Source organism: Pseudoduganella sp. UC29_71 (genome assembly GCF_042693265.1).
Classification (GTDB): Bacteria; Pseudomonadota; Gammaproteobacteria; order Burkholderiales; family Burkholderiaceae_D; genus Rugamonas.
In genome coordinates this window covers 3525523-3583193 of the sequence record NZ_CP170549.1, presented here as the reverse complement: position 1 = coordinate 3583193, position 57671 = coordinate 3525523, and the positions used below count along the sequence as shown (strand labels likewise).

At 65.1% G+C, this 57671-nt stretch carries 47 protein-coding genes, 2 tRNA genes and 2 pseudogenes (2 of these 51 only partly in view); 30 read left to right on the top strand and 21 right to left on the bottom strand.

Translation table 11 applies throughout. The features are described 5' to 3' along the window. Positions 1-448 carry the 3' portion of an aspartate kinase gene (locus ACFJI2_RS15675; RefSeq protein ID WP_107870271.1) on the top strand. 800 nt of this gene lie to the left of the window's left edge, so only the last 448 of its 1248 coding nucleotides appear in the window; the start codon falls outside the window, past its left edge; the stop codon is at positions 446-448. 109 nt (positions 449-557) lie between these two features. After that, positions 558-650: transfer RNA gene (locus tag ACFJI2_RS15670), tRNA-Ser, on the top strand. A gap of 172 nt (positions 651-822) precedes the next feature. Here ACFJI2_RS15670 and ACFJI2_RS15665 read toward each other — a convergent pair. Then, a complete protein-coding gene (locus ACFJI2_RS15665; RefSeq protein WP_377700872.1) occupies positions 823-1737 on the bottom strand; it encodes a LysR family transcriptional regulator in 915 nt (304 codons plus the stop codon). 177 nt (positions 1738-1914) lie between these two features. Here ACFJI2_RS15665 and ACFJI2_RS15660 point away from each other — a divergent pair, with 177 nt between their 5' ends. The 4 genes from ACFJI2_RS15660 (at position 1915) to ACFJI2_RS15645 (ending at position 9351) form a co-directional block, all read left to right on the top strand. Next, positions 1915-2988: an adenosine deaminase gene (locus ACFJI2_RS15660; protein WP_377700871.1), complete on the top strand. Its 1074-nt coding sequence runs from the start codon at positions 1915-1917 to the stop codon at positions 2986-2988. A 35-nt stretch (positions 2989-3023) separates the two neighbouring features. Beyond that, positions 3024-6935: a beta-galactosidase gene (locus ACFJI2_RS15655; protein WP_377700870.1), complete on the top strand. Its 3912-nt coding sequence runs from the start codon at positions 3024-3026 to the stop codon at positions 6933-6935. 137 nt (positions 6936-7072) lie between these two features. Beyond that, complete coding sequence (gene hppD, locus ACFJI2_RS15650) at positions 7073-8146, top strand: 4-hydroxyphenylpyruvate dioxygenase (RefSeq protein WP_107870263.1); 1074 nt, start codon at positions 7073-7075, stop codon at positions 8144-8146. Between the two features lie 11 nt (positions 8147-8157). Beyond that, positions 8158-9351, top strand: a complete 1194-nt coding sequence (locus ACFJI2_RS15645; protein ID WP_377700869.1) for an aromatic amino acid transaminase — start codon at positions 8158-8160, stop codon at positions 9349-9351. A 27-nt stretch (positions 9352-9378) separates the two neighbouring features. Here the strand turns inward: ACFJI2_RS15645 and ACFJI2_RS15640 are convergent, their stop codons facing one another. Then, positions 9379-10683 (bottom strand): NRAMP family divalent metal transporter, encoded by a 1305-nt coding sequence (locus ACFJI2_RS15640; protein WP_377700868.1) that lies wholly within the window; start codon positions 10681-10683, stop codon positions 9379-9381. Between the two features lie 164 nt (positions 10684-10847). Between ACFJI2_RS15640 and ACFJI2_RS15635 the strand changes: the two genes are divergently transcribed. Then, positions 10848-10940: transfer RNA gene (locus ACFJI2_RS15635), tRNA-Ser, on the top strand. Positions 10941-11132: 192 nt separating this feature from the next. On the opposite strand, the gene pcaF is transcribed toward ACFJI2_RS15635, so the two are convergent. The 3 genes from pcaF to ACFJI2_RS15620 are packed head-to-tail and all read right to left on the bottom strand — an operon-like array spanning position 11133 to position 13653. Continuing rightward, the gene (gene pcaF, locus ACFJI2_RS15630) at positions 11133-12335 is read right to left on the bottom strand and encodes a 3-oxoadipyl-CoA thiolase (RefSeq protein ID WP_377700867.1); all 1203 of its coding nucleotides are present in this window, start codon (positions 12333-12335) and stop codon (positions 11133-11135) included. An 11-nt stretch (positions 12336-12346) separates the two neighbouring features. Then, a complete protein-coding gene (locus tag ACFJI2_RS15625) occupies positions 12347-12988 on the bottom strand; it encodes a CoA transferase subunit B (protein WP_377705846.1) in 642 nt (213 codons plus the stop codon). Beyond that, complete coding sequence (locus tag ACFJI2_RS15620; RefSeq protein WP_132137528.1) at positions 12988-13653, bottom strand: 3-oxoacid CoA-transferase subunit A; 666 nt, start codon at positions 13651-13653, stop codon at positions 12988-12990. The genes ACFJI2_RS15625 and ACFJI2_RS15620 overlap by 1 nt, the downstream gene beginning before the upstream one ends. Before the next feature lie 172 nt (positions 13654-13825). On the opposite strand from ACFJI2_RS15620, the gene ACFJI2_RS15615 reads away from it, so the two are divergent. From ACFJI2_RS15615 to ACFJI2_RS15600, 4 genes are all read left to right on the top strand, one after another. Next, on the top strand, positions 13826-14647 hold the full coding sequence (locus ACFJI2_RS15615) for an IclR family transcriptional regulator C-terminal domain-containing protein (protein WP_377700866.1): 822 nt from the start codon (positions 13826-13828) through the stop codon (positions 14645-14647). Between the two features lie 141 nt (positions 14648-14788). Continuing rightward, entirely contained in the window at positions 14789-15889 is a 1101-nt protein-coding gene (locus ACFJI2_RS15610) for an acyltransferase family protein (protein ID WP_377700865.1), read from the top strand. Between the two features lie 18 nt (positions 15890-15907). Further along, positions 15908-16354, top strand: a complete 447-nt coding sequence (locus ACFJI2_RS15605) for a thioesterase family protein (RefSeq protein ID WP_107870249.1) — start codon at positions 15908-15910, stop codon at positions 16352-16354. A gap of 24 nt (positions 16355-16378) precedes the next feature. Next, a complete protein-coding gene (locus ACFJI2_RS15600) occupies positions 16379-17116 on the top strand; it encodes a formylglycine-generating enzyme family protein (protein ID WP_377700864.1) in 738 nt (245 codons plus the stop codon). A gap of 777 nt (positions 17117-17893) precedes the next feature. On the opposite strand, the gene ACFJI2_RS15595 is transcribed toward ACFJI2_RS15600, so the two are convergent. Next, positions 17894-18361 carry an Lrp/AsnC family transcriptional regulator gene (locus ACFJI2_RS15595; protein WP_377700863.1) on the bottom strand — a complete coding sequence of 156 codons (468 nt, stop codon included), beginning with the start codon at positions 18359-18361 and terminating at the stop codon, positions 17894-17896. A gap of 126 nt (positions 18362-18487) precedes the next feature. On the opposite strand from ACFJI2_RS15595, the gene ACFJI2_RS15590 reads away from it, so the two are divergent. After that, positions 18488-22027, top strand: coding sequence for an indolepyruvate ferredoxin oxidoreductase family protein (locus ACFJI2_RS15590; protein WP_377700862.1), 3540 nt, complete (start codon positions 18488-18490; stop codon positions 22025-22027). A gap of 267 nt (positions 22028-22294) precedes the next feature. Here the strand turns inward: ACFJI2_RS15590 and denD are convergent, their stop codons facing one another. Genes denD through ACFJI2_RS15560 form a run of 6 tightly spaced genes read right to left on the bottom strand, consistent with a single transcriptional unit; the run spans position 22295 to position 28283 of the window. Continuing rightward, positions 22295-23266, bottom strand: a complete 972-nt coding sequence (gene denD, locus ACFJI2_RS15585) for a D-erythronate dehydrogenase (RefSeq protein ID WP_377700861.1) — start codon at positions 23264-23266, stop codon at positions 22295-22297. Positions 23267-23283: 17 nt separating this feature from the next. After that, positions 23284-24057 carry a 2-oxo-tetronate isomerase gene (gene otnI / locus ACFJI2_RS15580; RefSeq protein WP_377700860.1) on the bottom strand — a complete coding sequence of 258 codons (774 nt, stop codon included), beginning with the start codon at positions 24055-24057 and terminating at the stop codon, positions 23284-23286. A gap of 25 nt (positions 24058-24082) precedes the next feature. Continuing rightward, positions 24083-24721, bottom strand: a complete 639-nt coding sequence (otnC, locus tag ACFJI2_RS15575) for a 3-oxo-tetronate 4-phosphate decarboxylase (RefSeq protein WP_377700859.1) — start codon at positions 24719-24721, stop codon at positions 24083-24085. Continuing rightward, positions 24718-25992, bottom strand: a complete 1275-nt coding sequence (otnK, locus tag ACFJI2_RS15570) for a 3-oxo-tetronate kinase (RefSeq protein ID WP_377700858.1) — start codon at positions 25990-25992, stop codon at positions 24718-24720. The genes otnC and otnK overlap by 4 nt, the downstream gene beginning before the upstream one ends. 12 nt (positions 25993-26004) lie before the next feature. Continuing rightward, positions 26005-26928: an L-threonate dehydrogenase gene (gene ltnD, locus ACFJI2_RS15565; RefSeq protein WP_377700857.1), complete on the bottom strand. Its 924-nt coding sequence runs from the start codon at positions 26926-26928 to the stop codon at positions 26005-26007. 23 nt (positions 26929-26951) lie between these two features. Beyond that, entirely contained in the window at positions 26952-28283 is a 1332-nt protein-coding gene (locus ACFJI2_RS15560) for an MFS transporter (RefSeq protein ID WP_377700856.1), read from the bottom strand. Positions 28284-28422: 139 nt separating this feature from the next. On the opposite strand from ACFJI2_RS15560, the gene ACFJI2_RS15555 reads away from it, so the two are divergent. Beyond that, the gene (locus ACFJI2_RS15555) at positions 28423-29208 is read left to right on the top strand and encodes a FadR/GntR family transcriptional regulator (protein ID WP_107870232.1); all 786 of its coding nucleotides are present in this window, start codon (positions 28423-28425) and stop codon (positions 29206-29208) included. A 289-nt stretch (positions 29209-29497) separates the two neighbouring features. Here the strand turns inward: ACFJI2_RS15555 and ACFJI2_RS15550 are convergent, their stop codons facing one another. Next, entirely contained in the window at positions 29498-30562 is a 1065-nt protein-coding gene (locus tag ACFJI2_RS15550; protein WP_377700855.1) for a substrate-binding domain-containing protein, read from the bottom strand. A gap of 145 nt (positions 30563-30707) precedes the next feature. Here ACFJI2_RS15550 and ACFJI2_RS15545 point away from each other — a divergent pair, with 145 nt between their 5' ends. The 4 genes and pseudogenes from ACFJI2_RS15545 (at position 30708) to ACFJI2_RS15530 (ending at position 35871) form a co-directional block, all read left to right on the top strand. Next, a complete protein-coding gene (locus ACFJI2_RS15545) occupies positions 30708-31175 on the top strand; it encodes a formate dehydrogenase subunit gamma (RefSeq protein ID WP_377700854.1) in 468 nt (155 codons plus the stop codon). Next, a complete protein-coding gene (locus ACFJI2_RS15540; protein WP_377700853.1) occupies positions 31172-32731 on the top strand; it encodes a formate dehydrogenase beta subunit in 1560 nt (519 codons plus the stop codon). Before ACFJI2_RS15545 ends, ACFJI2_RS15540 begins: the two co-directional genes overlap by 4 nt. A gap of 9 nt (positions 32732-32740) precedes the next feature. Continuing rightward, positions 32741-35591, top strand: a pseudogene (fdhF, locus tag ACFJI2_RS15535) (formate dehydrogenase subunit alpha). 16 nt (positions 35592-35607) lie between these two features. Next, positions 35608-35871 (top strand): formate dehydrogenase subunit delta, encoded by a 264-nt coding sequence (locus tag ACFJI2_RS15530; RefSeq protein ID WP_377700852.1) that lies wholly within the window; start codon positions 35608-35610, stop codon positions 35869-35871. Positions 35872-35964: 93 nt separating this feature from the next. On the opposite strand, the gene ACFJI2_RS15525 is transcribed toward ACFJI2_RS15530, so the two are convergent. After that, positions 35965-36945, bottom strand: coding sequence for an NAD(P)H-quinone oxidoreductase (locus tag ACFJI2_RS15525; protein ID WP_377700851.1), 981 nt, complete (start codon positions 36943-36945; stop codon positions 35965-35967). A gap of 215 nt (positions 36946-37160) precedes the next feature. Here ACFJI2_RS15525 and frc (ACFJI2_RS15520) point away from each other — a divergent pair, with 215 nt between their 5' ends. Genes frc (ACFJI2_RS15520) through ACFJI2_RS15510 form a run of 3 tightly spaced genes read left to right on the top strand, consistent with a single transcriptional unit; the run spans position 37161 to position 40099 of the window. After that, positions 37161-38408 carry a formyl-CoA transferase gene (gene frc, locus ACFJI2_RS15520; RefSeq protein WP_377700850.1) on the top strand — a complete coding sequence of 416 codons (1248 nt, stop codon included), beginning with the start codon at positions 37161-37163 and terminating at the stop codon, positions 38406-38408. Between the two features lie 24 nt (positions 38409-38432). Further along, positions 38433-39167 carry a TIM barrel protein gene (locus ACFJI2_RS15515; RefSeq protein WP_377700849.1) on the top strand — a complete coding sequence of 245 codons (735 nt, stop codon included), beginning with the start codon at positions 38433-38435 and terminating at the stop codon, positions 39165-39167. Further along, entirely contained in the window at positions 39164-40099 is a 936-nt protein-coding gene (locus ACFJI2_RS15510; RefSeq protein ID WP_377700848.1) for a histone deacetylase family protein, read from the top strand. Before ACFJI2_RS15515 ends, ACFJI2_RS15510 begins: the two co-directional genes overlap by 4 nt. Positions 40100-40185: 86 nt before the next feature. Here the strand turns inward: ACFJI2_RS15510 and ACFJI2_RS15505 are convergent. Next, positions 40186-41107 (bottom strand): annotated as a pseudogene (locus ACFJI2_RS15505) (LysR family transcriptional regulator). Between the two features lie 122 nt (positions 41108-41229). Between ACFJI2_RS15505 and ACFJI2_RS15500 the strand changes: the two are divergent. The 4 genes from ACFJI2_RS15500 (at position 41230) to ACFJI2_RS15485 (ending at position 44924) form a co-directional block, all read left to right on the top strand. Beyond that, positions 41230-41583, top strand: a complete 354-nt coding sequence (locus ACFJI2_RS15500; protein WP_377700847.1) for a hypothetical protein — start codon at positions 41230-41232, stop codon at positions 41581-41583. Positions 41584-41741: 158 nt separating this feature from the next. Then, positions 41742-43073, top strand: a complete 1332-nt coding sequence (gene oxlT, locus ACFJI2_RS15495; RefSeq protein ID WP_377700846.1) for an oxalate/formate MFS antiporter — start codon at positions 41742-41744, stop codon at positions 43071-43073. A 52-nt stretch (positions 43074-43125) separates the two neighbouring features. Next, entirely contained in the window at positions 43126-43893 is a 768-nt protein-coding gene (locus ACFJI2_RS15490; protein WP_377700845.1) for a fumarylacetoacetate hydrolase family protein, read from the top strand. A gap of 17 nt (positions 43894-43910) precedes the next feature. After that, positions 43911-44924 (top strand): 2-dehydropantoate 2-reductase, encoded by a 1014-nt coding sequence (locus tag ACFJI2_RS15485; protein WP_377700844.1) that lies wholly within the window; start codon positions 43911-43913, stop codon positions 44922-44924. Positions 44925-44977: 53 nt separating this feature from the next. Here ACFJI2_RS15485 and ACFJI2_RS15480 read toward each other — a convergent pair whose 3' ends face one another. Further along, positions 44978-45142, bottom strand: coding sequence for a hypothetical protein (locus ACFJI2_RS15480; RefSeq protein ID WP_157201633.1), 165 nt, complete (start codon positions 45140-45142; stop codon positions 44978-44980). 210 nt (positions 45143-45352) lie between these two features. Beyond that, positions 45353-45961 carry a Crp/Fnr family transcriptional regulator gene (locus tag ACFJI2_RS15475; RefSeq protein WP_057155445.1) on the bottom strand — a complete coding sequence of 203 codons (609 nt, stop codon included), beginning with the start codon at positions 45959-45961 and terminating at the stop codon, positions 45353-45355. A 134-nt stretch (positions 45962-46095) separates the two neighbouring features. Between ACFJI2_RS15475 and oxc the strand changes: the two genes are divergently transcribed. The 4 genes from oxc to ACFJI2_RS15455 all read left to right on the top strand — a co-directional run bounded on the left by oxc (position 46096) and on the right by ACFJI2_RS15455 (position 51212). Beyond that, on the top strand, positions 46096-47808 hold the full coding sequence (gene oxc / locus ACFJI2_RS15470; protein ID WP_107870203.1) for an oxalyl-CoA decarboxylase: 1713 nt from the start codon (positions 46096-46098) through the stop codon (positions 47806-47808). A 38-nt stretch (positions 47809-47846) separates the two neighbouring features. Further along, positions 47847-49100: a formyl-CoA transferase gene (gene frc, locus ACFJI2_RS15465; protein WP_107870201.1), complete on the top strand. Its 1254-nt coding sequence runs from the start codon at positions 47847-47849 to the stop codon at positions 49098-49100. A 61-nt stretch (positions 49101-49161) separates the two neighbouring features. Next, positions 49162-49611 carry a PAS domain S-box protein gene (locus ACFJI2_RS15460; protein WP_377700843.1) on the top strand — a complete coding sequence of 150 codons (450 nt, stop codon included), beginning with the start codon at positions 49162-49164 and terminating at the stop codon, positions 49609-49611. A 92-nt stretch (positions 49612-49703) separates the two neighbouring features. Next, complete coding sequence (locus ACFJI2_RS15455) at positions 49704-51212, top strand: fibronectin type III domain-containing protein (protein ID WP_377700842.1); 1509 nt, start codon at positions 49704-49706, stop codon at positions 51210-51212. A gap of 22 nt (positions 51213-51234) precedes the next feature. On the opposite strand, the gene ACFJI2_RS15450 is transcribed toward ACFJI2_RS15455, so the two are convergent. Next, positions 51235-51801, bottom strand: a complete 567-nt coding sequence (locus ACFJI2_RS15450) for an SRPBCC family protein (protein ID WP_377700841.1) — start codon at positions 51799-51801, stop codon at positions 51235-51237. A 172-nt stretch (positions 51802-51973) separates the two neighbouring features. Between ACFJI2_RS15450 and ACFJI2_RS15445 the strand changes: the two genes are divergently transcribed. Further along, complete coding sequence (locus ACFJI2_RS15445; RefSeq protein ID WP_107870194.1) at positions 51974-52189, top strand: hypothetical protein; 216 nt, start codon at positions 51974-51976, stop codon at positions 52187-52189. Positions 52190-52214: 25 nt separating this feature from the next. Here ACFJI2_RS15445 and msrA read toward each other — a convergent pair whose 3' ends face one another. The 3 genes from msrA to ACFJI2_RS15430 form a co-directional block, all read right to left on the bottom strand. Then, complete coding sequence (gene msrA, locus ACFJI2_RS15440; protein WP_377700840.1) at positions 52215-52733, bottom strand: peptide-methionine (S)-S-oxide reductase MsrA; 519 nt, start codon at positions 52731-52733, stop codon at positions 52215-52217. Between the two features lie 99 nt (positions 52734-52832). Then, positions 52833-56483, bottom strand: coding sequence for a TonB-dependent receptor (locus tag ACFJI2_RS15435; RefSeq protein WP_377700839.1), 3651 nt, complete (start codon positions 56481-56483; stop codon positions 52833-52835). Positions 56484-56723: 240 nt separating this feature from the next. Next, complete coding sequence (locus tag ACFJI2_RS15430; RefSeq protein WP_377700838.1) at positions 56724-57524, bottom strand: CAP domain-containing protein; 801 nt, start codon at positions 57522-57524, stop codon at positions 56724-56726. 136 nt (positions 57525-57660) lie between these two features. Between ACFJI2_RS15430 and ACFJI2_RS15425 the strand changes: the two genes are divergently transcribed. Further along, positions 57661-57671: the start of a DUF3297 family protein gene (locus ACFJI2_RS15425; RefSeq protein ID WP_028833860.1), read on the top strand. It continues 238 nt past the right edge of the window; 11 of the gene's 249 nt are visible here — the first part of the coding sequence; it begins with the start codon at positions 57661-57663; its stop codon lies beyond the right edge, outside the window.

Below are 57671 nucleotides of genomic sequence, written 5' to 3'. Positions count from 1 at the left end.
CAACCGCGACGAAGCCAAAATCACCGTGCTGGGCGTGCCGGACCGTCCGGGCGTGGCCTACCACATCCTCGGCCCGGTGGCCGACGCCAATATCGAAGTGGACATGATCATACAGAATCAGTCCGTGGACGGTAAAACCGACTTCACCTTCACCGTGTCGCGCAACGACTACCAGAAGGCGATCGACGTGCTGGAAGGCCAGAAAGCCGAAATCGGCTACAGCACCCTGGTGGGCGACGCCAAGGTATCGAAGATCTCTGTGGTCGGCGTGGGCATGCGCTCGCACGTCGGCGTGGCCTCGCAGATGTTCCGCACCCTGTCCGAAGAGAACATCAACATCATGATGATCTCCACCTCCGAGATCAAGATTTCGGTCCTGATTGACGAAAAGTACATGGAACTGGCCGTACGTGCGCTGCACAAAGCGTTCGAGCTGGAAAAAGAGTAAAAAAGATGGCGCGTTTCCTTGACCAAAAGGGGAGCGGGCCATTAATATAGCGCTCGTCTGATCCGAAGCGGCAACGTGGAAGAGAAGCAAATAGTTGAGTAATCAGCTAGGAGACGTGGCCGAGTGGCCGAAGGCACATCCCTGCTAAGGATGCATACGGCTTATACCTGTATCGTGGGTTCGAATCCCACCGTCTCCGCCAGAACAACGAAAAAGGCCTCCCCTGCGGGAGGCTTTTTTCGTTATTCGGACGGAACGGTGGGATTCGAAGGGCTGGGCCTACCGGCCCAGCCCTCTCCGAATCGCCCATCTGCTGGCCCTGCGCGGCCAGCTCCGCGCGCCGCGGGCGCGCGCCGCACGCTGCCGAAGTCCCCCTACAAAGTCGTACTCTGCCCATTGCGATCCAGCTCAAACACCTTATGGCTGGCGAAGCACTCCTTCAGCCACTCAGCCGCCTTGCCCAGCGGCTGGCGCTTGGACCAGATCAGATCGACACCCACCAGCCAGTCCGTATGCGGATACGCCTGCGGACTGAGCTCCACCAATTCCCCCCGTTCGAGCTCCCCCAGGATCAGCTGGCGCGGCATGGAAGTCCAGCCCAGTCCGGCGCGCGTCATCTCCAGCAGGGCCAGGTAATTATCCACCTGCCAGTTGCTCGTCGCACTGAAGTACTCGCTGCTCGGCAGCGTGGTGCTGTGCGCACTGAAAACCAGATGGCGAAACGTGTGCAAGGTCTCAAAACTGACGCTGCGCTGGCGCGCCAATGGATGATCCCTGTGCACCACATGGGACAGGATCAACTTACCCATCTGCATGAAACCCAGTTCATGCCAGGTGTCGGGCTTGGCGAAGGCGATGCCGAGCTGCGCCTCGCCGCTCAGCACCATCTCGTGCACATCGCCATGCACCGGATTGCGGATGTCGAGGTCGACAAAAAGGAACTGCCCGGCAAACGCCCTGAGCGGTTCGATTAGCTTGCGGTAGGGAATCTCGATCGCCAGCGTAATGCGCGGCTCCAGCACATTGCTCAGGCTATTTGCATGGGCTCCCAGCTCGCGGCAGCGCTCCAGTATGGTCTCGGCCTCGGCCAGCAGCTTGACGCCGGCTGCCGTCAGCGTCGGAATCTTGCTGCTGCGATCAAACAGCTCCACCCGCAGATCCACTTCCAGGTTGGCGATGGCCACGCTGACGGTGGACTGGGTCTTGCCCAGCTTGCGGCCGGCGGCGGAAAACGATCCGGCCTGCGCGACGACGGCGAACGTTTCCAGCTGTTCCAGGGTGTAGCGCATCACGTTCTCCACATCTCTCGGGCGGCAGGTGTTCCTTGCCGGCGATGATTGTAAGACAGCTGCACGCCCGCCGGGCGATTTATCCGATCCATTGAGAAAAGCGATGGTTCCTCATTTCAGGCCGCTTGCCGGCATGCGCCATGATAGCCACACCAATCAACTCAAGAGGATTTATAGATGAATCAAGCGACATTGCGCGACCAGGCGCAAGCCATGCGGACCTTGCCCAAGGCGGAGGTCCATGTGCATCTGGAAGGCTGTTTTGAAGCGGACACATTGGCCGCCTGGGCCAGGCAGTCCGGCACGCCCTTGCCGCGGCCGCCTGAGCGGCTGTTCCAGTTCGACGGCCTGGCCGATTTTCTGCAGTTTCTGGACTGGGCTTGCGGCCTGGCGGCGACGCCCGACCGGCTCGCCGAGCTGAGCTATCAATATTGCGGGCGCTTGGCGGCCAACGGCGGCGGCTATGCGGACATGATCGTCAACCCCACCCACTGGCATGCATGGCACGGACGGCTGGGCGCCATGCTCGACGCCATCGATGCCGGCTTCACGGCGGCCGAACAGGATGGCCTGCCGCCCGTGGGCCTGTGTATCAGCCTGCTGCGCACGCAGACGGCGCAGCAGGCCGCCGAGCTGGTGGACGCCTTGATCGATCTGCGCCATCCCCGGGTCGTCGCCTTGTCCATCGACGGCAACGAAGCGGCGGCGGGCCGCACCGGACCACGCTTTGCCGAGGCCTTCCGCCGCGCCGGCGCGGCGGGGCTGCGCCGCACTGTCCACGCCGGCGAGTCCAGCGGGCCAGACGGCGTGCGCGACGCCATCACCTTGCTGGGGGCGGACCGCATCGACCACGGCGTGCGCGCGATTGACGACCCGTCCCTTGTCGCCTTGCTTGCCGAGCGCCAGATCGCGCTGGGCGTGTGCCCGACCTCCAACCTGGTACTGGGCGTCTATCCCTCCATCGAGGCGCACCCGGTGGAACTGCTGCGGCAAGTGGTGTTGCGCCAGCCGGTCGAGCAGGCCGGCGTTGCGGCCACAGCAGCCAGCGCATACACGCGCTTGTTGTCCTTGCCCGCCTTCGAAACAGTAGCCATATCGATTCCTCCCTATTTGCGATGGCCCATGATGCGCTATCCTCGCCTGGGCCGGCGCAGGAATGCCGCATTGCAGCAAAAGCGCCTGGTGCAGCCCGCGATTTTGCAAACAATCACCTTTTTGACGAATGCAGCGCGGCGGCGCGCATTAGGATGACGGGCGAACGTTCCGATAACATGCAGGAGTACATCTTGGCCCAGACGAAACATGCCCGCCGCCGTGCAGCCCAGCCGCGCGCCCTCTACCTCGGCAAGCTGGCCGCCGCAGTCGCTGTCGCCTGCGGCGCGCTGGCCGGCGCCGCGCTGGCGCAGGAGCTGGGCATCCCGCAAGCATCCGACAGCGCGCGGCAGGCAGCCAAGGGCAAGCCGGGCGCGGCGCAGAACCAGGCGGTGTACCTGATGTCCAGCTTCACGGCCAGCGCGCCCAACGCGCTCAGCGTGTTCTCGTCCGCCGACGGTGCGACCTTCGCCACGCTCGCCTCGGAAACCTATATCGCGGACCAGCGCCTGCTGCGCGACCCGTCCATCATCCGCCACACGGACGGCTACTACTATGTGGTCCACACCAGCGGCGAGCATGGCGCCAGCTTCGGCGTCGCGCGCTCGAAGGACCTGAAAACCTGGCAGCCCGTGCGCGAGGCGGAAGTCAGGCTGCCCGGCGTGGCCAGCACCCGCGCGCCTGAATGGTTGCGCGACAAGGACGGCAGCCTGAAAGTGGTGGTCTCGCTGTCGCTGGGCGGCGCCGGCTTCGCCCCCTACGTCCTGGACCCGGACGCCGGCTTCAGCCAGTGGTCCGCACCCAAGCCGCTGGCGGGCCTGCAAGGCTACCTCGACACCTTCGTCGTCGCGGCGGACAAGGGTTACGCCGCCTTCATCCGCAACCAGCAGAGCGGCTACATTGAAGTGGCCACCGCCGCGTCGCTGGCCGGCCCCTGGACGGTGGAGAAAAAGGGCGACTGGGCCGGCTGGGGCGCGGGCCGCGAAGGCCAGGCGCTGGTCAGGCTGCCGGACGGCGGCTGGCGCATCTACTTCGGCGACCAGCAAGGCAAGCACGCCTGGTACTCGGACGGCGACAGCAATCTCGCCAACTGGACGCCGAAACAGGAAGTGGGCGGCGTCTCGGGCGTGGCGCGCCACTTCACCGTGCTGGCCGAAGATCCGAAAATCTACGCCGAAGCCACCAAACCCAAAGGCCAGCCGAAGAAGATTGCCTGGGACGAGCACTCGCTGACGGTGGACGGCAAGCGCGTCGTGGTCTGGTCCGGCGAAGTGCATCCCTTCCGCCTGCCCAACCCCTCGCTGTGGCGCGACGTGATCCAGAAGATGAAGGCATCCGGCTTCAACGGCGTGGCCTTCTACTTCGACTGGGGCTATCACTCGTCCGCCCCCGGCGCCTACGACTTCTCCGGCGTGCGCAACGTGGAGCGCGCGCTGCAGATCGCCGAGGAGGAGGGCATGTACATCATCGCCCGCACCGGTCCCTACGTGAACGCCGAGCTGACCGGCGGCGGCTACCCCGGCTGGATGTTCCGCAACCGCGCCGAAGCGCGCACCGACGACCCGGTCTACACCGCCGCCACCGACGAGTGGATGACGCAGATTAACGCCATCATCGCGCGCCACCAGGCCACCACCGGCGGCGGCAACGTCATCGCCTACCAGCTGGAAAACGAGCTGGGCAAGGTCGAGCCCAAGCATGTGCGCCACATGGAGCACCTGGCGCAGAAAGCGCGCGCCGACGGCATCACCGTGCCGTTCTTCCACAACGCCGCCGGCCGCTTGCCCGACTGGGCGCCGAAAGGCTCGGCCGCGCCATGGGCCAACCTGGGGCCGACCGATTTGTACGCCTTCGACGGCTACCCCGGCGGCACCTGCAACGTGTTCGCCGATCCGTCCGGCCCCAACAAGGCGCCCGACTGGGGCATGTACGGCAAGCCCGGCCTTAAAGCCGGCGCGCTGACTTCGCCGAAAACGCCGGGCTTCGCCGCCGAACTGGGCGGCGGCTGGTTCGATTACTGGGGCTCGAACGGCACCTACAACTGCACCGCGCAGCGCCAGGGCAAGGGCTACCAGCGCGTGTTCTACGGCACCAACCTGATCAACCGTATCACCATCCACAACATCTACATGACCTTCGGCGGAACCTCGTGGGGCTGGCTCGCCGGGCCTGTGGTGTACACGTCCTATGACTACGGCGCGGCCATCTCGGAGGATCGCGGCCTGCGCGAGAAAGCCTACGCGCTCAAGCAGCAGGGCATGTTCGTGCAGGCGGCCGAGCAGGCGCTGGCCGAAATGGACAAGGGGCCGGAACTGGCAACCAGCAACGCCAGGCTCAAGGTCTACCACAACGTCAACCCGAAACTGGGCACGCATATCCTGTTCGCCGTGCACAACCCGTCCGACGCGCTGACCGACGACCACACCACCTTCGCGCTGGCCACCAGGGACGGCACCTACCAGGTCCCGGTGCGCATCAACGGCCAGGACGGCAAGCTGCTGCTGGCTTCCTACGCCATGGAACGGCAGCACCTGGTGTACTCCAGCTCCGAACTCCAGACCCACTTCCAGGACGGCCAGCGCGACATCGTGCTGCTGCACGGCCGCGACAAGGAAGAGGGCGAGACCGTGCTGCGCTACGCATCGGCGCCCAAGGTGGAAGTCCTGTCCGGCACTGTCGCGTCCGCATTCGACGCCGCCAAGGGCGACCTCAAGCTGAACTACACGCACGACGGCCTGGCGCGCGTACGCATCAGCGGCGGCGGCCGCGCGCCCATGCTGCTGTTGCTGGCGGACGAGAAAACCAGCTTCCATATGTGGCGCCGGGAAACTCGACATGGCGTGATGCCGGACCTGACCCCGGGGGAGGGGGCGGTGCTGGTGTGGACGCCGGCGCTGGTGCGCTCGGCGAAAATGGACAACGGCAAGCTGGCGCTGACCGGCGATACCAGCGAGGATTCGGCGCTGGAGATATGGGGCGCGTCCGCAGCGGCCGTCACCTTCAACGGCGAGGCGCTGAGCGTGGCGCCGCAGCCGGACGGCAGCGTCAGGACCGGCATCGTCAAGGGACCGGACAAGATCGTGTTGCCGGACCTGGCCGCGCAGAAGTGGACGCGCCGCATGGACAGCCCGGAAGCGCAGCCGGGCTTCGATGACAGCCAGTGGGCCAGGGCCGACCACCGCGCTTCCGCTGCGCAGACGTGGACCACGCCTGAGCGCGGCCAGCCCACGTTGAGCATGAGCGACTACGGCTTCCACCACGGCGACGTGTGGTATCGCGGCCGCGCCAAAGTGGGCAGCCAGAAGGCCAACCAGCTGGAGCTGTTCTACGGCGCCGGCGGGGCGGGCATGATACAGGTCTGGGTGGACGGCAAGTTCGTCGGGCAGGATGAGATGGATACCGGCCGCCAGTTCCCGGAAACCACCGACAGCGTGAAGTTCAAGCTGGCGGACCTGAAGCCGGGCGAGCACACCATCTCGGTCATGGTGCGCAATAACTCGCACAACTGGAACCTGATGGCGGATGACTACCACCGCGAAGCGCGCGGCCTGATCTCGGCTTCGCTCACCTCGCGCGGCGGTAACCGCTTCGCCGTGCCGATCGAATGGCGCATCCAGGGCAACCAGGGCGGGGAGGCGATTGCCGACGTGGTGCGCGGGCCGATGAACAACGGCGGCCTGTATGGCGAGCGCCAGGGCTGGCACCTGCCGGGCCAGCAGGCCGGATGGCAAGCCGCCAGGGCCACCGACGCGCCGCCGGCGCCCGGCACCTACTGGCTGCGCACCAGCTTCGACCTGAAGCTGCCCAAGGACCACGACGTGCAGCTCGGCCTGGCCTTCGGCGACACGGGCAAGCCGCGCTCGGAGCGCAGCAACCGTGCGCTGATCTTCGTGAACGGCTGGAACATGGGCCAGTTCGCCGCCAATATCGGCCCGCAGCGCACCTTCGTCATCCCGCCCGGTATCCTGAACCCGAACGGCAACAACACCATCGCGCTGGCGGTGACCACGGACGGCAAGGCGGAAAACGCGCTGGAGCCGGTCAAGCTGGTGAATCTGCGCACTGCGCGCGGCGGCGTGCCGCTGGAGATCATGCCGATGAAGTAAGCGCAAAATGTGCGCGAAATGCGTCTGGAGTGAATAGGTTGTGCGCAGACAACCTGTTTTCATATGCATTTCGCGCAGATAGTGCGCAGTCCGGCCAATATAATTTCATGCATATCGCCACACTTCTGGAGCATGAAATGTCTGATCTGTTTGAAAACCCGATGGGCCTGGATGGTTTCGAATTCGTCGAATTCGCGTCGCCTACGCCGAACCAGCTGGAACCCGTGTTCGAGATGCTGGGTTTTACCCGCGTGGCCGAGCACCGCTCCAAGAAGGTGACCCTGTACCGCCAGGGCGATATCAACTTCATCATCAACAATGAACCCAACAGCGCGGCGGCGTACTTCGCCGCCGAGCACGGCCCGTCGGCCTGCGGCATGGCCTTCCGCGTCAAGGACGCGCAGGCCGCCTACGCGCGCGTGCTGGCGCTGGGCGCGCAGCCGATGGACATCCCCACCGGCCCGATGGAACTGCGCCTGCCCGCGATCAAGGGCATCGGCGGCGCGCCGCTGTACCTGATCGACCGCTACGACGACGGCCTGTCCATCTACGATATCGATTTCAAATTCATCGACGGCGTGGACCGCCACCCGGTCGGCCACGGCCTGAAGCTGATCGACCACCTGACCCACAACGTGTATCGCGGCCGCATGAGCTACTGGGCCGGCTTCTACGAGAAGCTGTTCAACTTCCGCGAAATCCGCTATTTCGACATCAAGGGCGAATACACCGGCCTGACCTCGCGCGCGATGACTGCGCCGGACGGCAAGATCCGCATTCCGCTGAACGAAGAAGCGTCCGGCGGCGGCGGCCAGATCGAGGAATTCCTGATGCAGTTCAACGGCGAGGGCATCCAGCACATCGCGCTGCTGAGCGACGACGTGGTGGCCAGCGTGGACAAGCTGCGCGAAGCCGGCGTGCCGCTGATGACCGCGCCGCCTGCGACTTACTATGACATGCTGTCCGAGCGCCTGCCTAACCACGGCGAAGACGCGGCGCAGCTGCAGATGCGCGGCATCCTGATGGACGGCACCACCGGCGAAGGCGGCCGCCGCCTGCTGCTGCAGATTTTCTCGCAAACCCTGCTCGGTCCTGTATTCTTTGAGTTCATCCAGCGCAAGGGCGACGATGGCTTCGGCGAAGGCAACTTCAAGGCGCTGTTCGAGTCCATCGAGCGCGACCAGCTGCAGCGCGGCGTTATCAAGGCCTGAAGAGAAAAATCATGTTCAAGCACGTTGAGCCCTATCCGGGCGACCCTATCCTGACGCTGAACGAGCAGTTCGGCGCCGACACCCGTCCCGGCAAAGTCAACCTGAGCATCGGTGTGTACCTGACCGAGGCGGGCAAGCTGCCCGCCATGCGCTCGGTACTGGCCGCCGAGGCGGCATTGGCGCAAGTGGCCGGTGCGCGTCCGTACCTGCCGATGGAAGGCAGCGCGGTGTACCGCCACGCGGTGCGCGAGCTCACCTTCGGCAAGGACTTCGCCGGCATCGACCGCATCGCCACCGCGCAAACGCTGGGCGGCTCCGGCGCGCTGAAAGTGGGCGCGGACTTCATCGCCCGCTATTTCCCGCAGGCGCGCGTTTGGGCCAGCGATCCCACCTGGGACAACCACCACAGCATCTTCGCCGGCGCCGGCCTCACGGTGGAAAAGTATCCCTACTACGACGCGGCCACCAGCCAGGTCAACTTTCCGGCCATGCTGGCCGCGCTGGAAGCGCTGCCGGCCGGCGACGTGGTGCTGCTGCACGCCTGCTGCCACAACCCCACCGGCGCCGACCTGGACGACGCGCAGTGGCGCGAGCTGGCGCAGCTGGTCAAGCGGCGCGGCCTGCTGCCGTTCTTCGACATGGCCTACCAGGGCTTCGGCCGCGGCGTGGAAGAAGATGCGTACGCCATCCGCCACTTCGCCGAGCAGGGCATCGCGCTGTTCGCCGCCACCTCGTTCTCCAAGAACTTCTCGCTGTACGGAGAGCGCTGCGGCTCGCTGAGCATCGTGTGCGGCGACGCGCAGCAGGCCGGCAACGTGCTGGGGCAGCTGAAAGCCACCATCCGGCGCAACTACTCCAGCCCGCCCACCCACGGCGCGCGCATCATCGAGCGCATCCTGACGGACGCCGACCTGCGCGCCGGCTGGCAGCAGGAACTTGACGGCATGCGCGTGCGCGTGGCCGCCATGCGCGCCGGCTTGCACGCCGCGCTGCGCGCATGCATGCCGGATGGCGACTTCAGCTACCTGAGCAAGCAAACCGGCATGTTCAGCTACACCGGCCTGTCGCCGCAGCAGGTGGCGGCGATGCGTGAAGAGTCGGCCGTGTACCTGGTCGGCACCGGCCGCCTGTGCCTGGCCGCGCTGACCACCGATACCGTGCCGGTGGTGGCGCAAGCCATGTCGAAAGTACTGCACGCGCGCTAAGCGCCGATGCGCGCGGGGCGCCGCAGCTTACAGCGCGGACGTCCCCAGCATGGCCAGCACCGCCGCAGCCATCACGGTGGTGCAGGTCCATCCCAGCCAGCGCAGGGGACGCGAGATCACCAGCCCGCCCATGACGGAGGTGCGCGACGCCAGCAGCATCAGCACCGCCATTACCGGCACCGCGATCACCCCATTGATCACGGCGCTCCAGTACAGCGCCTGTATCGGGTCGATCTTCGTGAAGCACAGCGCCGTGCCGCCCACGGTGGCGGCGATGATGATCGCGTAAAACTTCTTCGCGTCCGGGTAGGGCAGCTCCAGGCTGTTCTTCCAGTGCATGGTGCCCGCGATGGCATAGGCGGCGGACCCCGCCAGCACCGGCACGGCCAGCAGGCCGGTGCCGATAATCCCGACCGCAAACAGCGTGAACGCGAAATTCCCCGCGATAGGCCGTAGCGCCGATGCCGCCTGAGCAGACGACTCGATATGCGTAATGCCGTGCGCCCCCAGCGTGGCGGCAGTGGTCAGCATGATGAACAGCGCCACCAGGTTGGAAAAGCCCATGCCCACTACCGTATCGATCTTGATGCGCCGCAGTTGCTCCGGCGCCTGCGAGCGCGCGTGCTTGAGCGCCTGCGCATGCGGATCGGCGCGCAAATCCTCCACCTCCTGCGAAGCCTGCCAGAAGAACAGATAGGGGCTGATGGTGGTGCCGAAGATGGCCACCATGGTCGTGATGTAGGCCTTGTCCCAGCTCAGCTGCGGCCACGCCATCGACTTGGCCACCTGCAGCCAGGGCAGCTTGAGCATGAGCGCCGTCGCCACGTAGGCCAGCAAGGCCAGCGTCAGCCACTTCAGTACTTTCACATAGCGCTGATAAGGCAGCGTCACCTGCAGCACCACCGACAGCAGGCCGGCGCCTGCCGCATACCAGTGCGCGCGGCCGCCCGCGATCAGGCGCACCGCATCGCCCATGGCCGCGATATCGGCGGCGATATTGATCACATTCGCCACCAGCAGCAGCGAGACGATGGAGTACAGCAGCCAGGGCGGAAAATGGCGGCGGATATTCGTCGCCAGGCCATGCCCGCTGACGCGGCCGATCTGCGCGCTGATCAGCTGTATGCCCACCATCAGCGGGAACGTCAGCACCATGGTCCAGGTCATGCCATAGCCGAACTGCGCGCCGGCCTGCGAATAGGTCGCGATCCCGCTCGGATCGTCATCCGCCGCGCCGGTCACCAGGCCCGGCCCCAGCTTGGCGAGCCAGCTGCCCGAGTCGGACGGGGCAGGGCTGTGTTCGGTCGTTGCTGCTTGATCGCTGGCGGACATAAGAGGCTCCTTAGTTCACAGCAGCTTACGCCGGGCTCGGGCGGAGAACAGTTATATTCCCCACATAAAGGACCCTTGACCAAACAGAAACGTGCCATTACTATAGCGCTCGTCCGAACCGGAGCGGCGACGCAAAGGAGAGGCAAAAGTTGAGTGATCAGCTAGGAGACGTGGCCGAGTGGCCGAAGGCACTTCCCTGCTAAGGAAGCATACGGGCAAAACCTGTATCGTGGGTTCGAATCCCACCGTCTCCGCCAGAACAAAGAAAAACGGGCTCCCCTGCGGGAGCCCGTTTTTCTTTGTTCGGACGGAAGACGGTGGGATTCGAAGGGCTGGGCCTACCGGCCCAGCCCTCTCCGAATCGCCCAACTGCTGGCCGCTGCGCGGCCAGCCCCGCGCGCCGAGGGCGCGCGCTGCGGCTCCGATCGAAGCCGATAGAAAGAGCCGCGTTACACGCGCTCAATCAAAATCGCCACCCCCTGCCCAACCCCAATACACATCGTACACAACGCATACCGCCCGCCGCTGCGCTGCAACTGATAAGTCGCCGTGGTCACCAACCGCGCCCCGCTCATCCCCAGCGGATGCCCCAGCGCGATCGCCCCTCCATACGGATTCACGCGCGTATCATCATCCCGCAGCCCCAGCTCCCGCAGCACCGCCAGCCCCTGCGCCGCAAACGCCTCATTCAGCTCAATCAAATCCATCTGCTCCAAGGTCAGCCCGGTCTGCCGCAACAGCTTGCGCACCGCCGGCACCGGCCCTATCCCCATCACGCGCGGCGCCACGCCGGCGGTCGCCATGCCCACCACCCGCGCCAGCGGCGTCAGCCCGTGCTGCCGCGCCGCCTCCGCGCTCGCCAGCAGCAGCGCGCAGGCGCCATCATTGATGCCCGACGCATTCCCCGCCGTCACGCTCCCATCCGCCCTGACCACGCCCTTCAGCTTGGCCAGCGCCTCCAGCGTGGTCGCGCGCGGATGCTCATCCCGGCTGAATACGACGGGATCGCCTTTCTTGACAGGCAGCGTCACCGGCACAATCTCCCGCTCAAAAATGCCCTCGGCGATGGCCGCTGCCGCCTTGTTCTGGCTCGCCAGCGCAAACGCATCCTGGTCCGCGCGGCTGATGCCATAGTCCTGCGCCACGTTCTCCGCCGTCTCCGGCATGGTCTCCACGCCGTAGGCTTCCTTGAGCGCCTTGTTAATAAAGCGCCAGCCCATGGTCGTATCCTGCAGCGACGCACTGCGGCTGAACGCCGAATCGGCCTTGCCCATGACGAAAGGCGCGCGCGTCATCGACTCCACGCCGCCGGCAATCATCAGGCTGGCCGCGCCGGCCTGGATCGCGCGCGCCGCCGTGCCCACTGCATCCATGCCCGAGCCGCACAGCCGGTTGACGGTGGTCCCCGGCACTGCGGCAGGCAGTCCCGCCAACAGCGACGACATGCGCGCCACATTGCGGTTATCTTCGCCAGCCTGGTTGGCGCAGCCATAGATCACGTCGTCCACCTCATCCCACGGCAGGTCCGGATGGCGGCGCATCAGTTCACGCAGCGGGATCGCGCCCAGATCGTCGGCGCGCACGTCCTTCAGCGCGCCGCCGTAGCGGCCGATCGGGGTGCGCACCGCGTCGCAGATGTATGCATCGATCATGCTGGTCTCCTTTATTCGCCTTGCAGCAGCGGCGCGGCCGTTGCTGCCTGCAGTTCATCAAAGCTCAGGCCCGGCGCCATCTCCAGCACGCGCAAGCCCTGCGGGGTCACGTCCAGCAAAGCCAGGTCGGTATAGATGCGGTTCACGCAACCCACGCCCGTCAGCGGATAGCTGCACTGGGCCACGATCTTGCTCTCGCCAGTCTTGGTCTGGTGGTCCATCATCACGAACACCTGCTTGGCGCCGATCGCCAGGTCCATGGCGCCGCCGACGGCCGGAATCGCGTCCGGCGCGCCGGTGTGCCAGTTGGCCAGGTCGCCATTGGCCGCCACCTGGAACGCGCCCAGCACGCAGATGTCGAGGTGGCCGCCGCGCATCGTCGCGAACGAGTCTCCGTGGTGGAAGTAGGCGCCGCCGGTCAGCAAGGTGACCGGCTGCTTGCCGGCGTTGATCAGGTCCTCGTCTTCCTCGCCGGCGGCGGGCGCCGGCCCCATGCCCAGCAGGCCGTTCTCGCTGTGCAGGAACACCTCGCGCTCGGCGGGCAGGTAGTTGGCCACCTTGGTCGGCAGGCCGATGCCCAGGTTCACGTAGGCGCCTTCGGGAATGTCCTGCGCCACGCGGGCGGCGATCTGGTCGCGGCTGTAACGGTTCATCATGCGGCCTCCTTCACCACGCGCTGGACGAAAATGCCGGGCGTGATAATCACTTCGGGATCGAGTTCACCCAGCGCCACCACGTCGCGCACCTGGGCGATGGTGGTCTTGGCGGCCATCGCCATGATGGGGCCGAAATTGCGGGCGGCCTTGCGGTACACCAGGTTGCCCCAGCGGTCGCCGCGCAGCGCCTTGATCAGCGCGAAGTCCGCGTGGATGGGCGACTCCAGCACATACATACGGCCATTGATTTCGCGGGTCTCCTTGCCGTCTGCCAGCAGGGTGCCGTAGCCGGTGGGCGAGAAGAAGCCGCCGATGCCGGCGCCTGCGGCGCGGATGCGCTCGGCCAGGTTGCCTTGCGGGGTCAGTTCCAGTTCCACCTTGCCGGCGCGGTACAGGGCGTCGAAATGGTGCGAGTCGGCCTGGCGCGGGAAGGAGCAGATGATCTTGCGCACGCGGCCTGCAGCCAGCAGCGCGGCCAGGCCGGTGTCGCCGTTGCCGGCGTTGTTGTTGACGATGGTGAGTTCGCGCGCGCCTTGTTCGATCAGTGCGTCGATCAGCGCCGAGGGCATGCCGGCGTTGCCGAAGCCGCCTATCATCACCGTTGCGCCGTCGCCGATGTCGGCCACCGCGGCCTGCAGCGAGGGGGAGATTTTGTTAATCACGATATGCTTTCCAGCGGCCGGGCGCCGCGCTTGTGAGTCCATGCTGGTGTGCGATAATCGAACAGCCAGCCGAATTTGCTACCAGTTCAGTGTATCCAGCCCCCATTTGCGGGGCAACCGGCTGGGAACGAAGCTGTGCGGTAATCGAACGACTTTTCAAGGAGCGTGCTGCATGCCGAAAACCCCCGCCAGCCTGGAAGCGCCCGAGCGCGTCAGCGAGTCCGAGGAAATCGATGCGCTGACCAGTCCCGATTTCATGACATCGCTGGCGCGCGGCCTGGCCGTGCTGCGCGCCTTCAGCGACCAGCGCCGCAGCCTGACCATTGCCCAGATCAGCCACCGCACCGGCATCTCGCGCGCGGCCGTGCGGCGCTGCCTGCATACGCTGTGCGCGCTGGGCTACGCGGAGGCGGACGGCAACCAGTTCACGCTGCAGTCCAAGGTGCTGACGCTGGGTTACTCCTATCTGTCGTCCACGCCGCTGACGGTATCGACCGCGCCCTATCTGAACCGCATCAGCCGCACGCTGAACGAGTCATGCTCGCTGGCGGTGCTGCAGGAAGACGAGATCCTGTACGTGGCCCGTTCGGCCACCTCGCGCATCATGTCGGTGTCGCTCAACACAGGCAGCCGGCTGCCGGCCTATTGCACTTCGCTGGGCAGGGTGATGCTGGCGCAGCTGGCGCCGGAGGAGTTGGACGCCTACCTGGCGCGCGTGAAGCTGAAGGCCTACACGGACAAGACGGTGGTGTCGGCCGCGCGGCTGCGCACCATCCTCGACGAAGTGCGCGGCGCGGGCTACGCATTGAACGACCAGGAACTGGAAGAGGGCCTGCGCTCGCTGGCGGTGCCGGTGCGCGGCGCGTCCGGCAATGTGCTGGCGGCGCTGAACGTGGGCGTGCAGGCCAGCCGCGTGAGCGCGGCCAGGATGATAAAAGACTTCCTGCCGGTGCTGCAGGAAGGCGCGCGCGAACTGTCGGTACTGCTGCCGTAGTGCCGCCTTGGCGGCCCGCAGCGCAATCAGACGACCTCATCCATCAAGTTCGGCTATCATACCGCCCGGTCCGCAATATCACCGCAGCTTGTCTTGCGTGTAGAAGCATTGTAGGAAAATAAACGCAAGCAAGGGATGGGAATGAACGGAGCAGCACCTGCACAATTTGGCCTGATCAACCTATTGAAGGCATGCGCTGCGCAATTGATTGTGCTGCACCACCTGGCCTTCTACGGCCCCATGTCCGACCACGTGCGCGCGCTGGCGCCCGAACTGATGGCCTGGCTCACCGACCATGCGCGCATCGCCGTGCAGGTGTTCCTGGTCGCCGGCGGCTTCCTGGCCGCCAAATCGCTGTCGCCCGCCGGCCGTCCCGGCCTGGCTGCGCCGCTGCATACCATCTGGCGCCGCTACGCCAAGCTGGCCCCGCCGTTCCTGGCCGCCACGCTGCTGGCCGCCGGCGCCAACGCGCTGGCCGGCGCCTGGATGACGCACGACTCCATCTCCGCCGCACCCACCTTCGGCCAACTGAGCGCACACGCGCTGCTGCTGCACGGCGTGCTGGGTTACGAATCCCTGTCGGCAGGCGCATGGTACGTGGCCATCGACTTCCAGCTCTACGCCGGCATGGTGCTGCTGCTGTGGCTCTCCGGCCGCCTGGCAATCGACGGCCTGCGTACCTGGCTGATGCCCGCCGTGATGCTGGCCACCGTCAGCAGCTCCCTGTTCTACTTCAACCTCGACAGCGATTGGGACAACTGGGCGCCATACTTCTTCGGCAGCTACGGCCTCGGCGTGCTGGCCTGGTGGGCCAGCGACGCCAAGCGCAAGCCGGGGGCGGTGGCCCTGCTGCTGGCGATACTGGTGCTGCCCACCTTGGCCGCGCTGGTGCTGGACTTCCGTATCCGCATCGCCGTCGCGCTGGCTGTGGCCTGCGTGCTGTTCGCCTTCGGCCGCGCCAGGCTGTCCGCCGACGCGGGGCGCGCCTGGCAGGCTGTGAACGCGCTGGCGCGGACCTCGTACTCGGTGTTCCTGATACACTTCCCGGTCTGCCTGATCGTGAACGCGGCCTTCACCCGCTACGCGCCGGCTGAACCGTACTGGCAGGCGGCGGGCATGGCCATCGCATGGAGCGCCAGCCTTGCGGCGGGCGCCTTGTTCCACCGCTGGGTGGAAGTGCCGCTGTCCGGCTTCGTTACGCGTATTGCGCAGCACGTCGGCGCGCGTCCCGTGGCGGCCTAAAGACAAAGGAAAACATCCGTGCCCTGGGACTACCCGCAAGCCTACACCTTACCGCTGCAGCCGCAAGAGCAGGACATCGACGGCCTGCAGCACACCAACAACGCCGTCTACGTGCGCTGGTGCGAGGCGATAGGCTGGTCCCACTCCGAAGCCCTGGGGCTGGCGCTGGCAGACTACCACCGTCTCGACCGCGCCATGGCCATCCGCAGCGCCTCCTACGACTACCTGCAAGCCACGCGCCTCGGCGAGCCGCTCACGCTGGCCACCTGGCTGACTGCCAGCGACGGCAAGATGACCATGGAGCGCCGCTTCCAGCTGATCCGCAACAGCGACCAGGCCACCGTGCTGCGCGGCCGCTGGGAGCTGATCTGCGTAGACATCAGCACCGGCCGCGCGCGCCGCTTCCCGCCCGAATTCAGCGCCATCTACCTGCCGGCCATGGTGGTCGCCGGCGCCGCGCAGTAAATGCCGGCCGAGACAGGCACCGCCATGCCCCTCGAAATGGTCGCCATCCCTTCCGGCACCATCGCCATGAAGGACGACAGGACCGGCCGCCACTGGGTGACAGCCATTGAGCCGTTCACCCTCGCACGCCACCCCGTCACGCAGGAACAATATGCCGCCGTCGTTGGCGCTTGGCCGTCCCCGGCCCACGCACCGCAGCATCCGGTGGTGAGCGTCTCCTGGCTGGATGCGGTGCGCTTCTGCAATGCGCTCTCGCTGGCCGAGGGCTTGCGCGCCTGCTACACGCTGCAACCCGGCGACACCGGCGCCGACCTGATTGCCGGCGCCGACGGCTACCGCCTGCCCACCGAAGCGGAATGGGAATACGCCTGCCGCGCCGGCAGCAGCGCCGCACGCTACGGCGAGCTTGACGCCATCGCCTGGTACGCCGCCAATTCCGGCGGTGGCACGCACGCCGTCGGCGCCAAGTTGCCCAACGCCTGGGGCTTGCACGACATGCTGGGCAACGTCTGGGAGTGGTGCACGGACCTGTACGATCCCCAAGTCTACGGCGACTACCGCGTGTTTCGCGGCGGCGGCTGGGCGGACCACGAGCGCGGCTGCCTGGCCGCCAACCGGCGCCGCAGCCATCCCACCTTTGCCATCGACGACCTAGGTTTCCGCATCGCCCGGAGCGCCGCACCTTCCTTAACTGCCCTGACAAAACATATCATTGTCTCGAAAGAAACAATCTCGGACACTGAGCTATCCGCGTATTCGTGAAGGAGTAGTGGACAGTTTTCGGCCACTCCACCAAATTAAGAAATCTGACCTTGCATGCAATGAAGATACCCCAGGCAGCGATAGTAGGTGCGTGCAGTGCCGTGGCAAATCCGCTGGCAGCCTTTGCAGTGCTTGTGTCGTTCGGTGCGGAGCTTGTCGAGGGGCGACCTTCTACGGATGCGAACTCGCCGAGGGCGGCGAACTTCCGTCGTGGAAATGGTAGGTTGGCGGTTGCTGTCTACCCAAGAACTTTGAAATTTGAAGCGGTGGAAAATGATGAGAGTCGTTGATCACGAACCACAATGGTGGTTTTTGCTGGAAGAGGAGGGATCGCTTTTCTTGGACGCAAATTGCAATCACAGCTCTGTGGGCTACGACTTTCTGCTTAAGCTGAACTCCGAGGAGCTCAGAGCGTACGAATACGAAGGGCGAAGATTTATCAGTCGCTTAGCAACCGAGATCCAGGATAGTGCGCCAATCGTCAAAGGCAGCACTTCCCGGTTCACCGGGCGGGACTTGTCGCGCACTTACTCGGACATGATCACGAAAGCAGTCGAAAACTGGCGAACGAACACCTAGCAGGTCGAGGCAGACGGAGCGCGCGAGGACTGTTTTACGATGATCGCTTTGTGGCGGGAGCGGAAGTCGCGGCGCGTATTCCATGGCAGGGGCGAAAGCATGGAAAGCGAACGGACATGCTCCAACCCTTCGTTCGCTCGTTGTCCGCGCACCGGTAGGCGCCATGTCGCAGATCCTGTCAGGCGCTCCAAGCGTCGCTTACAGTGGCAGGGCGGTCTCGTACTTCACTTCACGCAGCGCCACGCTGGTGTTCACCTGGGACACGCCGTTCAGCTTCACCAGCACGTTGTGCAGGAAGTCGTGGTAGCCGTCCATGTCCGCCACCACGATTTTCACCAGATAGTCCGCGTTGCCGGTGGTTTCGTAGCATTCCACCACTTCCGGCCGCAAACGCATCGCTTCCTCGAAGTTCTTCACCGCGCCTTCCTCGTGCCGCGCCAGCGTGATGTTGGCCATGCAGACCACCGACAGCCCCAGCTTGCGCCGGTCCACCAGCGCCGTGTAGCGGAGGATGTAGCCGTTGTCTTCCAGCTCCTTCTGGCGCCGCCAGCACGGACTGGCGGACATGCCGATCTTTTCGGCCAGTTCATTGGACGAGATCCGTGCGTTCTTTTGCAATTCGGACAAGATTTTGAGCGAGGCCGGGTCTAAGGAATCATTTTTCATTTTTCAGCGGTTTTTGGGAAAAACAAACCCATTTTAATGCTTCCGGCCGTAAGAATAGGAGTAATATTTCGGTCGGTGCGCCATATCATTTCTCGCACTATAAGTTCCTAATGCGAGACAACAACAATGAATTCCATGACCCTGCCGGCCTCCATCCAGCCCGCACTGACCGATCCCGACTACGCGCTGTCCGACAATCTCACCCGCACCCATGGCCGCGTCTTCCTGACCGGTACCCAGGCGCTGGTGCGCCTGCTGTGCATGCAGAAGATCTGCGACGATGCGCAAGGCCTGAACACGGGCGGCTTCGTTAGCGGCTACCGCGGCTCGCCGCTGGGCGCGGTGGACCAGGAGTTGTGGCGTGCGTCCAAGCTGCTGGAAAAGCACAACGTGGAATTCCTGCCCGCGATTAACGAGGAACTGGGCGCGACCGCCGTATTGGGCTCGCAGCAAGTGGAAGCCGATCCGACGCGCAAGGTCGATGGCGTGTTCGCCATGTGGTACGGCAAAGGCCCGGGCGTGGACCGCGCGGGCGACGCGCTCAAACATGGCCACGTGTACGGCTCGTCGCCGCGCGGCGGCGTGCTGGTGATCCTCGGCGACGACCATGGCTGCGTGTCTTCGTCCATGCCGCACCAGAGCGAGCAGGCGCTGATCGCGTGGGGCATGCCGGTGATTAACCCGGCCAATATCCAGGAGTACCTGGAGTTCGGCCTGTACGGCTGGGCGCTGTCGCGCTACTCGGGCGCGTGGAGCGGCTTCAAGGCCATCTCCGAAACCGTGGAAGGCGGAGCCGTGGTGGAACTGCCGCCGCTGCCGCAGTACGTGACGCCCACCGACTACACCGCGCCGCCGGACGGCCTGCACAACCGCTGGCCTGACTTGCCCGGCCTGGCGCTGGAAGTGCGCGTGGCGGAAAAGCTGGAAGCCGTGCAGGCCTTCGCCCGCGCCAATTCCATCGACCGCCTGGTGGTGCCCGCGCCGCGCGCGACGATCGGCATCATCAGCGCCGGCAAGGCTTATCTCGATCTGCTGGAAGCGCTGGAGCGCCTTGGCCTGCCGCTGATCCGCCTGGAAGAACTGGGCGTGCGCCTGTACAAGCCGGGCCTGACCTATCCGCTGGAGCGTACCCGCCTGGCTGCCTTCGCGGATGGGCTGCAGGAGATCCTGGTGGTGGAAGAGAAGGGCGCCGTGATCGAGCAGCAGGTGAAGAATCTGTTCTACAACCTGCCGCAATCCGAACGGCCCGCCGTGATCGGCAAGACAGACCAGCATGGCCACGCGCTGTTGTCCGCGCTGGGCGAGCTGCGTCCGTCGCGCATCGCTCCTGCGCTGGTGCAGTGGCTGGCGCCGCGCTATCCGGCACTGGACCTGCAGCGCATGCTGCCGGACTTCTGCGCCGCCGAGCTGCTGTCCAACGGCGCGGACGGCATCAAGCGCACGCCATACTTCTGCTCCGGCTGCCCGCACAACACGTCCACCCGCGTGCCGGAAGGCAGCCGCGCCATGGCCGGCATCGGCTGCCACTTCATGGCCACTTGGATGAAGCGCGACACCAACTACCTGGCGCAGATGGGCGGTGAAGGCATCAGCTGGGTGGGCTCCTCGCGCTTCGTGGGCGAGAAGCACGTATTCCAGAATCTGGGCGACGGCACCTACTACCATTCCGGCTCGCTGGCCATACGCCAGGCGATTGCGGCGCGCACCAACATCACCTACAAAATCCTGTACAACGACGCGGTGGCCATGACCGGCGGCCAGCCGGTGGACGGCGCGCTGTCCGTGCCGCAGATCGTGCAGCAGGTGGTGAGTGAGGGCGCAAAGAAGGTGGTCGTGGTCACCGACCAACCCGAGAACTACAGCGGCGTGGTGCTGCCAGCCGGCGTGACCGTGCATCATCGCAGCGAGCTGGATGCCATGCAGCGCATGCTGCGCGAGATCGCCGGCGTGACGGTGCTGGTGTACGACCAGACTTGCGCGGCCGAGAAGCGCCGCCGCCGCAAGAAAAACAAGCCTGAGAAGATGGTCTTCCCCGATCCGGCGCGCCGCATGGTGATCAACCCGGCCGTGTGCGAAGGCTGCGGCGACTGCGGCGTGCAATCAAACTGCCTGTCCATCCTGCCGTTGGAGACGGAATTGGGCCGCAAGCGCCAGATCGAACAGTCGTCCTGCAACAAGGATTACTCCTGCGTGGAAGGCTTCTGCCCGAGCTTCGTATCGGTACTGGGCGGCACGCTGCGCAAGCCTGCCAGCGTGGCATTGACGCTGGCGGACCTGGAGCAGGCGCTAGGCCGCTACCCAGCGCCGGCGCCGCATGCGCTGGACAAGCCGTTTGAAATCCTGGTGGCCGGCGTCGGCGGCACCGGCATCGTCACCGTGGGCGCGCTGATCACCATGGCGGCGCACCTGGAAGAAAAGGGCGCATCCACGCTGGACTTCATGGGCTTCGCGCAGAAGGGCGGCGCGGTGTTGTCGCATGTGCGCGTGGCGGCGTCGCCATCGGCGCTGAACCAGGTGCGCATCGACCTGCAGCAGGCGGACGCGGTATTCGCCTGCGACCTGGTGGTGGCAGCCATGCCGGACAGCCTGTCGGTAATGAAGCGCGGCCGCACGCAAGTGGTGGCGAATGAACGCGAAATCCCGACGGCCGAATTTACGCGTGACCGCGACGCTTCCATCAACAAGGAAGGCTTGCTGGAGAAGCTGGCGTCGGCTGCTGGCAGTGCCAACGTGGCGCAGCTGGACGCGCAGGAAATCGCCGCGCGCTTCCTCGGCGACCCGATCGGCGGCAACATCCTGCTGATGGGCTATGCCTGGCAAAAAGGCCTGGTGCCGGCCGGGCTGGAAGCGCTGATGCGCGCCATCGAACTGAATGGCGTCGCCATCGATATGAACAAGCGCGCCTTTATGCTGGGCCGTCTGGCCGCAGCCGACAAGGACGCGCTGTCCCGCCTGGCGCGGCCGCAGCAGCAAGTAATCCAGTTCGCCGCGCCGAAATCGTTGCCGGAGCTGGTGGCCTTCCGTGTCGAATGGCTGACCAAGTACCAGAACGCCGCCTATGCGCGCGTGTACGCCGACGCCGTGGCGTCAGTCGAACAGCGCGAAGTCGCTCTTGAGGGCGAAGGCTCGAAGCGGGCGCTGAGCAAAGCCGTGGCGCGCAACCTGTTCAAACTGATGGCCTACAAGGATGAATACGAAGTGGCGCGCCTGCACGCAGATCCCGCCTTCCGCGAGCAGATCGCCGCGCAGTTCGAAGGCGACTACAAGCTGGACTTCCACCTGGCCCCGCCGCTGCTGGCGCGCAAAAAGCCCGGTTCGTACGTGCCGGCCAAGATAGCCTTTGGCGGCTGGATGCTGAAGGGCTTCAGCGGCCTCGCGCGCCTCAAGGGCCTGCGCGGCACGCCGCTCGACATCTTCGGCTACACGGAAGAGCGCCGCCGCGAGCGCGCCCTGCGCGACCGTTACCTCGCCTTCACGGGCGAAGTGTCGGTCGGCCTTACTCCGAACAACAAGGCCACTGCCCTCAAGCTCGCCCAGCTCCCCGAGCAAGTCCGCGGCTACGGCCACGTCAAGCTCGCCGCCATGACCCAAGCCGACGCCGCCTGGCAACACCTCCACGCAGCCTTTCTCGCCCCGCAGACCGTGGAGTTGAAGCGGCAGGCCTGATTCGCAGGTGATGGCGGGTTACGGTGGCTTGCGCCACCTAACCCGCCCTACGGGTGCAAAACGCAGCGCCCCAGCGCCGGGGTCAGATCCGGCATTACGCCATTTTACGTTTGAGGTGCAGCGCCGGGGTCAGATCCGGCATTACGCCATTTCACATTTGCAACGTTGGGGTCAGATCCGGCATTACGCCATTTTACGTTTGAGATGGGTGTCGTGGCGTGTTGCCGGACCTGACCCCGGTATTGGGAATGTAGAGCTCGTCGCAGTCTACTTTGGAGCCGGAATGGGTGCCTCTAGGTCGTCTTCCATGTAGGCGCGGATGATGGCGTCGATGCTGCTGTCGGCTTCCAGGCCGAGTGCGCGGGCGCGCGTGGTGTCCCAGGCGGCGGGCCAGCCGCCGACGATGCGCTCGACGATGGGATCGGGTTCCCAGCGGATGCGGGCGGTGGCGTCTTCGCCGCCGGCGCGGTGCAAGGCGCTAACCATCTCGGCAACGCTGACGGAGACGCCAGGCAGGTTGATGGTGCGGCTGCTTGCCAGCGCGGCCGCCGGCAGGTCGTGCCCCTGTACCAGGCATTCGATGGCTTTGCGCGGCGAGAGCAGCCACAGGCGCGTGGCCGCCGGTACGGGGCAGATGGCCGGTTCGCCGTTCAGCGGTTCGCGGATGATGCCGCTGGCGAAGGAGGACGCGGCCTTGTTCGGCTTGCCCGGACGGACGCTGATGGTTGGCAGGCGCAGTACGCGGCCGTCGATGTAGCCGCGCCGGCTGTAGTCGTTTACCAGCAGCTCGCCGATGGCTTTTTGCATGCCGTAGGATGAGCGCGGGCTGAGCGCCGTGTCGTCCTGCACCACGTCGGGCAGCTGGCCTCCGTACACGGCCACGGAGCTCGTGAACACCAGCTTGGGCCGGTTGCCGTTGGCGCGGCAGATGTCGAGCAGGGCGCGCGTGGTGTCCAGGTTCACCCGCATGCCAAGGTCGAAGTCCGCTTCGGCCTGGCCGCTGACGACGGCGGCGAGATGAAAAATTGAAGTGACGTCGGCGCTGACCGCTTCGCGCATCATGCCGCTGTCCGAGATGTCGCCGACGATGCTGTGCACCCGCGCATCGCCAAAGCCGTTGGCGGGAACCATGTCCACCAGCGTCAGCTTGGTGACTGCGCCATCGCCGGTCCTTTGCAGGAGTTTGTGCGCCAGGCGCTGGCCGAGGAAGCCTGCGCCTCCGGTAATCAATACGTGCATATTCACTCCTTCTTGATTTACAAGGACTTCATCCAACCGAGGCCGTCTTCGGTGCGGCCGCGCGGGCGGTATTCGCAGCCCACCCAGCCGTCGTATCCCAGCTCGTCGAGCATGCGGAACAGGTAGGGGTAATTCACTTCGCCGTCATCCGGTTCGTTGCGCGTGGGGACACTGGCGATCTGCACGTGGCCGATGCCGTCCGCATGCTTGCGGAAGGTCGCGGCCAGGTCGCCTTCGACGATCTGCGCATGGTAGAAGTCCATCTGCACCTTCAGGTTGGCGGCTCCCACTTCGGCGCGGATGGCGTGCGCGTCGGCCTGCGAGTTGAGGAAATAGCCCGGCATGTCGCGCGGGTTGATCGGCTCGATCAGCAGCGTGATGTCGTGTGCGGCCAGTTCCCTGGCGGCGTAGCGCAGGTTGGCGATATACGTTGCGCGGTGCAGTCCACGGTCCGCTTTGGCCGGCAGCAGGCCCGCCATGGCGTGCAGGCGCTTGGTGCCCATGGCTTGCGCGTAGTCGAGCGCGCGGGCCACGCCGGCGCGGAATTCCTCCTCGCGGCCGGGCAGGGAGGCGATGCCGCGCTCGCCGGCGGCCCAGTCGCCCGGCGGCATGTTGAACAGCGCGTTGACCAGGCGGTTCTTGTCCAGCCACTGCGCGATATCCTGCGGCGCGTGCTCGTAGGGGAACAGAAATTCGACTGCTTCGAATCCGGCGTTCGCCGCCGCGTCGAAGCGCTGCGGGAAGGGGACTTCGTTGAACATCATGGTGAGGTTGGCGGCAAATCTTGGCATGGCGTGCTTTCGTTTCAGGATGGCGTCAGAGGACGAGATTGAAGGTGGTCTTCAGCTCGGCGATCTGCGCGGTGTTGAGCGGGCTGACCGGGCTGCCGCGCAGCAGCAGGAACAGCTTGGCGGTTTCTTCCAGTTCTTCGGTGGCGTACAGCGCGGTTTCCAGGTCCTTGCCGGACACCACGGGGCCGTGATTGGCCAGCAGCACCGCGTGGTGCTTGCCGGCGATGGCGCGGATTGCCTCGGCCAGCCCGGGATCGCCGGGACGGTGGTAAGGCACGAGCGGCAGGCGGCCTATCTTCATCACGAAGTAGGCCGTCAGCGCCGGGATGCAGTCGCAAGCATCCAGGCCCGCCATGCACGATACCGCCGCCGAATGCGTCGAATGCAGGTGCACGATGGCGCCCGCGCCGGCGCGCTCTTCGTACATGGCACGGTGCAGGAAGGCTTCCTTCGATGGCGCGGCGCCGGACACCAGCCGGCCCTCCCAGTCCAGCTTGGACAGCTGCGCCGGGTCCAGCTTGCCGAGGCAGGCGTTGGTGGGCGTCAGCAGCCAGCCGTCGTCCAGGCGCACGCTGATGTTGCCGCTACTGCCGGTGGCCAGGCCGCGCGCGTACAGCGATTGGCCGCATTCGCAGATGTGTTCGCGCAGTGCGGATTCGTTCATGGCAGCGCGCTCCAGGCCTTGGTGAAGAAGTCTTCGGTGCCGAAGTTGCCCGACTTGAGGGCGAGCGCCAACGGCGCCGTTCCTGCGTCGCTGAGCGTGGCGGTCCAAGGCACGCCGGGATCGATCTCCGGCCCGATGCGCAGGCCCTGCACGCCGAGCGCCTTGACCACGGCGCCGGAGGTCTCGCCGCCGGCCACGATCATTTGCCCCACGCCCAGTTCCACCAGGCCGCGCGCGATGCTTGCCAGCGCTTCTTCCACCATGCTACCGGCCTGTTCGACGCCCAGTTCCGCCTGCACCTGCCGCACCGTTTCCGGCGCGGCCGTGGCGTAGACCAGCACGGGGTGCTTGTGCAGATGCGATCCGGCCCAGTCCAGCACGGCCGGCACTACATCCTCGCCGCGCGCCAGGCGCAGCGGATCGATATGGAAGGAGGGATGGGACTTGCGCATCCACGCCACCTGCTTTTGCGTCGCCACCGAACAGCTGCCGGAGATGACGGCGCGCAGGCCGCCCGTCGCGGGCAGGGCGCTGGCTGCCGCACCGCCGGCCAGCAATCCCTGGCGGCGAAAGTTCTGCGGCAAGCCTAGCGCGATGCCCGAGCCGCCGGTCACCAGCGGCATGCCTGCGCAGGCCTCGCCGATGGCTTCGAGGTCGGCATTGGTCAGGGCGTCGACGATGGCCATGCCGCAGCCCTGCTCGCGCAGCACGGCGAAGCGCGCGGCGATGGCCGTAGCACCCTGGCCCACATGCGCGTAATCCACCAGGCCCACCTGCTGGGTGGTTTGCTGCTGCAGCACGCGCACCAGGTTGGAATCGGTCATCGGCGTCAGCGGATGGTTGCGCATGCCGGACTCGCTCAGCAGCGTGTCGCCCACAAACAGGTTGCCCTTGTAAATGGTGCGGCCGTTGGCCGGGAACGCCGGGCAGGCGATGGTAAAGCTGGTATCCAGCGCCGCCATCAGCGCTTGCGCCACCGGGCCGATATTGCCGCGCGGGGTGGAGTCGAAGGTGGAACAGTATTTGAAGTAGAACTGGCGGCAGCCCGCCTGCTGCAGCCAGCGCAGCGCGGCCAGCGACTCCGCCACCGCTTCCTCGGCCGGGTTGGTGCGCGATTTGAGCGCAATCACCACCGCGTCCACGTCTTCTGGCACCGGTCCGTCCGGCACGCCGATCAGCTGGACGGTGCGCATGCCAGCCTTCACCAGCATGCCCGCCAGGTCGGTGCCGCCGGTGAAGTCGTCGGCGATGCATCCTAATAAAACAGCCATGGTGCGCTCCTGTCAGGCTGCCTGGCGCGCCGGCTTGGGCACGGGCAGTTCAATGCCGGGGAAGATCTTGACCACGGCCGAATCGTCCTCGCCGCCGTGGCCGGCAGCGGAAGCCTGCATGAACATCTGGTGCGCGGCGGCGGACAGCGGCAGCGGGAAAATGCTCTTCTTCGCGTAGTCGAGCACAATGCCGAGGTCCTTGACGAAGATGTTCACCGCCGACAGCGGCGTGTAGTCGCCGGCCAGGATGTGCGGCACGCGGTTCTGGAACATCCAGGAACTGCCGGCGCTGTTGCTGATCACTTCATACAGCGCGTCGGCGTCGCAACCGGCGCGCAAGCCCAGCGCCATCGCCTCGGCGGCGGCGGCGATATGCACGCCGGCCAGCAGCTGGTTGATCATCTTGACCTTGGAGCCCTGGCCGGCCTTGTCGCCCAGCCGATACAGCTTGCTGCAAATGGCTTCAAACAGCGCGCCGCAGCGGGCGAAGGTCTCGGGTGCGCCGGAGGCCATCACCGACATTTCGCCGCTGGCCGCCTTGGCCGCGCCGCCGGATACGGGGGCGTCGATGTACTGCAGGCCCATGCCGTTCAGCCGCGCGCCGAGCGCCTCGGCGTACTCCGGCGACACCGTGGCGCAGCCGATCACGATGGCGCCGGGCGCCAACCTGGCGGCTGCGCCGGCTGCGCCGAACAGCACCTCTTCGGTCTGCTGCGCGTTGACGACGTAGATCAGCAGGGCCTCCGCCATCCCCAACTCCGCAGGCGAAGCTGCCGCCTGGGCGCCGGCGTCCACCGCCTTGCGTACCGCTTCCGGCCGCACGTCGCATACCTGCACCTCGAAGCCGGCGCGCAGCAGTGACTGGGCGACGCCCATGCCCATGGCGCCCAGGCCGATCACGCCAACGCGGCGCACTTGTTTTTCCTGATGGTTCATTTCGATTGCTCCTAGAAGATTCATTAACGGTTGACCAGGCGCGCCGGCACGTTGAGCACGGCGAAGCAGCCTGCAACCAGCACCGCCGCCAGCACATACATGGCGCTGTTGGTGCTTTGGGTCAGATCCTTGAGCCAGCCGATCAGGTAGGGACTGGCGAAACCGGCCAGGTTGCCCACCGAGTTGATGGCGGCGATACCGGCAGCGGCAGCCGTGCCGCCGAGGAACGCGGTCGGCAGGCTCCAGAACAGCGGGGCAGAGGTGAGTACGCCGGCGGCGGCCAGGGTCAGGAAAGCGACCGCCATGCCGGTATTCGAGCCGGCTTGCGCACTGCCTATCAGGCCGATGGCGCCCAGCAGCATGGGCACGACCAGGTGCCAGCGGCGTTCGCGCTGCTTGTCCGCGCTGCGGCCGAACAGCAGCATGGCCACCACGGCAGCGCCGTAAGGGATGGCGGTGAACATGCCGATATTGAACACGCCCTTCACGCCGGCCGCCTTGATCAGGGTGGGCATCCAGAAGGTCAGGCCGTACTGGCCCATCACGCAGCAGAAGTAGATCAGGGCCATATGCCACACGCGGCGGTCGGCGAACATGGCGCGCAGCGAAGGGTGCTCGGTCTTGCCCTTGGCGTCATGGGCGATGCGCGCTTCCAGCAATTGCTTCTCGCCCTCGCTGAGCCACTTCGCCGAGCGGATGCCGTTGTCCAGGTAAAGCAGCACGGCGATGCCCATCACGATGGCGGGGACGGCCTCGATCACGAACATCCACTGCCAGCCCGTCAGGCCCTGCACGCCGGCGAAGGACTCCATGATCCATCCGGACAGCGGCCCGCCGAACACACCGGACAGCGGAATGGCGGTCATGAAGGTGGCCACGATGCGGGCGCGGCGTTCGGCCGGATACCAGTAGGTGAGGTAGAGGATGATGCCCGGAAAGAAACCCGCCTCGGCGATGCCGAGCAGGAAGCGCATCACGTAAAACATGGTAGGCGTGTTGACGAACATGAAGGCGCCGGAGATGACGGCCCAGGTGATCATGATGCGGGCGATCCAGATGCGCGCGCCGACGCGGTGCAGCATGACGTTGCTGGGCACCTCAAACAGGAAGTAGCCGATGAAGAACACGCCCGCGCCCAGGCCGAACACGGTTTCGCTGAACTTCAGGTCATTCAGCATTTGCAGCTTGGCGAAGCCGACGTTGACGCGGTCGAGATACGCCACGACGTAGCACAGCATCAGGAAGGGTACCAGGCGCCAGGTTACTTTGCGGTAGGTGGCGGCTTCGTTGGTGCCGCTGAGATGGGGAAGGGTGAAATCGGCCGATCCGGCAGCCGGCGTGAACGGGGTGGTCATACGAGTCTCCTGTCTTTAAGTCTCTCAGAGTTGTCTGAAAGCTGTATGTTTGTAGGATATTCGTATGAAATTTGTATGTCAATCTATTCCTTTGAACTTTTTTCTGCAACGGTTAGCGCTGGATAGGTAAAATGTTCCTATGGATACAGTGAACATTCCAAACAGCTTTCAGACAGGAACCCTGGGCGCCCGGGTGGCCGAGCAATTGCTGAACAAGATCCGCCAGGACGGCCTGGCGCCGGGCACGCGCTTGCCGTCCGAGCAGGCCATGGCGCAGCATTTCGGCGTGAGCCGCACCGTGGTGCGGGACGCGATTGGCCTGCTGAAAGCGGACGGGCTGCTCGAGACGCGCAAGGGCAGCGGCGCCTTTGTGTGCCAGAACGACGCGGCGCCGGCCTTCCGTGCGGACAGCATGAGGGCGCAGTCGATCCAGTCGCTGCTCAACATCATCGAAGTGCGCGAGGGGATGGAAGCGGAAATCGCGGCGCTGGCCGCCGTGCGCCGCACGCCCGGCCAGCTGGCCGACATCGAGCACGCGCTGCGCAAGCTGGAAGAAGCGGTGGCGGCCGGGTCGGACGGCGTAGAGGAAGACGCGAGCTTCCATCAATGCATCGCCATGGCGACCGGGAATCCGGCCTGGGTGCGGCTGGTGGACATGTTCGCCGAACCGATACGGTCGGCCGTCAAGGTAACGCGCGCCAACGAAGCGCGGCGCGAAGACTTCACGCGCCAGGTGCAGGACGAGCACGAGCAACTGGTGCTCGCCATCGCCGCGCGCGACCCCGAACAGGCCCGCGCAGCGGCCAAGACCCACATGCAGCACGCCGCCAAGCGCGTGCGCGAAGCCGACCGCGAGTTCTGGCGCGGCAAAGGCGGCGAACTGGCACAGCGCCTGTCCGAAGACGCCGCCAGCTGGACCGGCTGACCCTACCGCCGGCCCGACCCGCACCTCCCCACTGCAGGCTCAGTCGCCCCCTCCGGGGTCAGGTCCGGCATTCAGACACGGGCTCAAGCGCACCGGGGGCGCACTGCGGGGTCAGGTCCGGCATTCGGACACAGGCTCAAGTGGAGTAAGGTCCAGTTCGTGTCGCGATGCCGGAACTGACCCCGAGGCGGAACTGACCCCGAGGCCAAGTGGCGTAAGGTCCAGTTCGTGTCGCGATGCCGGAACTGACCCCGGGGGATTGACCCCGGGGGATTAGACCTCGAGGTGATTAGAACAGCGACTGCAGCGGCAGGCGCTGGCCGCTTTGGGCGCCGTCGTAGCCGGGGAGGGCGGCGAGGGTGGCTTTGAAGTCGTCGCTTTCCATTACCGCCAGGGCGGCGGCGACCAGCGGGGCGTTCGGGGCTTCGCGGGAGCAGGCGAAGAAGTAGCGTTCGCGGATCACGGGCACGAAGTCGAGGTCGAAGCGGCGCGCGGCGGTTTCGACGCCGAAGCTGGCGTCGGCCATGTTGCTGGCGACGTAGGCGGCCACCGCCGCGTGCGTGAATTCGGCGCTTTCGAAGCCGTTGATGCGGTCCGGCGCGATGCCGTGCCCGTCCAGCAGCAGTTCAAGCAGCAGCCGCGTGCCCGAGCCGCGCTGGCGGTTCACGAAGCGCACGTCCGGGCGCGCGAGGTCGTCCAGCGTGCGGATGTCTTTCGGATTTCCTTTTGCGGTGAAAATGCCTTGCATGCGGTAGGCGAGGTGGATCAGCATCTGCCTGCCCGGATCGAGCAGCGGACGGTACTTGGCCGCCGCCGCGCCTTCGAATTCGCCCATCGGTAGATGGAAGCCTGCCAGGTCACACTCGCCGCGCGCGAGGGCGGCCACCGCTTCGGTGCTGCTGCGGTATTGCAGGTCCACCAGCACGCCTTGTTGCTCCAATCGGCTTACCAGCGCGGCCACGGCAAAGCCGTGCGATGCGGTCAGGCGCAGGGCCGGCGGGCGTTCGTCCAGCAGGCTCGCCAGCTCTTGCTGCAGTTCCGATGCCAGGCTGTCCAGCATGGGGCTCAGGCGGGCGGCGATGCGCTTGTCGGCCCAGATCAATTTGTCCGCCAGCGGCGACAGTACCGTGCCCGATCCGCGCGACTTGTGCACCAGCTCCGCGCCGAACTGTTCGTTGAAGGAATTCAGCAGTCCCCACGCATGGCGGTAGGAGATGCCGCTGTCCTTGGCGGCCTGGCTGATGCTGCCAGAGCTGCGTACGGCGGCCAGCAGGTCCAGCAGCACCGGCAGCGGCACTGCCTGCCCGTTAGGGTGGCGCAGTACCCAGTCGGGGCGGATCTCAACTTTGAACATATGCAAAATCCTTCATATTGCGTTGGTGTTTTTACAGTGCTAGCCTAGGCTCATGCATGAATATTAACCGGAATATATGTTTTGCAGAACATAACTTGAGACAGTAATCCGGCTCACGGCACACAATAAAAACGACGGAGGCATTATGCAGCAGCGTATTCCCCAGGCAAGCGCCATCCTTGCCGCCAGCAGCGGTGCGCAGGACCAGCTACTTCCGGTCCTGCACGCGATCCAGGATGCTATCGGCTATATCCCGCCGGAGCAGGTTGAGGAGATCGCCTCCACCTTCAACCTGTCGCGCGCGGAGGTGCATGGCGTGATCACGTTCTACCACTACTTCCGCACCGAAGCGCCTGCACGCAAGGTAGTGCAAATCTGCCGCGCCGAAGCCTGCCAGAGCATGGGCGGCGACGCACTGCTGGCGCATGCCGAGCACACGCTGGGCTGCAAGCTGCACGCTCACAGCACGGATGGCGAATTCGCGCTGGAGCCGGTGTACTGCCTGGGGCAATGCGCCACGGCGCCGTCGATGATGATCAACGAGGCGCTGTATGCGCGCGTTACCCCGGCGCGCTTCGACGCGCTGCTGGCCAAGGCCAAGGAGGCAGCATGAGCATCCGCATCTACATTCCCGGCGATTCGACCGCGCTGGCGCTGGGCGCCGACGACGTGGCGGTAGCCATCACCGCCGAAGCTGCACGGCGCGGCGTTGAAATCGACGTCGTGCGCAACGGCACGCGCGGCCTGCTGTGGCTTGAGCCGCTGGTGGAAGTGGCCACGGCCGAAGGGCGCATCGGCTTCGGTCCGGTGGACGCGTCCGACGTGGCTGCGTTGTTCGACGCGGGCTTCCACCTGGGCGAAAGCAAGCACGCGCTGGCACTGGGCCTGGTGGAGCAGATTCCTTACCTGGCCAGGCAAAGCCGCCTGACTTTCGCCCGCGCCGGCATCACCGACCCGCTGTCGCTGGCCGACTACGAGGCGCACGAAGGCTACAAGGGCCTGCGCAACGCGCTGGCGATGGAGCCCGCCGCCATCGTCGCCGCCGTGACGGCCTCCGGACTGCGCGGCCGGGGCGGCGCCGCTTTCCCCACCGGGATCAAGTGGAACACCGTGCTGAAAGCCGCCGGCGCGCAGAAGTACATAGTTTGCAACGCCGACGAGGGTGACTCTGGCACCTTCGCCGACCGCATCGTGATGGAGGGCGACCCCTTCATGCTCATCGAAGGCATGACCATCGCCGGCCTGGCCGTGGGCGCCAACAAGGGCTACATCTACGTGCGCAGCGAATACCCGCACGCCATCGCCAACCTGAACCACGCCATCAACAGCGCGCTGCAGGCGGGCTACCTCGGTTCCAACATCCTGGGCTCGGGCCGCGCGTTCGAGCTGGAAGTGCGCAAGGGCGCGGGCGCTTATATCTGCGGCGAAGAGACCGCGCTGCTGGAAAGTATCGAGGGCAAGCGCGGCGTGGTGCGCGCCAAGCCGCCGCTGCCTGCGCTGTCCGGGCTGTTCGGCCAACCCACCGTCATCAACAACGTGCTGTCGCTGGCGGCCGTGCCGCTCATCCTCGACAAGGGCGCGGCCTATTACCAGGACTACGGCATGGGCCGTTCGCGCGGCACGCTGCCGGTGCAGCTGGCCGGGAACATCAAGCACGGCGGCCTGATCGAGCTGGCCTTCGGCGTAACGCTGCGCGACATCCTGTTCGAATACGGCGGCGGCAGCGCCTCCGGCCGTCCCATCAAGGCAGTGCAGGTGGGCGGGCCGCTGGGCGCCTATCTGCCCGAATCGCAATGGGACACGCCGCTGGACTACGAAGCCTTCGCCTCGCTCTGGGCGGTGCTGGGCCACGGCGGCATCGTGGTGCACGACGACAGCGCCGACATGGCCAGGCTGGCCCGCTATGCGATGGAATTCTGCGCGGTGGAATCGTGCGGCAAGTGCACGCCGTGCCGCATCGGCTCCACGCGCGGCGTGGAAGTCATCGACAAGATCCGTGAAGGCAGCGAGCGTCCGAAGCAGGTGATCCTGCTGCGCGAGCTGTGCGACACCATGCTGCATGGCTCGCTGTGCGCGATGGGCGGCATGACGCCGTACCCCGTGCTGTCGGCCCTGAACCACTTCCCGCAAGATTTCGGCCAGGTCTCCGAAGACCAGCGCGCCGCCTAGGAGACACAGATGATCGAAACCATAATCACCCGCGACTTCGGCACCCCGCCCAGCGTGGCCACCGACTTCGTCACGCTCACCATCGACGGCCAGCGCGTGACGGTAGCCGCCGGCACGTCCGTGATGCGCGCCGCCGCCGAAAGCGGCACCATGATCCCCAAGCTGTGCGCCACCGACAGCCTGGAGCCGTTCGGCTCCTGCCGCCTGTGCCTGGTGGAGATCGAGGGCCGGCGCGGCTATCCCGCTTCCTGCACCACGCCGGTGGAGGAGGGCATGGTGGTGCGCACGCAGACGTCCAAGCTGCAGGAACTGCGCAAGGGCGTGATGGAGCTGTACATTTCCGACCACCCGCTGGACTGCCTGACCTGCCCGGCCAACGGCAACTGCGAATTGCAGGACATGGCCGGCGTCACCGGTCTGCGCGAAGTGCGCTACGGCTATGAAGGCGCCAATCACCTGAAACTGAAGAAGGACGAATCGAATCCCTACTTCACTTTCGACTCGTCCAAGTGCATCGTCTGCAACCGCTGCGTGCGCGCTTGCGAGGAAACGCAGGGCACTTTTGCGCTCACCATTTCCGGTCGCGGCTTCGAGTCGCGCGTGTCGGCCGGGCAGGGCGAGTCGTTCATGGAATCCGAGTGCGTGTCTTGTGGCGCCTGCGTGGAAGCCTGTCCGACCGCCACGCTGCAAGAGAAAACCGTGATCTGGATGGGCCAGGCCGAGCACAAGGTGACCACCACTTGCGCCTATTGCGGCGTGGGCTGCTCGCTGGACGCGGAAATGAAGGGCAGCGAAGTGGTGCGCATGGTGCCGAGCAAGGACGGCAAGGCCAACGAGGGCCACGCTTGCGTGAAGGGCCGCTTCGCTTGGGGCTACGCCACCCACAAGGACCGCATCCTGAAGCCGATGATCCGGTCCAAGATCACCGACCCGTGGAAGGAAGTGTCGTGGGACGAGGCGCTGGACTACGCCGCTTCCGAATTCAAGCGCATCCAGGCCAGGCACGGCAAGGATTCCATCGGCGGCATCGTGTCCTCCCGTTGCACCAATGAAGAAGGCTACCTGGTGCAGAAGCTGGTGCGCGCCGCGTTCGGCAACAACAACGTGGACACCTGCGCCCGCGTTTGCCACTCGCCCACCGGCTATGGCCTGAAGCAGACGCTGGGCGAATCGGCCGGCACGCAGACTTTCGCCTCGGTGGCCAAGTCCGACGTCATCATGGTCATCGGCGCCAACCCGACCGACGGCCACCCGGTGTTCGCCTCGCGCATGAAGCGCCGCCTGCGCCAGGGCGCCAAGCTGATCGTCATCGACCCGCGCCGCATCGACCTGGTGAAGTCGCCGCACATCCGCTCCCAATACCATTTGCAGCTGCGGCCCGGCACCAACGTCGCCATGGTCAGCTCGCTGGCCCACGTGATCGTGACCGAAGGCCTGCTGGCTGAAGACTTCATCGCCGAGCGCTGCGAGGAGCGCGCCTTCACGCAGTGGCGCGACTTCGTGGCGCAGGAATCGAACTCGCCGGAAGCCATGGAAGCCGTGACCGGCGTGCCGGCCGACCAGGTGCGCGCCGCGGCCCGCCTGTTCGCCACCGGCGGCAACGGCGCCATCTTCTACGGCCTGGGCGTGACCGAGCATGCGCAAGGCTCCACCACCGTGATGGGCATCGCCAACCTGGCCATGGCCACCGGTAACGTCGGCCGCGAAGGCGTGGGCGTGAACCCGCTGCGCGGCCAGAATAACGTGCAGGGTTCGTGCGACATTGGCTCCTTCCCGCACGAGCTGCCGGGCTACCGCCACGTGTCCGACACCACCGTGCGCATGCAGTTCGAGTCCGCGTGGGGCGTGGAACTGCAGGCCGAACCCGGCCTGCGCATCCCCAATATGTTCGAAGCGGCGCTGGACGGCAGCTTCAAGGGCCTGTATTGCCAGGGCGAGGACATCGTGCAGTCCGACCCGAACACGCAGCACGTGATCGCCGCCATGGAGGCCATGGAGTGCATCGTGGTGCAGGACATCTTCCTGAACGAAACCGCCAAGTACGCCCACGTGCTGCTGCCCGGTTCTTCCTTCCTGGAGAAGGACGGCACCTTCACCAACGCCGAGCGCCGCATCTCGCGCGTGCGCAAGGTGATGGCGCCGAAGGCAGGCTACGCGGACTGGGAAGTGACGGTGCAGCTGTCGAACCGCCTGGGCTACCCGATGAACTACGCACCCGTCGCAGATCATGGACGAAATCGCGCGCCTGACGCCCACCTTCAGCGGCGTGAGCTACGCCAAGCTGGACAAGCTGGGCAGCATTCAGTGGCCGTGCAACGACGCGGCGCCGGAAGGCACGCCGACCATGCACATCGACCGCTTCGTGCGCGGGCAGGGCCGCTTCATCATCACGCAATACGTGCCGACGGATGAGAAGGTGACGCGCATGTATCCGCTGATCCTGACCACCGGCCGCATCCTGTCGCAATACAACGTGGGGGCGCAGACGCGGCGCACGGAGAACGTGCGCTGGCACGCCGAGGACAGGCTGGAGATCCACCCGCACGATGCGCAGGAGCGTGGCATCAAGGACGATCAGTGGGTGGGCATCCAGAGCCGGGCAGGGGAGACTGTGCTGCGGGCGCTGGTGACGGAGCGCATGCAGCCGGGCGTGGTGTATACCACCTTCCACTTCCCCGAGTCGGGCGCGAACGTCATCACGACCGAGAACTCGGACTGGGCCACCAACTGCCCGGAGTACAAGGTGACGGCGGTGCAGGTGATGCCGGTGCAGCAGCAGTCCGACTGGCAGCTCGAGTTCGCGCGCTTCCACGAGGAGCAGATGGCGCACAAGGATGCCGCAGCGGCGCAGCCGGCTTAACGATAAGGAGAAGCTGATGAATATTCACCACCTGGTCACCATGGCCAACCAGATCGGCTCCTTCTTCGCGTCCTACCCGGACCAGGAGGAGGCCAGCAGCGAGATCGCCAGCCATCTGCAGCGCTTCTGGGCGCCACAGATGCGGCGCCAGCTGCTGGCGCATGTGGCGGAGCATGGCGGGGAGGGGCTGCAGCCGGCGGTGCTGGCTGCCATCCAGGCCAACCTCGTGCGCCTGACGCCCGCGCCCGCGCGCGGCACCGCTACCACCGTCGGCTTGTAACCCGTCGATGCGCCGTCGGCGGCTCGACGGCGGGTTACGCCGGCTTGCGCCGCCTAACCCGCCCTACGGGCCACGGACTCATGGAGGCGGCAATCACCCTACCTCGAGCATCACCTTTCCGATATGCGCACTGGTTTCCATGAGCGCATGGGCCTCGGCCGCCTGCTCCAGGGGATAACTCTTGTAAATCACCGGCTTGATCAAGCCATCCTCAATCAAGGGCCACACCTTCTCCCGCAACTGCCGGGCAATCGCGGCCTTGAACGCCACCGGACGCGGACGCAGGGTGGAGCCGGTTACGCTCAGGCGCCGCAGCAAAATCTGCCCCAGCGGCACCTCCGCCCTGGCCCCGCCCAGCAGGGCTATAAACACCAGCCTCCCATCATCGGCCAGGCAGCTCAGCTCACGCGGCACATAATCTCCGCCCACCATGTCCAGGATCACATCCACTCCCTTGCCGCGTGTCGCGTCCTTCACCGCCGCCGCAAAATCCCCCGTGCGGTAATTGACGGCCAGATCCGCCCCCAGTTCTTCGCAAGCCCGGCACTTTTCATCCGACCCCGCCGTGGCGAACACCCGATGCCCAAACGCCTTCGCCAGCTGGATCGCCGTCACGCCTATCCCCGACGTCCCGCCCTGCACCAGCAGCGTCTCCGTGGGCGCCAGCGCCGCCCGGTCGAACACATTGCTCCACACCGTAAAGAACGTCTCCGGCAGCGACGCCGCCTCCAGCATCGACCACCCCTCCGGTATCGGCAGGCACAGCTCAACCTGCGCCGGGCAATACTGCGCATACCCGCCGCCCTGCACCAGCGCGCACACCTTGTCCCCGATATGCCAGCCGCTGTCGCCCACATGCCCCGCCACGATCTCGCCGGCCACCTCCAGCCCCGGCAAATCCGACGCCCCCTCCGGCACCGGATACTTTCCGATGCGCTGCAACAAATCCGGCCGGTTAATCCCCGCCGCATGGACCTTGATCAACACCTGTCCCGGCAACAGCGACGGACGCGGACGCTCGCACAACTGCAGCACCTCCGGCCCGCCCGGCTGGGTAATTTCTATCGCGCGCATGGTTCCTCCTTCTGGAAATAGAGGAAACCAATGCTAGGCGCACGCCCCGAAAATCCCCATGACCGCAGTCAATTTTCCAGAATATGGCCATCCTGCGAATCTTGACCCCGGTCAATGCACGTTGTCCGAGCCACTGCCTATGATGCAACTATCTCGCGGTGCAAGCCGCATGCCATACTAGCTATCAAAAAATACCATCTACCTGGAGACAGTCCATGAGCAAAGCATTAGACGGGGTGCGCGTCCTCGATTTCACCCACGTGCAATCGGGGCCGACCTGCACCCAACTGCTGGCCTGGTTCGGCGCCGACGTCATCAAAGTGGAGCGCGCCGGGGAGGGCGACGCCACCCGGGGCCAGCTGCGCGACATACCCGGCGTGGACAGCCTGTACTTCACCATGCTGAACCACAACAAGCGTTCCATCACGCTGGACACCAAGAAAACCATGGGCAAGCAAGTGCTGGAAACCCTGATCCGCGACTGCGACGTGCTGGTGGAAAACTTCGCCCCCGGCGCGCTGGACCGCATGGGCTTCAGCTGGGAACGCATCCAGGAACTCAACCCGCGCATGATCGTCGCGTCCGTAAAAGGCTTCGGCCCCGGACCATATCAACATTGCAAGGTGTACGAAAACGTGGCCCAGTGCGCCGGCGGCTCGGCCGCCACCACCGGCTTCGATGATGGCCCGCCCGTCGTCACCGGCGCCCAGATCGGCGACAGCGGCAGCGGCCTGCACCTGGCGCTCGGCATCGTCACCGCCCTGTACCAGCGCAACGCCACCGGCCGCGGCCAGAAGGTGGACACCGCCATGCAGGACGCCGTGCTGAACCTGTGCCGCGTCAAACTGCGCGACCAGCAGCGCCTGGAACGCACCGGCACCATGGAAGAATATCCGCAGTACGCCGAAGGCACTTTCGGCGACTCCGTGCCACGCGCCGGCAATGCATCCGGCGGCGGCCAGCCCGGCTGGATCTTGAAATGCAAAGGCTGGGAGACCGACCCCAACGCCTACATCTACTTCATCGCCCAGGCGCCGGTATGGCCCGCCATCTGCCGTGTGATCGGCCGCGAAGGCTGGATCACGGACCCCGACTACGCCACCCCGCGCGCGCGCCTGCCGCGCCTCATGTCCATCTTCGCCACGGTGGAAGAGTGGACCCGCGAGCACACCAAGTTCGAGGCCATGGATATCCTTAACAAGTACGACATCCCTTGCGGCCCCATCCTGTCGATGAAGGAGATCGCCGAGGAACCGTCGCTGCGCGCCAGCGGCACCATCGTGGAAGTGGACCATCCCGAGCGCGGCAAGTACCTCACGGTGGGCAACCCGATCAAGCTCTCCGACAGCCCCACCGACATCACCCGCTCGCCGCTGCTGGGCGAGCACACCGACGAAGTGCTGCGCGAGCTCGGTTACAACGACCTGCAGATCGCCGCGCTGCGCGACGAGCGCGTGATCTGAGCCGGCAGCAGCGGCCCCCGCGTCATGCACCACGCCACCTCCAGCGCCGAAACCGGCGCCGGCATCCACACCGCATCCAGCGCCGGCTTCGGCGCGGGAGTGTCCACCGTGCACAAGCCGGCAGCGCACCTGAACCGCCTGTTCGGCGACCTGCCGTTCCTGGACCGCTTCGACGCCGCCGCCCAAGCCGGCTACGGCCGCGTGGAATTCATGTTCCCGTACTCGTACCCGGTGGAGCAGATCGCCCACCGCCTGTGCAGCCACGGCCTGCAGGTGGTGCGCTTCTGCCTGCCGGCGGGCGACTGGATGGGCGGCGAGCGCGGCATCGCCTGCCACCCTGACCGCATGGGCGAATTCCGCTACGGGCTCGAAGAAGCCATCCGCTATGCCCGCCCGCTCGGCACGCGCCAGCTGCGCTGCCTGGCCGGGCTGCTGCTGCCCGGCCTCGCGCCCGACCTGGCGCGCCAGACCCTGGTGAATAACCTGCGCTACGCCGCCGCCGCGCTCAAGCCGCACGGCATCGCCCTGCAGATCGCCCCGCACAGCGTGGCCGACGCCGCCTGCGCCGCCAGCATGGTTAGCGCCGCCAGCATCATCAGCGGCGCGCGCGCCCCGCATCCGTCCTCCCCGCCTGGCGCACCCGGCGCACCCGGCCCGTGCGATGCCGCAGACCATTTCCTCACCGGCCGCGCACAGGCGCTCGCCGTCATCCGCGACACCGGCTCCGACAACCTGTTCCTGCAGGACGACCCCACATGAAACAGCGTACCCGCGTCTACACCCATGCCGACTGCTACGACCACCAGACAGGCGAAGGCCATCCCGAATCGCCGCAGCGGCTGGCGCTGGTGCTCGAAGCGCTGAAGGCGTCCGAATTCTCCGCCCTGGACTGGCAGGCAGCGCCGATGGGCACGCGCGCCCAGGCCGAACTGATCCACGACGCCGACTACTACGACGCCATCCTGGAAGCGCTGCCCGAGCGCGGCATCGTCCCGCTGGACGGCGGCGACACCGTGCTGTCCCCCGGCTCCTGGCGCGCCGTGATGCGCTGCATCGGCGCCGCCTGCGCCGCCGTGGACGACGTGATGCTGGGCGAAGCGGCCAACGTGTTCTGCGCCACGCGTCCCTGCGGCCACCACGCCGAGCCGGACCGCGCCATGGGCTTCTGCATCTTCAACCAGGCCGCCATCGCCGCCGCCCATGCGAGCCGCGCGTATGAGCTGGAGCGGGTGGCCGTGGTCGATTTCGACGTCCACCATGGCAACGGCACCCAGGCCGCGTTCGCGCCGCTGCCAGGGCTGTTCTACGCGTCCTGCCACCAGTCGCCGCTATACCCCGGCACCGGCCTGCGCAGCGAGACCGGCAGCCGCAACAACATCCTCAACGTGCCGCTGCCGCCGGGCTGCGACTCGCCCATGTTCCGCGACCGCATCCGCATGGACCTGCTCCCCGCGCTGCGCAACTGGGCGCCCGAACTGATCGTCATCTCCGCCGGCTTCGACGCCCACCGCGACGACCCGCTGGCCGGCCTGCAGCTCGTGGACGCGGACTTCCACTGGATCACGCGCGAGCTGATGGAAGTGGCGGCGGACACCGCGCAGGGCCGCGTCGTCTCCATCCTCGAGGGCGGCTACAGCATGGCCGGCCTGACAGGCGGCGTCGCCGCCCATGTGCGTGCGCTGACAAGCTGAAGTGGTTCGGATATCCCGTTTGTGAGCTTCGTCCTTCAGTCGCATCGAAAGACTTTTTCTCTGCACATGGTTTTATCTCCAACATCCTAGATTGGAGCGAGGTAGTGCTCGATCAGCGCGGCGCCGTCTGCAAGAAGGAAGTCCTTGAACGCCTGCGCCACCGGTGGCAGGCGTTTGTTTTTGCGGTGCACCACGTACCAGTTCAGCATCACCGGAAAACCCGCCACGTCCAGCACCACCAGGCTGCCCGCCTTCAGCTCCTGGCTGATGGTGTGCGCCGACAGGAAGGCCACGCCCATGCCGGCGATGACGGCCTGCTTGATGGTCTCGGTGCTGCGGATCTCCATCGCCACGTTCAGGTGCTCCAGGTGGGCGCCGAAGCCGTCTTCCATTGAGTTCCATGTGTCCGATCCGCGCTCGCGCACCACGAACGGTTCTTCCACAATCCGTTCGATGGGGATGCGGCGCTTGCCTGCCAGCGGGTGCTGGGCCGGGGCGACGATGACGTAAGGATGGGGCGCAAACGCGGCCTGGGCGGCGTCGGCGGGCTGGGGAGGGCGCACCATCACCGCGAGGTCGGTCTGGTTGCTGGAGAGCCGTTCCAGCAGCTCTGCGCGGTTGTGCACCGTGAGATTGAGCTTTACGCCCGGATTGCGGCGGGCGAATTCCACCATCAGGCGCGGGAAGAAGTAGTCGCCCGCGCTGATCACGGCCACATTGAGCTTGCCGCCGGCGATGCCGCGAAACTGGGTGAGCGCGTCCTCGGCTTCCTGGAACTGCTGGATGATGGCGCGGCTGTGGTACAGCAGCTCGGCGCCGCCCGGCGTCAGGTACACCTTTTTTTCCCAACTGCTCGAACAGCACCAGGCCGGCGTGGCCTTCCAGGGTCTTGATCTGGGTGGAGACGGCCGGCTGCGTCAGGTGCAGTTCGGCGGCGGCGCGCGAGAAGCTCAGGTGGCGGGCGACCGCTTCGAATACCTTCAGCTGGCGCAGGGTGGCGTGTTTCATGGGTAAGGTTTGTATACAGGATCGTGAATGGAAAAGCCAAAAACCTTTAACTATACCTAATCATTGTCAGCCCCTAGGATGTACTTAGTCAACCGACATTATTCCAACAGAGGGAGCAGACCATGATGCATATCGATACGTCCGACCTGGCCGACGCGCAGCGCCAGGCTTACAACGCGGCCTTTGCGGAACTGGGCTTGCGCTGGTTCTGGGGCAGTAACGACTACGCCGGCCAGATGGGTGTGGAGAGCCAGCGCTCGCACCTGCGCCGCTACGTGGAGAACCATCATCCGCACATGCTGAAGGTGTACGACGCGGAGTTCCTGGTGAACGCGATCCAGAAGGTGATGACGCGCTGCCTGGAGGCCGCCGGCGCCGGCTGCGGCGCGTCCGGCGCGGGCACCCGCGTGGGCGAGCGGCAGGGCGCGCAGCACGCTGTCCAGCACAGCATGCAGCGCGGTGAAGTGGGTTTTTGAGCCGTCTCGAGAAGTCGCTATTTTTCGCTTGAAAAAAATGAAAGAATGTCGAATCTTAACCGCGGTCAAGGATATCGGGTTTTGCTTCTTCCACAATCATCTCGTGACAACGGTCAACCAGACACGGTCCAACTAAAAAACTATATGGAGATAACGAAATGAAGCATGACGATGACACTGCGCCGGTGATCAGGCCTCCTTCGTACCGCTGGCTACAACTTATCATGGGCATAGTCTGTATGGCCATGATCGCCAACCTGCAGTATGGTTGGACCCTGTTCGTGAACCCTATCGCCGACAAGTACGGCTGGAGCAAGGCGGCCATCCAGGTTGCCTTCACCATCTTCATCCTGACCGAGACATGGCTGGTGCCGGTCGAGGGCTGGGCGGTGGACAAATTCGGGCCGCGTCCCGTGGTGCTGTTCGGCGGCTTCCTGTGCGCGCTGGGCTGGATCATGAACTCCTACGCGGACTCGCTGACGATGCTCTACATCGCGGCGGCCATCAGCGGTATCGGCGCCGGCGCCGTGTACGGCACTTGCGTCGGTTCGGCACTGAAGTGGTTCCCGGATCGCCGTGGTCTTGCAGCGGGTTTGACGGCGGCGGGATTCGGGGCGGGATCAGCGGCGACCATCATTCCGATCTCGATGATGATCGCGAAAAGCGGCTACGAAGCGACCTTCCTCACCTTCGGTATCGGCCAGGGCGCCATCGTGATGCTGCTGGCGCTGCTGATGGTGCGTCCGCCAGCCCACGTGCCGAGCAAGATCCAGAAGCAGACCAAGGTACAGCAGTCCCGCGCCGACTTCGGCCCGTCGCAGATCATCCGCAAGCCGGTGTTCTGGGTGATGTATGTGATGTTCGTGCTGGTCGCTGCCGGCGGCCTGATGGCGACCGCGCAAATGGGTCCGATCGCCAAGGACTTCAAGATCGACGGCGTGACCTTCAACGTGATGGGCATGGTGCTGCCTGCGCTGACCTTCGCCCTGGCTATCGACCGTGTGCTGAACGGCCTGACGCGCCCCTTCTTCGGCTGGGTGTCCGACCAGATCGGCCGCGAGAAGACCATGTTCATCGCCTTTGCGCTGGAATCGGTGGGCATCCTGGCGCTGTACTACTGGGGCCGCGATCCGATCATGTTCGTCATCCTTACCGGCCTGGTGTTCTTTGCCTGGGGCGAGATCTACAGCCTGTTCCCGGCCACTGCGGCGGATACGTTCGGCACCAAGAACGCGGCGGGCAATGCGGGTCTGCTGTACACGGCCAAGGGAACCGCTTCCATCTTCGTGCCGGTGTCCAGCATGATCACGGCGGCCACCGGCAGCTGGGAGGCGGTGTTCTTCGTGGGCTGCGGCCTGAATGCCGCGGCGGCCATCATGGCCTGGTGGGTACTGCGGCCGATGCGCAAGCGCTTCATGGATACCGCCGTGACCCCGGTCGACCTGGCGGATGACAAGTCCCTGGCCGCCGCCGCGCGGTTGGCCAACTAGCATGTAATCGTTGGCACCGGCGGCGCCGGTGCCAACATCAAGCGAGAACACCATGATCAAACGCTGGCTGCGCTTTCAACATTTCGACACGGTGCGCTTCGGTACCGTTGAAGGCGACAAAATCCGCATCTACCAGGGCGATATGTTCGACGCACCGTCGCCCACCGATTTCACGCTGCACCTGTCCGAAGTGAAGCTGCTGACGCCCGTGGTGCCGGGCAAGGTGCTGGCGATGTGGAACAACTTCCACGCGCTGGGCCGCAAGCTCGGCATCGAGCCGCCGCCCGAACCGCTGTACCTGCTGAAGACGCCGAACTCCTACCTGGCACCGGGCGGCACCATCCGCAAGCCGCTGTGCGACGACAAGGTGGCGTTCGAGGGCGAGCTGGCCATCGTCATCGGCAAGACCTGTTTCAACGTGTCCGAGGCCGACGCCACGGACCATATTTTCGGCTACACCTGCGCCAATGACGTCACCGTCAACGACATCATCAAGCGCGATCCGACTTTTCCGCAGTGGGTGCGGGCCAAGGGTTTCGACACCTTCTGCCCTTTCGGCCCGGTGATCGCCACCGGCCTGGACCCGGCGATGCTGGTGGTGCGGACCATCCTCAACAGCGAGGTGCGGCAGGACTACCCCATCAACGACATGGTGTTCTCCGCCGCCCAGCTGGTGAGCAAGATTTCGAGGGACATGACGCTGGACCCGGGCGACATCCTCCTGTGCGGCACCTCGGTCGGCGTCGGTTCGATGCGGCCGGGCAGCATAGTGGAAGTGGAGATCGACGGCATAGGAAAGCTCAGCAACCGTTTTGAGTAAAAACCAAGGAGCTGAAAATGAAAATCGCCATTGTAGGGGCGGGAGCAATAGGAGGATTAGTGGGGGCCAGGCTGGCCCTGGCGGGCGAGCAGATCACGTTCCTGGTACGGGGCGCCAACCTGCTGGCCATACGCAACAAGGGCATCAAGCTGATCGAGCATGACGGCAGGGAGCAGGTGGCCACCAACGTGGCGGCCACCGACGACTACGCCGAAGCCGGCCCGCAGGACGTGGTGATCCTGGCGCTGAAGGCGCACCAGGTGGCGGCCGTGGCGGACCAGCTGCCGCTGCTGTTCGGCCCGGACACCTGCGTGGTCACCATGCAGAACGGCATACCGTACTGGTACTTCCACCAGCATGGCGGCCACCTGGAAGGCCGCACCGTGCACAGCGTGGACCCGGACGGCACCCTGGCGGCGCGCATACCGCCGTCGCGCGTGATTGGCTGCGTGGTCTATCCGGCCTCGGAGCTGGTGGCGCCGGGCGTGGTGCGGCACGTGGAGGGCGAGCGTTTCCCGCTGGGCGAGCTGGATGGTTCCGCCAGCCCGCGCGTGCAGGCGATTTCGGAATGCTTCACCAGGGCCGGTTTCAAGGCGCCGGTGCTGGATAACATCCGTTCCGAGATCTGGCTGAAGTTGTGGGGCAACCTCACCTTCAATCCGATCAGCGCGCTGTGCCACGCCACGCTGGAGGGCATCTGCCAATACCCGGTGGCGCGCTCGCTGGCGGCGGACATGATGAAGGAAGCGGAAGCGGTGGCCAACAAGCTGGGCGTGACGTTCCGCGTCACGCTGGACAAGCGGATCGCGGGCGCCGAGAAAGTAGGGCGGCACAAGACGTCGATGCTGATGGATGTCGAGGCGGGGCGCGGGCCGGAAATCGACGCGCTGGTCGGCTCGGTGGTTGAACTGGGGCGGTTTACCGATACCGCCACACCTCATATCGACGCGGTCTATGCGCTGGTCAAATTGCTGGAACGGACCATGACCGAGGAGAGAGGGCAGCTCAGGCTACAAAAACTGGCAGCTTGATAAAAAAACGGACGTCTCACAAGGACGTCCGTTTTGCTTTTACCACCATGTTCTTACATGCCCCAGGTGTACTTGGCGTCGCTCTTGTCGCCGGCAGTGTTCGCATCCAGCTGTTCGCGCAGATGCACGCCGAAGATGGTTTCGATGATGAACATCAGGCTGAAAGGCTGGGCTTGTTCAGTGGCGGTATGGGTCTGTTTGTTGGTGATGGTGGTCATGATATTTCCTCTGAAGTTAAAAAATGTTGGTGCCGCGTTTGGTATGAAATGAGTATAGGCAGCACGAAACTGCGCCGCCAATTGAGGCGGCGTATATCAGGTATTAACGCTGTGAATATTGCCTATGAAAAACCCGCAAAAACGCGATAAAACTGTTTTCGGGTTTCTTGACCGCGGTCAAGATTTTGCTGCGCTGCGGCGTAACAGCGCTTAAATCTTGCCCTGGTTTTTCAGCCGGCTGAGGGTTTCCGGCGAGAGATTGAGATAGGCAGCCAGTTGCTTCTTCGGCAAGCGCTCGAACATTTCACTGTGCTTGCGCACAAAACGGTGCACGCGGCCCGGCGCGTCCAGCAGGTGCAAGGTGATGGTGTGGCCCATGATTTCGCTCATCAGGTGCATCACCTCGTACTCGAAGCTTTGCTTGAGCTGCGAGTGGCTTTCCAAAAACGCAACCCACTGCGGCATGGCCAGCTTGGCCACGCGCGCCTTCGTCACGCACACGATGCTGTACGGCGTGGGCGTCTTCAGGCGCCAGGCCGCGTAGCTGGTTTCAATGTCGCGCTCGGCGGCAAAGCGCAGGATCATTTCCTTGGCCTCCTGGTTGGTGACTACGCGCTTCAGGATGCCGTCCAGGATGAAGTACTGCTCCATCTCGTGCACGCCCTGGTTCAGCAGCAGGTCTCCCTTGTTGTAGTCCACCACGGTCAGGTAAGGCTCCAGGGCCGCCATCTCGCTTTCGCGCAGCTCTTTCAGCACGATGTTCTGCCGCAGCTGCACGCGCAGGATGTTGCGTTCGGGGTGATTGGCTAACAGCGTCATGGCCTTGTTCTGATTACTGATCTGGAAATGTTGGACATCTTCCTTTGAATCTTGACCGCGGTCAATGAGAGAAAACAAAGGGGATCGCTATGATGGCTTCAACACCTTTGTTAAACCAAATATAAGAGACACTCATGACAACCAACAGCACACAGTCCGCCGAACAGACCGATGGCTTCCACCTGGTAGTGGATGCGCTCAAGCACAACGACATCGACACCATCTTCGGCCTGGTCGGCATTCCGATCACCGACCTGGCGCGCCTTGCGCAGGCTGAAGGTATGCGCTTTATCGGCTTCCGCCACGAGCAGCATGCCGGCAACGCCGCCGCCATCGCTGGCTATATGACGCAGAAGCCGGGCATCTGCCTGACGGTGTCCGCGCCGGGCTTCCTGAACGGCCTGACCGCGCTGGCCAACGCCACCACCAACTGCTTCCCGATGATCCTGATCAGCGGTTCCAGCGAACGCGAAATCGTCGACCTGCAGCAGGGCGACTATGAAGAGATGGACCAGCTGAACGCCGCCAAGCCCTACGCAAAAGCATCGTACCGCATCAACAAGGCAGAGGACATCGGCATCGGCGTAGCACGCGCCATCCGCGCCGCCGTGTCGGGCCGTCCGGGCGGCGTGTACCTGGACTTGCCGGCGCAGCTGCTGTCGCAGGTGATCGACGCCGAACACGGCCGCCGCTCGCTGGTGAAGGTGGTCGATCCGGCGCCGCGCCAGATTCCTGCGCCGGACTCGGTGCAGCGCGCGCTGTCCTTGCTGAAGGGCGCCAAGAAGCCGCTGATCCTGCTGGGCAAAGGCGCCGCTTACGCGCAGGCCGATGCGGATATCCGCGCCTTCGTTGAAGAATCCGGCATTCCCTACCTGCCGATGTCCATGGCCAAAGGCCTGCTGCCGGATACCCACTCCCAGTCGGCATCCGCCGCGCGCTCCTACGTGCTGGCCGAAGCGGACGTGGTGGTGCTGGTCGGCGCCCGCCTGAACTGGCTGCTGGCGCACGGCAAAGGCAAGACCTGGGGCGTGCCGAAGCAGTTCATCCAGATCGACATTTCGCCGACTGAAATCGACAGCAACGTGGCCATCGCCGCGCCGCTGATCGGCGACATCGGCTCCTGCGTCACCGCGCTGCTGGAAGGCATCCGCAGCGGCGGCCACGGCAAGCCCGATCCGTCGTGGACCGGCGCCATCGCCGAGCGCAAGGACAAGAACCTCACCAAGATGGCCGGCATGCTGGCGCAACAGGTATCGCCGATGAACTTCCACGGTGCGCTGGGCGCCATCCGCGACGTGCTGAAAACGCGGCCGGACATCAACGTGGTCAACGAAGGCGCCAACACGCTGGACTTCGCCCGCGCCATCATCGACATGTACGAGCCGCGCAAGCGTTTCGACTCGGGCACCTGGGGCATCATGGGCATCGGCATGGGCTTCGCCATCGGCGCGGCCGTCACCAGCGGCAAGCCTGTGGTGGCCATCGAGGGCGACAGCGCCTTCGGCTTCAGCGGCATGGAGCTGGAAACCATCTGCCGCTACGAGCTGCCTGTCACCACCATCATCTTCAACAACAACGGCGTGTACCGCGGCACCGATGTGAACCCCACCGGCGGCAAGGACGTGGCGCCCACCGTGTTCGTGAAGAACGCCCGCTACGACAAGATGATCGAGGCCTTCGGCGGCATCGGCTACCACGTCACCACGCCTGAAGAAATGACGCGCGCGCTCACCGAAGCCATCGCGGCCGGCAAGCCCGCACTGATCAACGCCGTCATCGACGAAACCGCAGGCACCGAGAGCGGCCGCCTGACCAACCTGAATCCCAGCACCGCAGGCAAGAAGTAAATTCGCGTCCGACATCGAACAACACCAGGAGACTTAACATGACCAAACCGTTAGAAGGCATCAAGATCATCGACTTCACCCACGTGCAGGCCGGCCCTGCCTGCACCCAGCTGCTGGCCTGGTATGGCGCCGACGTGATCAAGGTCGAGCGTCCCGGCGCGGGCGACGTCACCCGCTCGCAGCTGCGCGACATCCCCAACGTGGATGCGCTGTACTTCACCATGTTGAACAGCAATAAGAAGTCGCTGACCCTGGATACCAAGACGCCGGAAGGCAAGGAAGTGCTGACCCGCCTGATCAAGCAGTCGGACGTGCTGGTGGAAAACTTCGGCCCCGGCGCGCTGGACCGCATGGGCTTCACCTGGGAGCACATCCGCGAACTGAATCCCGGCATGATCGTGGCGTCCGTGAAAGGCTTTAGCGACGGCCACCACTACGAAGACCTGAAAGTGTATGAAAACGTGGCGCAGTGCGCCGGCGGCGCCGCCTCCACCACCGGCTTCGACGACGGTCCTCCCACCGTGAGCGCCGCCGCGCTGGGCGACAGCAACACCGGCATGCACCTGGCCATCGGCATCCTGACCGCGCTGCATGCCCGCAACCGCAACGGCGGCAAGGGCCAGAAGGTGGCCGTGTCCATGCAGGACAGCGTGCTGAACCTGTGCCGCGTGAAGCTGCGCGACCAGCAGCGCCTGGACCGCATCGGCTACCTGGAAGAGTATCCACAGTACCCGCACGGCAAATTCAGCGACGTGGTGCCGCGCGGCGGCAACGCGGGCGGCGGCGGCCAGCCGGGCTGGGTGCTGAAGTGCAAAGGCTGGGAGACCGATCCGAACGCCTACATCTACTTCACCATCCAGGGCCACGCCTGGGCGCCGATCTGCCGCGCCATCGGCAAGCCGGAGTGGATTGAAGACCCTGCCTACATGACCGCTTCTGCGCGCCAGGACAAGATCTTCGACATCTTCGCCACCATCGAAGCCTGGCTGGCGGACAAGACCAAGTTCGAGGCGGTGAACATCCTGCGCAAGTTCGACATTCCTTGCGCGCCGGTGATGACGATGAAGGAACTGGCCAACGACGAGTCCCTGCGCGCCAGCGGCACCATCGCCGAAGTGGACCACAAGGAGCGCGGCAAGTACCTGACCGTGGGCAGCCCGATCAAGTTCTCGGACCTGAAAGTGGAAATCACCGGTTCGCCGCTGCTGGGCGAGCACACCAACGAGGTGCTGGAAACGCTGGGCTACAGCTCGCGGGAAATCGCCGCACTGCACGAAGCCAAGGCGGTATAACGCAGGTATAAAATAAGGCGAGGGCGGATTTATCCGCCCTTGTTCATTTGGGGAGACGAGAATGCAAAAAATCGATTATCAGCAGCTGGTGGAATCCATCGGTGACGCGGTGGTGGTGTGCGACGCGGCCGGCGCCATTATCGTATGGAACGACGCGGCGGTGCGCATGTTCGGCTTTACGCGCGAGGACGCGCTGGGCAAGTCGCTGGACATTATCATTCCCGAACGGCAGCGGCAGCGCCATTGGGACGGCTACAACAAGTCCATGGTCACCGGGGAAACGCGCTACGGCAACGACGTGCTGCGCGTGCCCGCGCTGCACCGCGACGGGCGCAACCTGTCCATCGCCTTTACGGTGGCCATGCTGTACGACGAGGCCCGCAACGTCACCGCCATCGTGGCCGTGATCCGCGATGAAACCCAGCGCTGGAGCGAGGAACGGCAGATGCGCGTGCGCCTGGCACAGCTCGAAGCGCGTATCAAAGAGGAAGCGACTAGCGCGCAACAGTAGAACTACTACCAAGTATTAAATCCGTCATGTTTGCAATTACTATCGGTTTCCTGCGGGGGCGGCGCTCCCGCATCACTATAAGGAGACTTGCAATGACGAATTTAGCTGGCCAGTTCCGCATTCGCAGCATTGTTTTGTTTGCCCTCGGTATCACCGGCGCGGCGGCCCAGGTAGCCCAGGTGGCGCAGGCAGCTCCGGTGCCGCTGCCCTCGTATAACGTCGATCCCGCACTGACCTCGGTGTCCGGCCTGTCCTCGGGCGGCTTCATGGCGGTGCAGCTGCACGTGGCGTTTTCCGCCACCTTCAAGGCCGGCGCCGGCATCGTGGCGGGCGGGCCATACTACTGCGCGCAAGGCGCGGTCGGCACCGCCACCGGCCCGTGCATGGCGGCCACCTCCGTCAGCAAGCCGGCCACGTCCACCCTGGTGTCCACCACCAACAGCTGGGCCAGCCAGGGGCTGATCGACCCCACCAGCAACCTGGCCGCGTCCAAGGTCTACCTGTATTCCGGCACCATCGACAGCACCGTCAAGCAGCTGGTGATGAACGAGGCGGACACCTACTACAAGAACTACATCGCCGCCGCCAACATCTTCTACAAGAACAACCTGGCCTCCGAGCACGCCATGGTGACGGACTACTTCGGCAGCGGCTGCAGCACCAAGGCCAGTCCCTACATCAACAACTGCAACTTCGACCTGGCGGGTGAAATCCTGAAGTGGATCTACGGCCCGCTGAACGCGAAGAACAGCGGTACGCTGGGCGGCAGCTTTGTCGAGTTCAACCAGGCCGAGTTCATCGCCAGCCCCGCCACGCACGGCATGGCGTCCAGCGGCTGGGCTTACGTGCCGGCCAGCTGCGGCAGCGGCCAGCAGTGCAAGGTGCACGTGGTGGTGCACGGCTGCCAGCAGGACCCGACCAAGATCCAGGACAAGTACTACCGCAGCACCGGCTACAACAAGTGGGCGGACACCAACAACATCATCATGCTGTACCCGCAGACCGCGCCCAGCAGCACCGGCAATCCGAACGGCTGCTGGGACTGGTGGGGCTATGACGACGCCAACTACGCCAAGAAGAGCGGGCGCCAGATGGCGGCCATCAAGGGCATGGTGGACCGCGTGTCGGCCGGCAGCACGGGCGGTGGCGGCGCGCTGCCGGCGCCGGGCGGCGTGAACGTCACCGGCGTCACCGCCAGCAGCGTGGCGCTGGCGTGGAACAGCGTGTCCGGCGCGGCAGGCTACAACGTCTACCGGGGCGGCACCCAGGTCAACCCCAGCTTGCTTACTGGGCCGGCTTACACGGACACCGGCCTTGCCTCCGGCACCAGCTACAGCTACACGGTGCGGGCAGTGGACGCCGGCGGCGCGGCGGGCGCGGCATCGACTGCGGTGAACGCCACCACCACCGGCGGCGGCTATGTCTGCACCGCCACCACGTCCAGCAACTATGCGCACGTGACGGCGGGCAGGGCGGTCAACAGCGGCGGCTACGCGCTGGCCAAGGGTTCGAACCAGAACATGGGGCTGAACAACACCTTCTACACCACCACGCTGGCGCAAACCTCGGCCGGCTACTACGTGATCGGCAACTGTCCTTGATGGTGGGAGCGCGCCCGCCGCGTCAGTGCGTGGTGGGCGACGGACCCTGGCCGTGGATGGTGCCGCGCCAGGCGCCCGTCTCGGTGCCGCGCTGTTCCATCATTTCCTTGAAGCGCTTCAGGTTGCCCGACGCTTCCAGGCGCACCGCGCCCATGGCGTCGCCCACGGCCTCCAGCGCCCCTTCCGGCTGGTAGGTCATGGCCAGCGTAATGCGGCAGCGGTTGCCCGACAGCGGCGTGAATTTCACCTCGCCGTTGTTGGGCCGGCCGCTGGTGCTGCGCCAGGCGATGCGCTGGTCCGGGATCTGCTCGGTGATTTCCGCGTCCCACTCCACCGGCTTGCCCAGCACGTCGGCTTTCCAGTGCAGGCGCTTGTCGTCCAGCTGGCGTACTTCGTGCACGCTGTCCATGAAGGTGGGGAACTCTTCAAACTGCGTCCACTGGTCGTAGGCGGTGCGCACCGGCACGTTGACGGTGATGGTTTCGCGCACCGTGGATGCGCCGCGCTCTGCCTTGTTTTTCTTGAGTTGCTTGGCGACCAGCAGGCCGCCGGCCGCCACTGCGGCCATGGTGATGATACGGTTAAGCATGGGAGTCTCCTTGTCCGGGTTGAATAAGGATCGTAGTCGGATTCGGCTGCAGTTTAAATTGCCGTACGCCTGAATCGGATGTCGGACAGGACTGACGTGGCGCGTGGCGACGCGTCCGGCTTGTTTTTGCTAAGCTTAGGGTAGCCAACCGTTCTTATTCTGGGAGACCATCATGGCCATGTCACAAGAAAGCTATGTCAGGCAGCAAGGCCTGCGCAAAACCTACGACATTGAATACAGCAGCCTGCGCTACCGCATTTCGCTGGAGGGCAAAGTACTGAAGGAAATCGAACTGCCGCTGGACACGCTCGCCGCCCTGGGCGACGAGGCCAGCTGGAAGAGCGCGGTAGCCGATATCGAGCACCTGCGGGGCATGCCGGAACAATAAGCCCCGCAAGCGTTAATCTTGCCGCTTACGTCCGCGCCGGCAGTTTCCAGTCGGGGCGGATGAAGTGGCAGGTGTAGCCGTTGGGGATGCGCTCCAGGTAGTCCTGGTGCTCGGGTTCGGCTTCCCAGAAGGGGCCGGCCGGGGACAGCTCGGTCACCACCTTGCCGGGCCACAGGCCGGACGCGTTCACGTCGGCGATGGTGTCGTCGGCCACGCGCTTCTGTTCCTCGCTGGTGTAGAAAATGGCCGAGCGGTAGCTCGTGCCCAGGTCGTTGCCCTGGCGGTTAGGGGTGGTCGGGTCGTGGATCTGGAAGAAAAATTCCAGGATCTTGCGGTAGCTGATGACAGCCGGATCGAACCTGATTTCGATGGCCTCGGCGTGCGTGCCGTGGTTGCGGTAAGTGGCGTTCGGCACGTCGCCGCCCGAATAGCCCACGCGGGTGGCCAGCACGCCCGGATAGCGGCGGATCAAATCCTGCATGCCCCAGAAGCAGCCGCCTGCCAGCAGCGCGGTTTCAGTGGTGTGGTCCGTGTCTTTGCTCATGCCAGTTCCTTTGCAGTGTGTAGGCAGCCTAAGTATAGCCACAATGCAAAAAAACAACCCGGCGCGAGGCCGGGTTAAAGGAACAAACAACGAAGCGGTTTAGTTGCGGATCGTCATGCCGATCATGATGCGGCGGCCGGCGTAGGCGTAGTCCAGCAGGTTGGGCGTGCCATCCGCGAACGGGGTGTAGGGACCCTGGCTGTTGGAGGTAGTGGCGTTGCCCAGGTTGCGGCCCTCGGCGAAGATCTCGATGCCGTTGGCAAAACGGTAAGCGATCTTGGCGTCGATGAAGCGGGTCGAGTCGATAAAGTTCGGCGAACCGGGGTTGAACGGCGTCACGGTGATGCGGGTTACGCCCGGCGAGCTTGGGTAGTTGTTCACCGTGTTGGCGCCGCAGGCGGCGATGCAGTTGAACTGCTGCGCCACGAACTGCAGTGCTACGCGGGCCGACAGCGCGCCATCGTCATACCACAGCGAAGCGTTGTACGAGTACTTCGATTCGCGGGCCGGCGGCAACGGCGTGCCGGTGATCAGGTCGACCACGTTGACTGCCGAAACAGCCGAGCGCAGCTTGGTGTAGTTCGCATCGAAGCCGGTGAATTTCAGCACGGACGGCAGGAAGGTGAACGCCGTCTTGCTCTGGAACTCGATGCCCTTGCGGGTGGTCGCCACGCCGTTGTCATAGGTGCGGTAGTTGAAGTCCAGGTCGCCCAGCGATTTGCCGGTGACAGGATCGATCAGCTCGGTGCCCGAGAACAGCTTGATGTCGCTGCGGCTCACCACTTCGTTCGGGCCGATCTTGCCCTTCTGGTTGAAGTAGGACACGTTGAACGTGGTGTCGCGGTTCGGGTACCACTCGAGGCTCAGGTTCTGGTTCCAGTTGGTCTGCGGACGCAGCGCCGGGTTGCCCATGGTGCCGGAGCATGTCTGGTCCAGCTCGGTGCCGGTCAGGGTGTCGATCTTGCGCTCGTCATAGGTGCAGGTGCCCGAAGGCAGCAGGCGGTCCACCGGCGGACGGGCGACGGTCTTGGCGCGGTTGTAGCGCAGCACGACCTGGTCCGGGATCGCCCACAGCGCCAGGTTCAGCGCTGGCATGTAGTCGGTGGTGCTGGCGTTCAGCGTGGTCGGTACGATCAGCGTGTTGCTGATGATGCCGGTGGACACGTCCGGGTTGGCCGGGTTGTACGACGGCGATTTGCGGATGGTCTGGAAGCCCAGGTTGCCGGTGCCCGCGACCTTGGTGTTCACCACGCGCACGCCGAAGTTGCCTTCCAGGTCCCAGTTGAACGGCAGCGCCTTGTCGGTGCCCGGTACGTGATCGATGTTGAAGTCGGTCATCACGTAGCCGGAGCGTACTTTCTCGGTGAACTTGCTGGACGGCTGCTTGTACACCTTGCCGTCGCTGGCGGTGCATTCCTTCACGCAATCATAGTTCACGTTAGGCACGCCGGTCAGCGCGAACACTTTCTCCACGTCGATCTGGGTCCAGCCCTGCAGCAGGTCGGCCGGGCGGTCTTTGGCGCCATTGAAGAAGGTGGTGGTCGGCTTGGTCATGGACTGGGTGATGATGTCCAGGAACTGCTTCTGCGTCATCACGACCTGGCCCGACAGCGCCGTGTTCGGGTTCACGCTGGGGTTGTAGCCGTATTTGCAGGGCGCGCCGCCTGCGCCCAGCGAACCGGCCGTGTTTTCGCAGCCGATGAAGGAGGAGCGGATGATGGATTGCGGCATATAGATGCCTGGAACGTAGCCTGCCTTGCCGAAGTCGCCAACCGGCGCCTGGACCACGTAGCCGCCGTTCGGCGCCCAGCTTTCGCCCCGGGTGTCGCGCAGGTTGATACCGGTCTTGATGCGGGACAGGAAGGGAACCTGGTCGTTCAGCGCGTAGGTCAGGTCCACCTTGGCGGTGCGTTCGCCGCCTTCGCCCATGCGCGGCGTGAACTGCAGCGAAGGCGCCTGCGTCGTCAGCGGCTGCTGGGCGATGGTGTAGGCGGGAATCGCGGTCGGCTGGGTGGCCGAAGCAGCCACCGCGGCCGCCGGATTGGCCGCCGGGCGGACCACGGCGAAGTTGGCCGGGTTGGACGAATCGAAGGTGCTGCCTTGCGGGAAGGTGTGGGTCCACAAGCCGTTCGGCAGCACTTCCATCGTGGCCGGGCCGTAGTTGTAGCTCCACGACGTGCGCTTGTCGCCGCGCGAGAAGTCGTTCCTGGCGTCGCCGATGAAGAATTCAGCCAGCAGCGGGCCGTTGCGGTAGGTACCGCCGGTTTGCAGGTAGCGGCTGCTGGTTTCGATGGTGTTGTGGATCTGGTCCACGCCGGCGCTGCCGTCGCTGATGGTGAACTTGGTCACGTGGTGGTTGGCGTCCACGGTGACGGAGCGCGGATCGACGTTGGCCACGGTGCCGGCGATAGGGAAGGCGTTGCTGCGGAAGCTGGGCGTGTCGTAGGTGTAGTAGCCGGAACCCGGGATGGCAACGCGCGAGCCGGTGGCGTCGCTGAAGGTGGGGCCGCTGTAGCTTGGCGTGGCGGTCGAGGCCGGGTTGGTCGTCAGGCCGCCCAGGCTGTAGGTCAGGAAGTTGTCGTCCACCTTGCGGCGCTGGATGCTGCCCTTGGCGTACACGGTCAATTCATTGTTGACCTTGAAGTCCAGGCGCAGGTCGCCCGAGCGGCGCTTGTCGACCTGCGATTTTTGCAGGTAGCGCACCAGCGACGGGGTGTAGTCGTTCCACTGGTTCAAGCAGGTCAGCAGCTCGTTGCCGCGCTGGTTGATGGCGGCGTTGCGGGCGTTGGTGCCGTTGATGGCGTTCTGCTGCGCGGTGGTCAGGTTGGGGAAGGCGGCGTAGCAGTCGGCTTTCGATTTGGCGGCGGCCGAGCGCGTCACCAGGTCCAGCGGCGAGGCGGCGTTGAAGAAGCCGCCGGCGGTCAGGGGGCTGGCCAGCAGGGTGGTGGTGGCCAGCGGGTCCGTGGTGGAGACGGTGCTCGGATTGAACGAGAAAGTCTTGTTCGGCGAATTATCAAAGTCCAGCGCGCGGGCATAGCCCTGGTTGGCGCTGGTGGCTACCTGTGCGGAGTGGCCTTCGTTGCGCGCCTGCGAGGTGGACACGTTGAGGATCACGCCCAGGCGGTCGTCCAGGAATTTGTTGGCCAGGATCAGGTTGGTGTCCGGCGTCCACTTTTCGTTCAGCGAGTTTTGCTGGGCGGCCATGCGCAGCGAGTAGAACGGCTTCTTGAAGTCCAGGCCGGTGCGCGTCTTGATGATGATGCCGCCGCCCAGCGAGCCTTCGGTCATGTCGGCTGTGGAGCCTTTGACCACGTCCACGCTCTTGATCAGGTCGGACGACATTTCGCGGAATTCCACGCCGCGGCCGCTGCCGCCGCCGTTCAGGTCGGTGCCGCCGCCGGCTTGCAGGCCCTGGCCGTCGATTTCCACGCGGGTCAGGTCGGCGGTGTTGCCGCGCACGGCAACGCTCACGCCTTCGCCAAAGTCGCCGCGGTTCAGCGCGATACCGGCGATGCGGGAAATGGCTTCGCCGATATTACGGTCCGGCAGGGCGCCGACGTCTTCGGCCACGATGGAGTCCTGCGCGGTGGCCGCGTTCTTTTTGCGGTCGATACTGCTTTGCTGCGAAGCGCGGGTGCTGCTGACGACGACCTTCTGGATGGCTGCGTCTTTGGCGGGCGTCTCGGTTTTAGGGGCTTCCTGCGCGATGGCCATATTGCTGGCGAGCGCCAGTGCAATTGCGTAGCTCAAGCGTTTTGGCCGAAGCTGGCCGTTTGCGATGATGTGCATCTCTCCGTCTCCCTTTTAGGAATTATTAATTTGGACAGAGTTTATTGTCGGGAAACGGGCCTGTGTTTAGCGCTCAGGAAATAATCACCGCAATGAGCGAGGATGTTGTTTTTAGCCTGTTTAGCTATATCAAATTGGATAAATGCTATATCCGAAGGGTATAACGGAGGCCCTAATGATCAAGTAATTGATTATTCCGTTTTATCGCGGTGCACCAAATACTTGTGTCCAATACATTAAGCGGCGCCCGGTATTGAGTGAATAAGCCACACCCATTTCGGTAAATGCGGGATTCATGATATTGGCGCAATGGCCGGGACTTTCGAGCCAGCCGGCCACCGCATCGCCTGCGGTGTTGACGCCGGAGGCGATGTTTTCGCCGACCGCGCGCCAGGCATAGCCGGAGCGCAGCGCGCGGTCGGCCACGTAGCTGCCGTCGCGTGCCTGGTGGCTGAAATAGTGCAGGGTAGCCATGTCGCGGCTGTGGGCAAGGGCGGCTTGCGTCAGCGCCGGGTTCAGCGTCAGCGGAGGCGCCGGGGCGAACAGGCGTTCGCCGCACAGGCGCGGTGCGGCGCGCGCGGCGTTGACGGCGGCCAGCGCGGTGGCGCTGGATTCGGCCGGCTCGGGCAGGGGGATGGGGCGCAGCGGTTCGGCGAACAGGATTTGCCAGTTGTCGCCGTCGCGGATGGCGCCCATGGCAGTGAAGTGCGGGCTGAGCATCTGGCGGCAGTATTTGTCGCGCAGCACGGCCATGGCGGCGGAGGCGTCCGCCGCGCCGGTGATGAAGACGGCGGAGGCGTGTTCCACCGGATAGCCGGCGCGCTCCAGCGCCAGTTCGATAAAGGCGCCGGTGCCCAGCCGGACGCGCGACAGCGCCGGTGGCGAATCCAGCGGCGGCAAGGGGCCGGACAAGTTGCCGCAGCGCTGGGGCTGCGCGCGATAGGCATTAATCAGGGCAAGCAGCGCGGGTTCGGGCGCACCCTGCGATGCCGCTGTTGCCAACGGCGCTGCCGCCGCAAATGGCGCGGACGGGAAGGCGCCGAGCAGGGCTGTGGCGGCAGCGGCGGCAGCCCTGAAGGTGGCCAGCGCACGCTTCCGCCGTTGTCTGGATCGGTTTTCTAGTGGATAATTGGCGCCCATGAACGATAC

Bases quoted from the DNA above. Each gene is read 5' to 3' on its own strand.
- ACFJI2_RS15640 (WP_377700868.1), bottom strand. From the start codon at position 10,683: ATGTCCGCCAGCGATCAAGCAGCAACGACCGAACACAGCCCTGCCCCG.
- ACFJI2_RS15615 (WP_377700866.1), top strand. From the start codon at position 13,826: ATGCCGAAAACCCCCGCCAGCCTGGAAGCGCCCGAGCGCGTCAGCGAG.
- ACFJI2_RS15445 (WP_107870194.1), top strand. From the start codon at position 51,974: ATGGCCATGTCACAAGAAAGCTATGTCAGGCAGCAAGGCCTGCGCAAA.
- ACFJI2_RS15450 (WP_377700841.1), bottom strand. From the start codon at position 51,801: ATGCTTAACCGTATCATCACCATGGCCGCAGTGGCGGCCGGCGGCCTG.
- ACFJI2_RS15510 (WP_377700848.1), top strand. From the start codon at position 39,164: ATGAAACAGCGTACCCGCGTCTACACCCATGCCGACTGCTACGACCAC.
- frc (WP_377700850.1), top strand. From the start codon at position 37,161: ATGAGCAAAGCATTAGACGGGGTGCGCGTCCTCGATTTCACCCACGTG.
- ACFJI2_RS15560 (WP_377700856.1), bottom strand. From the start codon at position 28,283: ATGACCACCCCGTTCACGCCGGCTGCCGGATCGGCCGATTTCACCCTT.
- oxlT (WP_377700846.1), top strand. From the start codon at position 41,742: ATGAAGCATGACGATGACACTGCGCCGGTGATCAGGCCTCCTTCGTAC.
- ACFJI2_RS15550 (WP_377700855.1), bottom strand. From the start codon at position 30,562: ATGTTCAAAGTTGAGATCCGCCCCGACTGGGTACTGCGCCACCCTAAC.
- ACFJI2_RS15645 (WP_377700869.1), top strand. From the start codon at position 8,158: ATGTTCAAGCACGTTGAGCCCTATCCGGGCGACCCTATCCTGACGCTG.
- ACFJI2_RS15590 (WP_377700862.1), top strand. From the start codon at position 18,488: ATGAATTCCATGACCCTGCCGGCCTCCATCCAGCCCGCACTGACCGAT.
- ACFJI2_RS15595 (WP_377700863.1), bottom strand. From the start codon at position 18,361: ATGAAAAATGATTCCTTAGACCCGGCCTCGCTCAAAATCTTGTCCGAA.
- ACFJI2_RS15480 (WP_157201633.1), bottom strand. From the start codon at position 45,142: ATGACCACCATCACCAACAAACAGACCCATACCGCCACTGAACAAGCC.
- ACFJI2_RS15610 (WP_377700865.1), top strand. From the start codon at position 14,789: ATGAACGGAGCAGCACCTGCACAATTTGGCCTGATCAACCTATTGAAG.
- pcaF (WP_377700867.1), bottom strand. From the start codon at position 12,335: ATGATCGATGCATACATCTGCGACGCGGTGCGCACCCCGATCGGCCGC.
- ACFJI2_RS15545 (WP_377700854.1), top strand. From the start codon at position 30,708: ATGCAGCAGCGTATTCCCCAGGCAAGCGCCATCCTTGCCGCCAGCAGC.
- otnC (WP_377700859.1), bottom strand. From the start codon at position 24,721: ATGAACGAATCCGCACTGCGCGAACACATCTGCGAATGCGGCCAATCG.
- otnI (WP_377700860.1), bottom strand. From the start codon at position 24,057: ATGCCAAGATTTGCCGCCAACCTCACCATGATGTTCAACGAAGTCCCC.
- ACFJI2_RS15490 (WP_377700845.1), top strand. From the start codon at position 43,126: ATGATCAAACGCTGGCTGCGCTTTCAACATTTCGACACGGTGCGCTTC.
- oxc (WP_107870203.1), top strand. From the start codon at position 46,096: ATGACAACCAACAGCACACAGTCCGCCGAACAGACCGATGGCTTCCAC.
- ACFJI2_RS15460 (WP_377700843.1), top strand. From the start codon at position 49,162: ATGCAAAAAATCGATTATCAGCAGCTGGTGGAATCCATCGGTGACGCG.
- ACFJI2_RS15665 (WP_377700872.1), bottom strand. From the start codon at position 1,737: ATGCGCTACACCCTGGAACAGCTGGAAACGTTCGCCGTCGTCGCGCAG.
- ACFJI2_RS15540 (WP_377700853.1), top strand. From the start codon at position 31,172: ATGAGCATCCGCATCTACATTCCCGGCGATTCGACCGCGCTGGCGCTG.
- ACFJI2_RS15475 (WP_057155445.1), bottom strand. From the start codon at position 45,961: ATGACGCTGTTAGCCAATCACCCCGAACGCAACATCCTGCGCGTGCAG.
- ACFJI2_RS15455 (WP_377700842.1), top strand. From the start codon at position 49,704: ATGACGAATTTAGCTGGCCAGTTCCGCATTCGCAGCATTGTTTTGTTT.
- ltnD (WP_377700857.1), bottom strand. From the start codon at position 26,928: ATGAACCATCAGGAAAAACAAGTGCGCCGCGTTGGCGTGATCGGCCTG.
- hppD (WP_107870263.1), top strand. From the start codon at position 7,073: ATGTCTGATCTGTTTGAAAACCCGATGGGCCTGGATGGTTTCGAATTC.
- ACFJI2_RS15530 (WP_377700852.1), top strand. From the start codon at position 35,608: ATGAATATTCACCACCTGGTCACCATGGCCAACCAGATCGGCTCCTTC.
- ACFJI2_RS15660 (WP_377700871.1), top strand. From the start codon at position 1,915: ATGAATCAAGCGACATTGCGCGACCAGGCGCAAGCCATGCGGACCTTG.
- ACFJI2_RS15485 (WP_377700844.1), top strand. From the start codon at position 43,911: ATGAAAATCGCCATTGTAGGGGCGGGAGCAATAGGAGGATTAGTGGGG.
- ACFJI2_RS15555 (WP_107870232.1), top strand. From the start codon at position 28,423: ATGGATACAGTGAACATTCCAAACAGCTTTCAGACAGGAACCCTGGGC.
- otnK (WP_377700858.1), bottom strand. From the start codon at position 25,992: ATGGCTGTTTTATTAGGATGCATCGCCGACGACTTCACCGGCGGCACC.
- frc (WP_107870201.1), top strand. From the start codon at position 47,847: ATGACCAAACCGTTAGAAGGCATCAAGATCATCGACTTCACCCACGTG.
- ACFJI2_RS15500 (WP_377700847.1), top strand. From the start codon at position 41,230: ATGATGCATATCGATACGTCCGACCTGGCCGACGCGCAGCGCCAGGCT.
- ACFJI2_RS15515 (WP_377700849.1), top strand. From the start codon at position 38,433: ATGCACCACGCCACCTCCAGCGCCGAAACCGGCGCCGGCATCCACACC.
- ACFJI2_RS15625 (WP_377705846.1), bottom strand. From the start codon at position 12,988: ATGAACCGTTACAGCCGCGACCAGATCGCCGCCCGCGTGGCGCAGGAC.
- denD (WP_377700861.1), bottom strand. From the start codon at position 23,266: ATGCACGTATTGATTACCGGAGGCGCAGGCTTCCTCGGCCAGCGCCTG.
- ACFJI2_RS15525 (WP_377700851.1), bottom strand. From the start codon at position 36,945: ATGCGCGCGATAGAAATTACCCAGCCGGGCGGGCCGGAGGTGCTGCAG.
- msrA (WP_377700840.1), bottom strand. From the start codon at position 52,733: ATGAGCAAAGACACGGACCACACCACTGAAACCGCGCTGCTGGCAGGC.
- ACFJI2_RS15600 (WP_377700864.1), top strand. From the start codon at position 16,379: ATGCCCCTCGAAATGGTCGCCATCCCTTCCGGCACCATCGCCATGAAG.